Annotated in this window: 53 protein-coding genes, 2 tRNA genes and 2 pseudogenes; 27 read left to right on the top strand and 30 right to left on the bottom strand. The window is 61.5% G+C overall.

Annotated features, from left to right (window positions below; translation table 11 throughout):
- Positions 1–132 precede the first annotated feature (132 nt).
- The gene (gene cspD, locus ACYPXD_RS02925; RefSeq protein ID WP_017776809.1) at positions 133–339 is read right to left on the bottom strand and encodes a cold shock domain-containing protein CspD; all 207 of its coding nucleotides are present in this window, start codon (positions 337–339) and stop codon (positions 133–135) included.
- Between the two features lie 585 nt (positions 340–924).
- Between cspD and clpS the strand changes: the two genes are divergently transcribed.
- Positions 925–1,239, top strand: coding sequence for an ATP-dependent Clp protease adapter ClpS (gene clpS, locus ACYPXD_RS02920; RefSeq protein WP_075155947.1), 315 nt, complete (start codon positions 925–927; stop codon positions 1,237–1,239).
- On the top strand, positions 1,236–3,536 hold the full coding sequence (gene clpA, locus ACYPXD_RS02915; protein ID WP_459707248.1) for an ATP-dependent Clp protease ATP-binding subunit ClpA: 2,301 nt from the start codon (positions 1,236–1,238) through the stop codon (positions 3,534–3,536). Before clpS ends, clpA begins: the two co-directional genes overlap by 4 nt.
- A 120-nt stretch (positions 3,537–3,656) precedes the next feature.
- Here clpA and dut read toward each other — a convergent pair whose 3' ends face one another.
- The 6 genes from dut to ACYPXD_RS02885 all read right to left on the bottom strand — a co-directional run bounded on the left by dut (position 3,657) and on the right by ACYPXD_RS02885 (position 11,140).
- A complete protein-coding gene (gene dut / locus ACYPXD_RS02910) occupies positions 3,657–4,103 on the bottom strand; it encodes a dUTP diphosphatase (protein WP_219797823.1) in 447 nt (148 codons plus the stop codon).
- Positions 4,104–4,172: 69 nt separating this feature from the next.
- The gene (locus ACYPXD_RS02905; RefSeq protein WP_459707245.1) at positions 4,173–5,174 is read right to left on the bottom strand and encodes an LLM class flavin-dependent oxidoreductase; all 1,002 of its coding nucleotides are present in this window, start codon (positions 5,172–5,174) and stop codon (positions 4,173–4,175) included.
- A gap of 71 nt (positions 5,175–5,245) precedes the next feature.
- On the bottom strand, positions 5,246–6,481 hold the full coding sequence (coaBC, locus tag ACYPXD_RS02900) for a bifunctional phosphopantothenoylcysteine decarboxylase/phosphopantothenate--cysteine ligase CoaBC (RefSeq protein ID WP_459707291.1): 1,236 nt from the start codon (positions 6,479–6,481) through the stop codon (positions 5,246–5,248).
- Between the two features lie 123 nt (positions 6,482–6,604).
- A complete protein-coding gene (lspA, locus tag ACYPXD_RS02895) occupies positions 6,605–7,105 on the bottom strand; it encodes a signal peptidase II (protein WP_459707243.1) in 501 nt (166 codons plus the stop codon).
- The gene (ileS, locus tag ACYPXD_RS02890; RefSeq protein WP_459707241.1) at positions 7,105–9,942 is read right to left on the bottom strand and encodes an isoleucine--tRNA ligase; all 2,838 of its coding nucleotides are present in this window, start codon (positions 9,940–9,942) and stop codon (positions 7,105–7,107) included. Before ileS ends, lspA begins: the two co-directional genes overlap by 1 nt.
- Before the next feature lie 199 nt (positions 9,943–10,141).
- A complete protein-coding gene (locus tag ACYPXD_RS02885; RefSeq protein ID WP_459707238.1) occupies positions 10,142–11,140 on the bottom strand; it encodes a bifunctional riboflavin kinase/FAD synthetase in 999 nt (332 codons plus the stop codon).
- 204 nt (positions 11,141–11,344) lie between these two features.
- Here ACYPXD_RS02885 and purN point away from each other — a divergent pair, with 204 nt between their 5' ends.
- The 6 genes from purN to nadC all read left to right on the top strand — a co-directional run bounded on the left by purN (position 11,345) and on the right by nadC (position 18,335).
- Positions 11,345–12,031, top strand: coding sequence for a phosphoribosylglycinamide formyltransferase (gene purN / locus ACYPXD_RS02880; RefSeq protein WP_459707236.1), 687 nt, complete (start codon positions 11,345–11,347; stop codon positions 12,029–12,031).
- The gene (locus ACYPXD_RS02875) at positions 12,028–13,287 is read left to right on the top strand and encodes an RsmB/NOP family class I SAM-dependent RNA methyltransferase (protein ID WP_459707234.1); all 1,260 of its coding nucleotides are present in this window, start codon (positions 12,028–12,030) and stop codon (positions 13,285–13,287) included. Before purN ends, ACYPXD_RS02875 begins: the two co-directional genes overlap by 4 nt.
- Positions 13,288–13,330: 43 nt before the next feature.
- Complete coding sequence (locus ACYPXD_RS02870) at positions 13,331–14,683, top strand: mechanosensitive ion channel family protein (RefSeq protein ID WP_459707231.1); 1,353 nt, start codon at positions 13,331–13,333, stop codon at positions 14,681–14,683.
- 274 nt (positions 14,684–14,957) lie between these two features.
- Positions 14,958–16,154: a DesA family fatty acid desaturase gene (locus ACYPXD_RS02865; RefSeq protein ID WP_459707228.1), complete on the top strand. Its 1,197-nt coding sequence runs from the start codon at positions 14,958–14,960 to the stop codon at positions 16,152–16,154.
- Positions 16,155–16,293: 139 nt separating this feature from the next.
- Positions 16,294–17,430 (top strand): quinolinate synthase NadA, encoded by a 1,137-nt coding sequence (gene nadA, locus ACYPXD_RS02860; protein ID WP_459707289.1) that lies wholly within the window; start codon positions 16,294–16,296, stop codon positions 17,428–17,430.
- Positions 17,430–18,335 carry a carboxylating nicotinate-nucleotide diphosphorylase gene (nadC, locus tag ACYPXD_RS02855; RefSeq protein ID WP_459707224.1) on the top strand — a complete coding sequence of 302 codons (906 nt, stop codon included), beginning with the start codon at positions 17,430–17,432 and terminating at the stop codon, positions 18,333–18,335. The genes nadA and nadC overlap by 1 nt, the downstream gene beginning before the upstream one ends.
- Positions 18,336–18,463: 128 nt before the next feature.
- Here the strand turns inward: nadC and nadB are convergent, their stop codons facing one another.
- The 4 genes from nadB to radC form a co-directional block, all read right to left on the bottom strand.
- Positions 18,464–20,062, bottom strand: a complete 1,599-nt coding sequence (gene nadB / locus ACYPXD_RS02850) for an L-aspartate oxidase (protein ID WP_459707221.1) — start codon at positions 20,060–20,062, stop codon at positions 18,464–18,466.
- Between the two features lie 277 nt (positions 20,063–20,339).
- Positions 20,340–20,507, bottom strand: a complete 168-nt coding sequence (gene rpmG / locus ACYPXD_RS02845; RefSeq protein ID WP_175113661.1) for a 50S ribosomal protein L33 — start codon at positions 20,505–20,507, stop codon at positions 20,340–20,342.
- Between the two features lie 11 nt (positions 20,508–20,518).
- On the bottom strand, positions 20,519–20,752 hold the full coding sequence (gene rpmB / locus ACYPXD_RS02840) for a 50S ribosomal protein L28 (protein WP_459707217.1): 234 nt from the start codon (positions 20,750–20,752) through the stop codon (positions 20,519–20,521).
- 293 nt (positions 20,753–21,045) lie between these two features.
- Entirely contained in the window at positions 21,046–21,888 is an 843-nt protein-coding gene (gene radC / locus ACYPXD_RS02835) for a RadC family protein (RefSeq protein ID WP_459707214.1), read from the bottom strand.
- 269 nt (positions 21,889–22,157) lie between these two features.
- Here radC and ACYPXD_RS02830 point away from each other — a divergent pair, with 269 nt between their 5' ends.
- From ACYPXD_RS02830 to ACYPXD_RS02800, 7 genes are all read left to right on the top strand, one after another.
- Entirely contained in the window at positions 22,158–22,613 is a 456-nt protein-coding gene (locus tag ACYPXD_RS02830) for an FKBP-type peptidyl-prolyl cis-trans isomerase (RefSeq protein ID WP_459707211.1), read from the top strand.
- Between the two features lie 2 nt (positions 22,614–22,615).
- On the top strand, positions 22,616–23,575 hold the full coding sequence (ispH, locus tag ACYPXD_RS02825; protein WP_459707209.1) for a 4-hydroxy-3-methylbut-2-enyl diphosphate reductase: 960 nt from the start codon (positions 22,616–22,618) through the stop codon (positions 23,573–23,575).
- A gap of 566 nt (positions 23,576–24,141) precedes the next feature.
- Positions 24,142–25,380 carry a branched-chain amino acid ABC transporter substrate-binding protein gene (locus tag ACYPXD_RS02820; RefSeq protein ID WP_459707204.1) on the top strand — a complete coding sequence of 413 codons (1,239 nt, stop codon included), beginning with the start codon at positions 24,142–24,144 and terminating at the stop codon, positions 25,378–25,380.
- Positions 25,381–25,605: 225 nt separating this feature from the next.
- Complete coding sequence (locus ACYPXD_RS02815) at positions 25,606–26,556, top strand: branched-chain amino acid ABC transporter permease (RefSeq protein ID WP_459707201.1); 951 nt, start codon at positions 25,606–25,608, stop codon at positions 26,554–26,556.
- Between the two features lie 36 nt (positions 26,557–26,592).
- A complete protein-coding gene (locus ACYPXD_RS02810; RefSeq protein ID WP_459707199.1) occupies positions 26,593–27,762 on the top strand; it encodes an ABC transporter permease subunit in 1,170 nt (389 codons plus the stop codon).
- A gap of 27 nt (positions 27,763–27,789) precedes the next feature.
- Entirely contained in the window at positions 27,790–28,566 is a 777-nt protein-coding gene (locus tag ACYPXD_RS02805; RefSeq protein ID WP_459707196.1) for an ABC transporter ATP-binding protein, read from the top strand.
- Positions 28,566–29,282: an ABC transporter ATP-binding protein gene (locus tag ACYPXD_RS02800; protein ID WP_459707193.1), complete on the top strand. Its 717-nt coding sequence runs from the start codon at positions 28,566–28,568 to the stop codon at positions 29,280–29,282. Before ACYPXD_RS02805 ends, ACYPXD_RS02800 begins: the two co-directional genes overlap by 1 nt.
- A 168-nt stretch (positions 29,283–29,450) precedes the next feature.
- Here the strand turns inward: ACYPXD_RS02800 and ACYPXD_RS02795 are convergent, their stop codons facing one another.
- From ACYPXD_RS02795 to ACYPXD_RS02785, 3 genes are all read right to left on the bottom strand, one after another.
- On the bottom strand, positions 29,451–29,960 hold the full coding sequence (locus ACYPXD_RS02795; protein ID WP_459707190.1) for a GNAT family acetyltransferase: 510 nt from the start codon (positions 29,958–29,960) through the stop codon (positions 29,451–29,453).
- Between the two features lie 19 nt (positions 29,961–29,979).
- Positions 29,980–31,164: an acetylornithine transaminase gene (locus tag ACYPXD_RS02790; RefSeq protein WP_459707187.1), complete on the bottom strand. Its 1,185-nt coding sequence runs from the start codon at positions 31,162–31,164 to the stop codon at positions 29,980–29,982.
- A 283-nt stretch (positions 31,165–31,447) separates the two neighbouring features.
- On the bottom strand, positions 31,448–32,479 hold the full coding sequence (locus tag ACYPXD_RS02785; RefSeq protein WP_459707185.1) for a CDP-6-deoxy-delta-3,4-glucoseen reductase: 1,032 nt from the start codon (positions 32,477–32,479) through the stop codon (positions 31,448–31,450).
- 102 nt (positions 32,480–32,581) lie between these two features.
- Between ACYPXD_RS02785 and ACYPXD_RS02780 the strand changes: the two genes are divergently transcribed.
- Positions 32,582–33,637 (top strand): NAD-dependent epimerase/dehydratase family protein, encoded by a 1,056-nt coding sequence (locus tag ACYPXD_RS02780; protein ID WP_459707182.1) that lies wholly within the window; start codon positions 32,582–32,584, stop codon positions 33,635–33,637.
- Positions 33,638–33,764: 127 nt separating this feature from the next.
- Here ACYPXD_RS02780 and ACYPXD_RS02775 read toward each other — a convergent pair whose 3' ends face one another.
- The 3 genes from ACYPXD_RS02775 to ACYPXD_RS02765 form a co-directional block, all read right to left on the bottom strand.
- Positions 33,765–33,953, bottom strand: a complete 189-nt coding sequence (locus tag ACYPXD_RS02775; RefSeq protein ID WP_459707180.1) for a hypothetical protein — start codon at positions 33,951–33,953, stop codon at positions 33,765–33,767.
- 169 nt (positions 33,954–34,122) lie between these two features.
- Positions 34,123–34,827: a pseudouridine synthase gene (locus ACYPXD_RS02770; RefSeq protein WP_459707178.1), complete on the bottom strand. Its 705-nt coding sequence runs from the start codon at positions 34,825–34,827 to the stop codon at positions 34,123–34,125.
- A 331-nt stretch (positions 34,828–35,158) separates the two neighbouring features.
- Positions 35,159–35,965 carry an alpha/beta fold hydrolase gene (locus ACYPXD_RS02765; protein WP_459707175.1) on the bottom strand — a complete coding sequence of 269 codons (807 nt, stop codon included), beginning with the start codon at positions 35,963–35,965 and terminating at the stop codon, positions 35,159–35,161.
- 237 nt (positions 35,966–36,202) lie between these two features.
- Here ACYPXD_RS02765 and ACYPXD_RS02760 point away from each other — a divergent pair, with 237 nt between their 5' ends.
- A complete protein-coding gene (locus tag ACYPXD_RS02760; RefSeq protein WP_459707173.1) occupies positions 36,203–37,582 on the top strand; it encodes an amino acid permease in 1,380 nt (459 codons plus the stop codon).
- Between the two features lie 57 nt (positions 37,583–37,639).
- Here the strand turns inward: ACYPXD_RS02760 and ACYPXD_RS02755 are convergent.
- Positions 37,640–37,724, bottom strand: a tRNA-Leu gene (locus ACYPXD_RS02755).
- A 209-nt stretch (positions 37,725–37,933) separates the two neighbouring features.
- Complete coding sequence (gene hemN, locus ACYPXD_RS02750) at positions 37,934–39,346, bottom strand: oxygen-independent coproporphyrinogen III oxidase (RefSeq protein WP_459707171.1); 1,413 nt, start codon at positions 39,344–39,346, stop codon at positions 37,934–37,936.
- Positions 39,347–39,537: 191 nt separating this feature from the next.
- On the opposite strand from hemN, the gene ACYPXD_RS02745 reads away from it, so the two are divergent.
- From ACYPXD_RS02745 to ACYPXD_RS02735, 3 genes are all read left to right on the top strand, one after another.
- Positions 39,538–39,882 (top strand): YkgJ family cysteine cluster protein, encoded by a 345-nt coding sequence (locus tag ACYPXD_RS02745; protein WP_459707169.1) that lies wholly within the window; start codon positions 39,538–39,540, stop codon positions 39,880–39,882.
- Positions 39,879–40,472: a DUF1439 domain-containing protein gene (locus ACYPXD_RS02740; protein ID WP_459707166.1), complete on the top strand. Its 594-nt coding sequence runs from the start codon at positions 39,879–39,881 to the stop codon at positions 40,470–40,472. Before ACYPXD_RS02745 ends, ACYPXD_RS02740 begins: the two co-directional genes overlap by 4 nt.
- Positions 40,473–40,566: 94 nt before the next feature.
- Entirely contained in the window at positions 40,567–41,403 is an 837-nt protein-coding gene (locus ACYPXD_RS02735) for an undecaprenyl-diphosphate phosphatase (RefSeq protein WP_459707164.1), read from the top strand.
- Positions 41,404–41,419: 16 nt separating this feature from the next.
- Here ACYPXD_RS02735 and trmB read toward each other — a convergent pair whose 3' ends face one another.
- Complete coding sequence (trmB, locus tag ACYPXD_RS02730) at positions 41,420–42,295, bottom strand: tRNA (guanosine(46)-N7)-methyltransferase TrmB (RefSeq protein ID WP_459707162.1); 876 nt, start codon at positions 42,293–42,295, stop codon at positions 41,420–41,422.
- Positions 42,296–42,487: 192 nt separating this feature from the next.
- Positions 42,488–42,562, bottom strand: a tRNA-Gly gene (locus ACYPXD_RS02725).
- A 999-nt stretch (positions 42,563–43,561) separates the two neighbouring features.
- On the opposite strand from ACYPXD_RS02725, the gene ACYPXD_RS02720 reads away from it, so the two are divergent.
- Together ACYPXD_RS02720 and ACYPXD_RS02715 are read left to right on the top strand one after the other, a co-directional pair.
- Positions 43,562–45,835, top strand: coding sequence for a hypothetical protein (locus ACYPXD_RS02720; protein ID WP_459707160.1), 2,274 nt, complete (start codon positions 43,562–43,564; stop codon positions 45,833–45,835).
- 127 nt (positions 45,836–45,962) lie between these two features.
- Entirely contained in the window at positions 45,963–46,196 is a 234-nt protein-coding gene (locus tag ACYPXD_RS02715; RefSeq protein WP_459707158.1) for a hypothetical protein, read from the top strand.
- Between the two features lie 10 nt (positions 46,197–46,206).
- Here ACYPXD_RS02715 and ACYPXD_RS02710 read toward each other — a convergent pair whose 3' ends face one another.
- From ACYPXD_RS02710 to ACYPXD_RS02700, 3 genes and pseudogenes are all read right to left on the bottom strand, one after another.
- Positions 46,207–46,536, bottom strand: a complete 330-nt coding sequence (locus ACYPXD_RS02710; RefSeq protein ID WP_459707156.1) for a hypothetical protein — start codon at positions 46,534–46,536, stop codon at positions 46,207–46,209.
- A 194-nt stretch (positions 46,537–46,730) separates the two neighbouring features.
- Positions 46,731–47,675 carry a ParA family protein gene (locus ACYPXD_RS02705; RefSeq protein ID WP_459707154.1) on the bottom strand — a complete coding sequence of 315 codons (945 nt, stop codon included), beginning with the start codon at positions 47,673–47,675 and terminating at the stop codon, positions 46,731–46,733.
- Between the two features lie 267 nt (positions 47,676–47,942).
- A pseudogene (locus ACYPXD_RS02700) lies at positions 47,943–48,187 on the bottom strand (helix-turn-helix domain-containing protein).
- A 160-nt stretch (positions 48,188–48,347) separates the two neighbouring features.
- On the opposite strand from ACYPXD_RS02700, the gene ACYPXD_RS02695 reads away from it, so the two are divergent.
- The 4 genes from ACYPXD_RS02695 to ACYPXD_RS02680 all read left to right on the top strand — a co-directional run bounded on the left by ACYPXD_RS02695 (position 48,348) and on the right by ACYPXD_RS02680 (position 50,360).
- The gene (locus tag ACYPXD_RS02695) at positions 48,348–48,725 is read left to right on the top strand and encodes a hypothetical protein (protein WP_459707152.1); all 378 of its coding nucleotides are present in this window, start codon (positions 48,348–48,350) and stop codon (positions 48,723–48,725) included.
- Entirely contained in the window at positions 48,709–49,470 is a 762-nt protein-coding gene (locus ACYPXD_RS02690) for a hypothetical protein (protein ID WP_459707150.1), read from the top strand. The genes ACYPXD_RS02695 and ACYPXD_RS02690 overlap by 17 nt, the downstream gene beginning before the upstream one ends.
- Before the next feature lie 49 nt (positions 49,471–49,519).
- The gene (locus ACYPXD_RS02685) at positions 49,520–49,879 is read left to right on the top strand and encodes a hypothetical protein (protein ID WP_459707148.1); all 360 of its coding nucleotides are present in this window, start codon (positions 49,520–49,522) and stop codon (positions 49,877–49,879) included.
- 136 nt (positions 49,880–50,015) lie between these two features.
- Positions 50,016–50,360, top strand: a complete 345-nt coding sequence (locus ACYPXD_RS02680; protein WP_459707146.1) for a hypothetical protein — start codon at positions 50,016–50,018, stop codon at positions 50,358–50,360.
- A gap of 65 nt (positions 50,361–50,425) precedes the next feature.
- On the opposite strand, the pseudogene ACYPXD_RS02675 reads toward ACYPXD_RS02680, so the two are convergent.
- Positions 50,426–50,625 (bottom strand): annotated as a pseudogene (locus ACYPXD_RS02675) (tyrosine-type recombinase/integrase); the annotation flags it as partial.
- 771 nt (positions 50,626–51,396) lie between these two features.
- Between ACYPXD_RS02675 and ACYPXD_RS02670 the strand changes: the two are divergent.
- Complete coding sequence (locus ACYPXD_RS02670; protein WP_459707287.1) at positions 51,397–51,711, top strand: hypothetical protein; 315 nt, start codon at positions 51,397–51,399, stop codon at positions 51,709–51,711.
- Positions 51,712–51,847: 136 nt separating this feature from the next.
- Here ACYPXD_RS02670 and ACYPXD_RS02665 read toward each other — a convergent pair whose 3' ends face one another.
- The 5 genes from ACYPXD_RS02665 to ACYPXD_RS02645 form a co-directional block, all read right to left on the bottom strand.
- Positions 51,848–52,978: an HNH endonuclease gene (locus ACYPXD_RS02665; RefSeq protein ID WP_459707144.1), complete on the bottom strand. Its 1,131-nt coding sequence runs from the start codon at positions 52,976–52,978 to the stop codon at positions 51,848–51,850.
- Between the two features lie 549 nt (positions 52,979–53,527).
- Positions 53,528–54,253 (bottom strand): DUF5343 domain-containing protein, encoded by a 726-nt coding sequence (locus tag ACYPXD_RS02660; RefSeq protein WP_459707142.1) that lies wholly within the window; start codon positions 54,251–54,253, stop codon positions 53,528–53,530.
- Positions 54,254–55,055: 802 nt separating this feature from the next.
- Positions 55,056–55,619, bottom strand: a complete 564-nt coding sequence (locus ACYPXD_RS02655) for a YggT family protein (RefSeq protein ID WP_459707140.1) — start codon at positions 55,617–55,619, stop codon at positions 55,056–55,058.
- Positions 55,620–55,711: 92 nt separating this feature from the next.
- Positions 55,712–55,918 (bottom strand): hypothetical protein, encoded by a 207-nt coding sequence (locus ACYPXD_RS02650; protein WP_459707138.1) that lies wholly within the window; start codon positions 55,916–55,918, stop codon positions 55,712–55,714.
- Between the two features lie 66 nt (positions 55,919–55,984).
- Positions 55,985–56,265: EthD family reductase (locus tag ACYPXD_RS02645; RefSeq protein WP_459707136.1), on the bottom strand; the 281-nt coding region annotated here is incomplete at its 5' end.

The raw sequence follows: 56,265 nt of genomic DNA, 5'->3' as shown, positions 1-56,265 counted from the left end.
AAACCCGGCGCAAGGCCGGGTCTCAATAACTGGGCTTTGAAACGTGCCGTGCTTCAAAAAGCCGCCACGCTTTATAAATGAGGAACCCGGCATGAAGCCGGGTTCTTTAAAGGGTACGGGAATCGAACGGATTCAGGCTGCAGCCTGGATGTTCGATGCCTGTTTGCCTTTGGGGCCTTGCACGACCTCGAAACTCACCTTCTGGCCTTCCTTGAGGGTCTTGAACCCGTTCATCTGGATAGCCGAAAAGTGTGCAAACAGATCCTCACCGCCTTCGTCGGGCGTAATGAATCCGAAACCTTTCGCGTCATTGAACCATTTGACCGTACCGGTTGCCATACCAACATCCCCTGTAACTCAATCACACGAGCCCTCGAAAAGCCCAACGACCGCGGAATGCAGCCGTCCCTCCTCACAAGCTCACCAACGGCATTTTTTCGTATAGACCGCACATTGAAAAAAGTGCCAGCTTGATTGTTGAGTCTCTTTATTCGAGTGTCAAGAAAATTTTGAGACGCTATGTGCGCCGTTGTAAAGAACCAATCTCCAGGGTTTTTCCTTCTTTTCTTATGTGCGGTCACCCAAGCGGGCCATCTTGAAAAGTCGCATAATCGTCTCACATGGAGCGTGTGGCGGAGCCTTGCAGCACGCTTCGCACCGGACGCCTCGGCATGTGCGGCGAGCTTAACGTCCGCTGGCGCAGGTTGTGCGATACTCGTTTCGGACAGCGGCCTCGCGCCGCGAACTGGAATGAATGAGGACATACCGGAGGGCTGGTTCCGCGATCGGCCCCGCGCATTGCGCAAGCGCGACGGGCCAACGCCCGCGGGCCGCAGCCGACGTGATCGCCGGCAGTGGTCGGCTGGTCGGCCGGTTGGGTTTTGACAGGATTGCGGGCCTGTCCGAGTTGTTTAGAATGGGTGTATGGCGATTATCCCGGACAAGCAGGACAACACGGTACTGGAGCGGCAGGAACAAAAGCTGAAACCGCCGGCCATGTACAAGGTAGTGCTGTTGAATGACGACTTCACGCCGATGGAATTCGTCGTGATGATCGTGCAGGAATATTTCAATAAAGATCGTGAGACCGCTACGCAGATAATGCTAAAGGTGCATCGCGAAGGCAGGGGAGTTTGTGGGGTCTACACGCGGGACATCGCGTCGACCAAAGTCGAGCAAGTCGTTACCCACGCACGGCAGGCCGGGCATCCGCTGCAGTGTGTGATGGAGGAAGCATGATTGCCCAGGAACTGGAAGTCAGCCTGCATATGGCGTTTATGGAAGCACGCCAGGCGCGGCATGAGTTCATCACGGTCGAACATCTTTTGCTGGCGCTGTTGGACAACCCGACGGCCGCCGAAGTGCTGCGCGCTTGCGCGGCCAACATCGAAGACCTGCGTCAGAACCTGCGCAACTTCATTCATGACAACACGCCGACCGTGCCTGGCACGGACGACGTCGATACGCAGCCCACGCTGGGTTTCCAGCGCGTGATCCAGCGCGCGATCATGCACGTGCAGTCCACGTCGAACGGCAAGAAGGAAGTGACGGGCGCGAACGTGCTCGTCGCGATCTTCGGCGAGAAGGATTCGCACGCGGTGTACTACCTGCAGCAGCAGGGCGTGACGCGCCTCGACGTGGTGAACTTCATCTCGCACGGTATCGCGAAGACGAATAGCACGGATGCGGCGAAGGCCAGCGATTCGAACACCGAATCGGACGAAGCCGCTGCGCAGAAGGAAACCCCGCTCGCGCAGTTCACGCAGAACCTGAACCAGATGGCGAAGGACGGCCGCATCGATCCTCTCATCGGACGCGAAGCGGAAGTCGAGCGCGTGGTGCAGGTGCTGTGCCGTCGGCGCAAGAACAATCCGCTGCTGGTCGGCGAGGCCGGCGTCGGCAAGACGGCGATCGCGGAAGGTCTTGCATGGCGCATCATGCGCGGCGAAGTGCCCGATATTCTGGCCGACGCGCAGGTGTATTCGCTCGACATGGGCGCGCTGCTTGCCGGTACGAAATACCGTGGCGACTTCGAGCAGCGTCTCAAGACGGTGTTGAAGGAACTGAAAGAGCGTCCGCACGCCATTCTGTTCATCGACGAAATTCATACGCTGATCGGCGCGGGCGCCGCATCGGGCGGTACGCTCGACGCGTCGAATCTGCTGAAGCCGGCGTTGTCGTCGGGCACGCTCAAGTGCATCGGCGCGACGACGTTCACCGAATTCCGCGGCATCTTCGAGAAAGACGCAGCGCTGTCGCGCCGCTTCCAGAAGATCGACGTGACAGAACCGACGGTCGAACAGACCGTGGCGATTCTGCGTGGCCTGAAGTCGCGTTTCGAAGAGCACCACGGCGTGAAGTATTCGTCGGGCGCGCTGTCGGCCGCGGCCGAACTGTCGGCGCGCTTCATCACCGATCGCCATTTGCCGGACAAGGCGATCGACGTGATCGACGAAGCGGGCGCGGCGCAACGCATTCTGCCGAAGTCGAAGCAGAAGCGCACGATCGGCAAGGGCGAGATCGAGGAAATCATTTCGAAGATCGCGCGCGTGCCGGCGCAAAGCGTGTCGCAGGACGATCGCAGCAAGCTGCAAACGCTCGATCGCGACCTGAAAGCGGTCGTGTTTGGCCAGGATCCGGCGATCGACGCGCTGTCGGCGTCGATCAAGATGGCGCGCGCGGGCCTCGGCAAAACCGACAAGCCGATCGGCGCGTTCCTGTTCTCGGGCCCGACGGGCGTCGGCAAGACCGAAGTGGCGCGGCAACTCGCGTTCACGCTTGGCATCGAGCTGATCCGCTTCGATATGTCGGAGTACATGGAGCGTCATGCGGTGAGCCGTCTGATTGGCGCGCCGCCCGGCTACGTCGGTTTCGATCAGGGCGGTTTGCTGACCGAAGCGGTGACGAAGAAGCCGCATTGCGTGCTGCTGCTCGACGAAATCGAGAAGGCGCATCCGGACATCTTCAATGTGCTGCTGCAGGTGATGGACCACGGCACGCTGACCGACAACAACGGTCGCAAGGCGGACTTCCGCAACGTCATCATCATCATGACGACGAACGCGGGCGCGGAGGCGATGCAGAAGTCGTCGATGGGCTTTACGAATCGCCGCGAAACCGGCGACGAAATGGCCGACATCAAGCGCATGTTCACGCCGGAGTTCCGCAACCGTCTCGATGCGACGATCAGCTTCCGCTCGCTCGATGAAGAAATCATCATGCGCGTGGTCGACAAGTTCCTGATGCAGCTCGAAGACCAGCTGCACGAGAAGAAGGTCGATGCGCTCTTCACCGACAACCTGCGCAAGCATCTCGCGAAGCACGGTTTCGATCCGCTGATGGGCGCGCGTCCGATGCAGCGCCTGATCCAGGATACGATCCGCCGCGCACTGGCCGACGAACTGCTGTTCGGCAAGCTGATAAACGGCGGCCGTGTGACGGTCGATGTCGATCAGGAAGACAAGGTGCAGCTGACGTTCGACGAGCAGTCTCTGCCGCCGCGGAATCCGAATCCGGAAGCGGTGGAAGTGGACTAAGCTCTGCTGTCCCCTTCAAGAAAAAACGGCGCGGGCAAATAAACCCGCGCCGTTTTTATTTTGTATCTCGCCGTCGGGCAAACGCGAATGAAGCATCCGCGCCGCAGCGTCGCGGATGTGTCAGTGCTTGCCCGTGCTGCCAAATCCGCCCTCGCCGCGTTCGCTCGCAGCGAATTCGTCGACGATATTGAACTGCGCCTGCACGACCGGCACGATCACCAGTTGTGCGAGGCGCTCCATCGGGTTCAGGGTGAACGTGGTTTGCCCGCGGTTCCATGTCGAGATCATCAATTGGCCCTGGTAGTCCGAGTCGATCAGGCCGACCAGGTTGCCGAGCACGATGCCATGTTTGTGGCCGAGACCCGATCGCGGCAGGATCAGCGCCGCGTAGCCAGGGTCGCCGACGTGCACGGCGAGGCCGGTCGGTACGAGTGCCGTGGCGCCCGGCTCGAGCGTCAACGGTTCGTCGAGGCAGGCGCGCAAGTCGAGGCCCGCGCTGCCCGGCGTGGCGTAGGCGGGCAGATAGTCGCGCATGCGCGCGTCGAGAATCTTCAGGTCGAGTTTCATGCAGGTCAGGTTTCTATTCGGGTTTGAGGGTGGAGTGCGAGAGTGAAAGTGCGCCGGATCTGAAGCCGCTCAACGACCGAGTTCGAACGCTTGCGCAAGCAGTTCGTACGAACGCAACCGCGCCTGATAACTGCCCGCGACGGTCAGCACGATCAGTTCATCGGCATCGAATTGTTCCTGCAGCGCATGCATGCGCTGCGTCACCGTCTCCGGCGTGCCGATGATGCTGCGCGGCTTCTCACGATCGATGATCAGCTGTTCACGCGCGCCATATTCCTGCGCGATACCCTGCGCAATCGACGGAATCGGCTCGTTCAGCCCATACGCCATTTGCACGCGGCGCAGATCGACGGCTTTTTCGAGGTCGGCGGCTTCGCGCTCGGTGTCGGCGCAAATCACAAAGACGGCGGCGGCGAGATAAGGCTTCGCCTCATGGCCCGACTGAAAGCGCTCCCGGTACGCCTGCGCGACCGCATGCCCGAAGTGCGCATTGATGAAATGCGCAAATGAAAAGCGAATGCCGAGCTGCGCGGCGAGCATGCCGCCGAAGTCGCTCGAGCCGAGCAACCACAACTGCGGACGCGTATCGATTTGTGGCTGCAGCAGCACGCCGTGCGCGAGGTGATCCGCAGGCAGCGTGCCGTTCATCAAGCCGACCAGATCGGCAACCTGCTGCGGGAAAATATCGCCGCGGTTGTACGCACCGGCCGCGACCGCTTGTGCGGTGCGCATGTCGCCGCCAGGCGCGCGACCGACGCCGAGATCGATGCGATTCGGAAACAGCGCTTCGAGCATCAGAAACTGCTCGGCGATCTTGAACGGACTGTAGTACGGCAGCATCACGCCGCCGGAGCCGAGGCGAATCCGTTTCGTCACGCTGCCGAGGCGCGCGAGCATCACTTCAGGGCAAGGATTCGATACGCCGCGCAAACCGTGATGCTCGGCGCACCAGTAGCGCGTGAAGCCGAGATCGTCGGCAAGTTGCGCGAGTTCGACCGTTGCGGCAATCGCATCGGCCACTGAGTGCCCGTCGATCACGGGCGTCTGATCGAGCACGGAGAGTAGCGTCATGACAGCAGCGCTCCTGGATAACTAGGGTGCGGGAGGCACGCGAAGGCAAACGTGCAGATCACGGCTGGCGATTAACCGATCAGGCTCGCGTCCGGCAGACGCCGCGCGATTTCGGCGATCAGCGCGCGCGCGAGCGTCTGCTTGCCGGCGCGCGGTAGCCGCGTAATGCCGCCTGCTTCGAAGAGCGCGACTTCGTTGTCGTCGCGTCCGAAGGTGAGCGGGCCGAGATTGCCGATCAGGAGCGGCACGTTCTTGCGCACGCGCTTTTCTTCGCCATGTACGTCGAGGTCGCCGCTTTCCGCGGCAAAACCGATGCAATACGGGGGATGCGTCAGATGGGCGACCGCGGACAGAATGTCCGGATTTTCGACGAACTTGAAGGCCGGCACCGCACGGTCCGCGGTCTTCTTGATCTTGTGCTCGCTCACATGCTCCGCGCGCCAGTCGGCGACCGCCGCGACGCCGATAAAGATGTCGTAGTCGGGCACCGCGCGCATGACCGCTTCGTACATCTGCTGCGCGGTCTGCACGTCTTCGCGGTAGACGCCCCACGGTGTTTCGAGCGCGACCGGGCCTGCCACCAGATGCACGTCCGCGCCGGCCTGCTGCGCGGCGCGCGCAAGCGCGAAGCCCATCTTGCCGCTCGAGAGATTGGTGATGCCGCGCACCGGGTCGAGCGGCTCGAAGGTCGGGCCCGCGGTCAGCAGCACGCGGCGGCCGGCGAGCACCTTCGGCTGGAAGAACGAAACGATGGCTTCATAGGTGGCTTCCGGTTCGAGCATGCGGCCATCGCCGGTTTCGCCGCACGCCTGCGCGCCGGAATCGGGGCCCAGCACCTGAACGCCGTCGCCGCGCAGCATGGCGACGTTGCGCTGCGTCGCCGGGTTCATCCACATCTGGCGGTTCATTGCCGGCACCACGAGCAGCGGACAGTCGCGCGCGATGCACAACGTGGACAGCAGATCGTCGGCCATGCCGTGCGCGAGCTTCGCGAGAAAGTCGGTGGAGGCGGGCGCGATGACGATCGCGTCCGCTTCGCGCGACAGATCGATATGCGGCATGTTGTTCGCGATGCGCGCGTCCCACTGGCTCGTGTAGACGGGGCGCCCGGACAGCGCCTGCATCGTGACCGGCGTGATGAACTGCGTCGCCGCCTCGGTCATCGCGATCTGCACGGTCGCGCCGGCCTTCACGAGCAGGCGTGTGAGTTCGGCGATCTTGTAGCACGCGATGCCGCCCGTCATGCCGAGCACGAGGTGTTTGCCGGCGAGTTCGCCGCTGGACGACGCGTCGGGCGCGTCGGGCACGTCGCTCGCGTCGTCGTGTCGTTCGGTCGACGCGGCGAGCGCATCGTTGGTCAGCTTGTTTGCCACTGCAATCTCCGACTAAACGTCGACCTTGCCGCGCGCGTTACCGCGTCTCAGCGCCTGTCAGCGCGCGCCGCGCACGCGCCGCAATTCGTCGATCACGAGCAGCACCGCGCCGATCGTGATCGCGCTGTCGGCGAGATTGAACGCGGGCCAATGCCAGCCGCCGACGTGGAAATCGAGGAAATCGATCACGTGGCCGTACATCAGCCGGTCGATCACATTGCCGAGCGCGCCGCCCAGAATCAGCGCGAGCGCCGTGCAAAACATCTTCTGCGTGCCGTGGCGCTTGAGCAGATAGCAGATCACGAGCGCCGCGACGATCCCGAGCAGCGTAAATGCCCAGCGTTGCCAGCCGCCCGCCATCGCGAGAAAGCTGAAGGCCGCGCCGCGGTTGAACACGAGCACGAGGTTGAAAAACGGCGTGATCACGTGTGACTCGCCGTACGCGAACACCTTCGCGATCGCGATCTTCGTCAGCTGGTCGGCGAGGATCACGATCAGCGCGACGCCGAGCCATGGCGCGAGCGACCCGCTCGCCGATTTCGACAGGCTTCTGGACATTATGCCGCGCTCCTTGCTTCGCCGTTGCCGAACAGGTTGCTTACACACCGGCCGCACAGCGTCGGATGCGCGGCATCGGCGCCGACGTCCGCGCGATAGTGCCAGCAGCGCTCGCATTTCAGATACTTCGATGCGATCACGTCGACGCCTTCGTCCGCTTCGCTTTCCACCCTGACGACGTTCGCTCCCGACGTGATCAGGACGAATTTCAGGTCGTCGTTCAGGCTCGCGAGCGCGTCGTAGCGCGCGCCGCTCGCGCGCAGTTCGACTTCGGCCTGCAGCGACGAACCGATCAGGTTCGCGACACGCGCCTCTTCGAGCGCCTTGGTCACGTCGCCGCGCACCGCGCGCAGCAGCGCCCACTTGTCGAGCAGCGCCGCGCCGTCCGGCACCTCGGGGTACGCGTGATAAAGCTCGGTGAAGATCGTCTCGCTGTGCGGCTGGAACACCTTCCACGCTTCTTCGGCGGTGAACGACAGGAACGGCGCCATCAGGCGCAGCAGCCCGTTCGCGATGTGGTACAGCGCGGTTTGCGCCGAACGGCGTGCGGCGGAGTCCGGCGCGGTCGTGTACAGACGGTCCTTCAGCACGTCGAGGTAGAAGCCGCCGAGGTCTTCCGAGCAGAACGTCTGCAGCTTCGCGACGACCGGGTGGAACTCGTACTTGTCGTAGTGCGCAAGGATCTCGGTCTGCAGGCTCGCGGTCAGCGCGACCGCGTAGCGGTCGATCTCGAGCCACTCGCCGACCGGTCGCGCGTGCTGCGCGAAATCGAAGTCCGACAGATTCGCGAGCAGGAAGCGCAGCGTATTGCGGATACGCCGATAGCTTTCCGTCACACGCTTCAGAATTTCCTCGGAGATCGCGAGTTCGCCCGAGTAGTCGGTCGACGCAATCCACAGACGGATGATTTCCGCGCCGAGGCGGTTCGATACTTCGTGCGGATCGACGCCGTTGCCGAGCGACTTGCTCATCTTGCGGCCTTCGCCGTCGACGGTGAAGCCGTGCGTGAGCAGCGCGTTGTACGGCGGCCGGCCATCGAGCATCGACGCGGTCAGCAGCGACGAATGGAACCAGCCGCGGTGCTGGTCCGAGCCTTCGAGGTACAGGTCAGCCGGGAATTGCAGCTCGTCCTTGTGCGAGCCGCGCAGCACGTGCCAGTGCGTCGTGCCCGAATCGAACCAGACGTCGAGCGTGTCGCGGTTCTTCTCATACAGGTTCGCATCGTCGCCGATCAGTTCGCGCGGCTCGAGCGTCTGCCACGCTTCGATGCCGGACACTTCGACGCGCCTCGCGACTTCCTCGAGCAGTTCGAGCGTGCGCGGATGGAGCTCGCCCGTTTCCTTGTGCACGAAGAACGCCATCGGCACGCCCCATTGGCGCTGGCGCGACAGCGTCCAGTCCGGGCGATTCGCGATCATGGCGAAGAGGCGCTGCTTGCCCCATGACGGATAGAACGCGGTCGCCTCGATGCCTTCGAGCGCCGTTTCGCGCAGTGTCTTGGCGCTGTCGCGCGGCTTGACGTCCATGCCCGCGAACCACTGCGACGTCGCACGGTAGATGATCGGCGTCTTGTGGCGCCAGCAGTGCATATAGCTGTGCGTGTATTTCTCGCTGCGCAGCAGCGTGCCCGCTTCGCGTAACGCGTCGACGATCTTCGGGTTCGCCACCCAGATCGACAGGCCGCCGAACAGCGCGAGCGATTCGATATAGCGGCCGTCGCCCATCACCGGGCTGATGATGTCGGAGTCGGCCATGCCGTGCGCCTTGCACGACACGAAGTCTTCGACGCCGTACGCCGGCGACGAGTGAACGATGCCGGTGCCGGTATCGGTCGTCACGTAATCGCCGAGATAGACGGGCGACGTGCGCTTGTAGCCCGGATGCGCCGACGACAGCGGATGATGGAAGCGCAGGTTCGCAAGCGCGGCGCCGGGCGCCGTCGCGATCACGCGACCCTGCAGATTGAAGTCCTTCATGCACGCTTCGACGCGCTCTTCAGCGAGAATCAGCAAGCCGCGCTGCGTATCGACGAGCGCGTAGACCACCTCGGGGTGCACATTCAGCGCCTGGTTCGCGGGAATCGTCCACGGCGTCGTGGTCCAGATCACGATGCCGCCGTCGGCGCGCGGCAGCGCCGCCAGACCAAACGCCTGCGCGGTCTTTTCCGGTTCCGCGAACGTGAACAGCACGTCGATCGTCGGGTCGGTTTTGTCCTTGTATTCGACTTCCGCCTCGGCGAGCGCCGAGCCGCAGTCGAAGCACCAGTTCACCGGCTTCAGGCCGCGAAACACATAGCCCTTTTCGATGATCTTCGCGAGCGCGCGGATTTCGCCGGCTTCGTTCGTGAAGTTCATCGTCTTGTACGGGTTATCCCATTCGCCGAGCACGCCGAGGCGCCGGAAGCCCGCTTTCTGCTTCTCGATCTGCTCGGTTGCGTAGGCGCGCGCCTTCTGCATTACTTCGGCGGCCGGCAGCGACTTGCCGAACTGCTTTTCGATCTGGATCTCGATCGGCATGCCGTGGCAATCCCAACCCGGCACATAGACCGCGTCGAAGCCCGCCATATTGCGCGCCTTGACGATCATGTCCTTCAGGATCTTGTTGACCGCGTGGCCGAGGTGAATGTCGCCGTTCGCATACGGCGGGCCGTCGTGCAGGATGAACTTGGCGCGGCCCTTCGAGGCGGCGCGGATTTTTTCGTAGACCTTGCGCTCCTGCCATTCCTTGACCCATTGCGGCTCGCGCTTGGGCAGGTCGCCCCGCATCGGGAACGGCGTGTCCAGCAGGTTGACCGGATACTTGGCTTGCGGTTTCGAATCGGCTTTCTTGTTGCTCATGGTGACGTAGCGGTGAATACGGTGTTGGCGCCCATGTCGGCGGTCGGCGCGGATTTGCCCGGGAGTGCGCGACCGGTGCGAGGCGGCGCGGCTTGCGAACCTTGGAGCGTGTCCGGAGGACTGCGCCGGCCTCGGATCCAGCTCGTCGGTTCACTACGCTTCGGTGCGCGCGGTTCCGTTCCGCACGCACCGCGGCCGTTTATCTAATTCGGTCGGTTGCCGAGGTCGAGAAGCCCGTCGACCGGCTGCCCGGCGCGTGACCTGCCTCAAGTGCCTCGAACCACGCGCGCGCGCTCGCGACATCGCGCGCAATCGCGGCAGACAGCGTTTCGAGGTCGACAAACCTTTCCTCGTCGCGCAGCTTTTTCAGAAACTCGACGCGCACGAGTTTGCCATAGGCGTCGCCATGCCAGTCGAGCAGATGCACTTCGAGCAGCACGCGGCCGGAATCGTCGACGGTCGGACGCAGCCCGAGGCTCGCGACGCCGGGCAGCGGCTCGTCTTCGATGCCATGCACGCGTACCACGAAAATGCCCGACAGCGCCGGCCGCTTATGGGCGATCGGCAGGTTCAGCGTCGGAAAGCCGAGATCGCGGCCGAGCTTGAGCCCATGCACGACGTGCCCGCTGATCACATAGTCGCGGCCAAGCGCGGCACGCGCCGCATCGAGATCGCCGGCCACCAGTGCCGCACGCACGCCCGAACTCGAGATACGCGCGCCCGACGGATCGGCGACGGTTTCCATCTGCTCGACTTCGAAGCCGAAGCGCTCGCCCGCCGCTTTCAGCGATGCGAAGTCGCCGGCCCGCTTCGCACCGTAGCGGAAATCGTCGCCGATCATCACCCAGCGCGTGTGCAGCCCGTTGACGATGATCCGTTCGACGAACGCATCGGGCGACTGGCTCGCGAACCGCTGATTGAAGTGCTCGACCACGACGCGATCGACGCCGTTCATCCGCAGCGCCTCGAGCTTGTCGCGCAGCATCGCGATACGCGGCGGCGCGCCGGCCGGGTTGAAGAATTCGCGCGGGTGCGGTTCGAAGGTCATCACGCAGACGGGCAGCCCGCGCGCATCGGCGGCCGCGCGCACGTGCGCGAGCAATGCCTGATGGCCGCGGTGGACACCGTCGAAATTGCCGATAGTGAGCGCGCAGGGCGCGCGGCTTTCGGCATTGGGAAGACCCCGAAAAACTCTCACGATAGCGGGCTGAGGTTAGTACCTGAGTTGAGTACCCGAGGTTAGTACCGACCGTTAATACCGGCGTGGGTACCGGGTTGATAAGACAGGTGACGCAATAAACGAAGCGGGACAGATCCCTGCAAAACAAACGATTATAAACGCTCAAGGCCGCTGACCGCTTCGCGTCGCGGTTCGCGCGGTGCCGGATGATAAAATCCGTGGATGAAAAAACTCGTCATTCTGATTTCCGGACGGGGCAGCAACATGCAGGCGATCGCGAACGCCTGCGCGCGCGAGCGCTGGCGGGCGCAAGTCGCCGCCGTGATTGCCAACCGCCCCGACGCCGCCGGGCTGCAGTTCGCGGCATCGCAAGGCATTCCCACCGCGGTGGTCGACCACCGCCAGTTTCCCGATCGACCGTCGTTCGACATCGCGCTTGCCCATATGATCGACGCCTATGCGCCCGACCTGCTGGTGCTGGCCGGCTTCATGCGCGTATTGACCGATGGCTTCGTCGAACGTTACGCGGGCCGCATGCTGAACGTCCATCCGTCGCTGTTGCCGAGCTTTCCGGGCCTGAAAACGCACCAGCAGGCGCTCGACGCCGGCGTGCGCGTGCACGGCGCGTCCGTGCATTTCGTCACGCCGCGGCTCGATCACGGGCCGATTGTCGCGCAGTCCGTGGTGCCGGTGCGCGCCGGCGACGACGCGGCGGCGCTCGCCGCGCGCGTGCTCGCCACCGAACATGTGATTTACCCGCGCGCGGTGCGCTGGTTCGTCGAAGGGCGGCTTGCGCTCGACGGCGAGCGGGTCATCCTGACGCCGCCGGAGCCGCAGGCGTTTTTCTTCGACAATACGGGTCGCGCAAGCGAAGCGGCCGACAATAACGCCACGGCGGAGGATGCATGAGGCTGCATGGTTTTCTGATTGGCCAGACCGAGGCGCTGCTTGCCGACGTGTTGAAATTCACCGGCCCCGCCGATGCAACGACGAGCCGTTTTTTCCGTGCGCATCCGAAGCTCGGTCACAGCGAGCGCGGCGTGATCGCCGAAGCGGTGTTTGCGGTGCTGCGCAGGCGCATGGAGTTCGCGCATCTGGCCGAAAGCGGCAGCGGCAGTCCGACGCGGCGCCTGGCGCTGCTCGGCCTCATGCAGACGGCGGGCCGCACGGCGTTGAAGCCGTTCGTGTCCGAAGCGGAGGGCGAATGGCTCGAGCGGGTGTCGAAGATCGACCCCGCGAGCCTGCCGCAGCGCATCCGCATGAATCTGCCGGACTGGATCTACGAGGCGCTCGCGAAGCGTTTCGAGGCCGACGAACTGGTGCAACTGGCCGCGTCGCTCAACTATCCGGCGCCGCTCGATCTGCGTGCCAATCCGATGAAGGCGAGCCGCGACGAAGTGTTGCAGGCGCTGGAGAAGGCCGGCATCGACGCGGGCGCGATGCCGTTCGCGCCGCTCGGCGTGCGGGTGGCCGACAAGCCGCCGCTCACGAAGCTCGATGCGTTCCAGAACGGCTGGATCGAAGTGCAGGACGAGGGCAGTCAGCTGCTGTGCTCGCTCGTTGCGCCGCGCCGCGGCGAGATGATCGTCGACTTCTGTGCGGGCGCGGGCGGCAAGACGCTCGCGCTCGGGGCGATGATGCGCTCGACCGGGCGTCTCTACGCGTTCGATATTGCCGAGCGGCGTCTTGCGAAGCTGAAGCCGCGGCTGGCAAGGAGCGGCCTGTCGAACGTCAACCCGGTGCTGATCGACAGCGAGCACGATGCGAAGATCAAGCGCCTCGCGGGCAAGATCGACCGCGTGCTCGTCGATGCGCCGTGCAGCGGCCTCGGCACGCTGCGCCGCAACCCGGACCTGAAGTGGCGGCAGTCGCCCGAGTCGATCGGCGAACTGACGCCGAAACAGACGTCGATTCTCGCGAGCGCGGCGCGTCTCGTGAAGAAGGGCGGCCGGCTCGTCTACGCGACCTGCAGCATTCTCGAAGCGGAGAACGAGGCGGTGGTCGCGCAGTTCCTCGCCGACCATCCCGAGTTCGCGCTGGTTCCCGCGCGCGACGTGCTGGCCGAGCAGCGCATCGAGCTGGAAATGGGCGACTATCTGTCGCTGTGGCCGCATCGGCACGCGACGGACGGCTTTTTTGCCGCGGTGCTCGAACGGCGCGATTGAAGCTGGCCGAAGCTAACCGAGCGGAACCGCACACGACACCACCATGCAGAACACGACGTTCTTCGAACCGCTCGCCGACCTGCTGCGCGATCTCGGCGAGCGCGCGACGCTGTGGCAGGTTGCTGTGCTGGCCGGCGCGCTCGTCCTCGCGTGGCTGGTTGCGCGGCTGCTGCGCCGCACATTGAATGCGCGGCGCGAGACGGGCCATCAGGCGTTGCGCTTCGGCGCCGAGGCGCTCAATCGCGCGTTCTTCCCGCTGATCGGCGCGCTTTTCGTCTGGCTTGCGCGTGCCATCGCGGGACACTTCATTCATACGGCGCTGCTCGATCTCGCGCTGGTGCCGCTTGCAGGCATCGGGCTCATCTACATCGTGTTCTTCTTCGCGCGGCGCGTGTTTGGCCGCGATGGGCAGACGCATACGTGGCTCGCGCTCGTCGAACGGATCGTGTCGCTCGTCGTCTGGGTCGGCATGGTGCTGACCGTGATGGGCATGCAGGGTAATGTGCTGACGTGGATGGCGGGCGTCAGCTTTCGCGTCGCGAATACGCAGATCACGCTGCTGTCGCTGCTGTCCGGGCTGCTGTGGGTGTGCGTGACGATGGTGGTCGCGATGTGGCTCGGCGCCGCATTCGAAGAACGCGTGATGCGGGCGAGCACGCTCGATGCGAACCTGAAGGTCGTGCTTGCGCGCGTCGGCCGCGCGCTGTTCGTGCTGGCGGCGGTACTGATCAGCCTGTCGCTTGTCGGCATCGATATCACGGTGCTCGGCGTGTTCGGTGGCGCGCTCGGCGTCGGACTCGGCTTCGGCCTGCAGAAGATCGCGAGCAACTACGTGTCGGGCTTCATCATTCTGCTCGACCGGTCGCTGCGCATCGGCGACACGATCAACGTCGGCGGCCTGCAAGGGCAGGTCACGCAGATCCGCACGCGTTATACGGTCGTGCGCGGTCTCGACGGCATCGAAACGCTGATTCCGAACGAGCGGCTGATCACCGATGTCGTGCAGAACCAGTCGTCGTATCTGACGCGTGGACTCCAGAAGACGGCCGTGCATGTCGCCTACGCGACCGACGTCGAAAAAGCGATGGCGCTGCTCGCGCAGGCCGCGTCCGGCGTCGAGCGCGTGCTCGAGGATCCGGCGCCGTCACCGAATCTGGTCGGCTTCGGGCCGGATGGCATCAATCTCGAGCTTGGCTACTGGGTTGCCGATGCCGCGACCGGCACGTCGGGCGTGCGCTCCACGGTTAATCGCAATATCTGGCGACTGTTTACGGCGAACGGTATTGCGATTCCGTACGCGCAACGCGACGTGCGGATCGTCGGGGCGGGCACTGCGGATGCGCAGCCTGTCGGCATGACTGCGCCCGCCGCAAACGAGCCGGGAACGGCTGCCTGAGATGTCGCGATGCGCCTTGCCCCGACGCCGCACGCATTCATGCTTGAAACCCGGCGGCGCGAAGCGAAGTCCGGCGGCAGACGCGCCCAGCGCTTGTCTGGTAGTGTTCCCAATTGATGCGGCACAACAAATTTCTTATTTTTTACAACGACTTGGAACCCTTCAAGTAGAATGTCGTCCAATTTGGCCGCATGCTTTCACTTTCTTGACACGCGTCGTTGTATGCTTCTTCCGCGGCTTTCCGCAGTGTCATCTGTCTCACAGGTAAATAGCCTTGTTCAACTCGCTGCTTGATTTCCTCGCTCATGGGCTGCTGCGCTTTTCGTGGTGGCAACTCGTGCTTTATACCCTCGCGGTCACGCACGTCACGATCATCGGCGTGACGGTTTATCTGCACCGTTGCCAGGCGCATCGCGCGCTCGACCTGCATCCGGCAGTCAGTCATTTCTTCCGGTTCTGGCTGTGGATGACCACCGGCATGCTGACCGGTCAGTGGGCCGCGATTCACCGCAAGCATCACGCGAAGTGCGAGACCGAGGAAGATCCGCACAGCCCGCAAACGCGCGGCATCTGGAAGGTGCTGCTCGAAGGCGCCGAGCTCTATCGCGCGGAAGCGAAGAACGAAGAGACGATGCGCAAGTTCAGCCACGGCACGCCGAACGACTGGATGGAGCGCAACGTCTACACGAAGTACCCGATCCTCGGCGTGAGCCTGATGATGGTGCTCAACGTCGCGCTGTTCGGCACGGTCGGCCTGACCGTGTGGGCCGTGCAGATGGTCTGGATTCCGTTCTGGGCCGCGGGCGTCGTCAACGGTCTCGCGCACTTCTGGGGCTATCGCAACTTCAACTCGGCGGATGCCAGCACGAACATCTTTCCGTGGGGCATTCTGATCGGCGGCGAAGAACTGCATAACAATCATCACACGTACGCAACGTCGGCGAAGCTGTCGAATAAGTGGTTCGAGATCGATATCGGCTGGATGTACATCCGTATCCTGTCGGCCTGCCGGCTCGCCACGGTCAAGAAGGTTGCGCCCACGCCGCGTCTGGGCTCCGGCAAGCTCGTGCTCGATCAGGACACGCTGCAGGCTGTGCTTGCGAACCGCTATGAAGTGATGGCGCGCTACGGCAAGGCGCTCAAGCGTGCATATCGCCAGGAGCTTGCGCATCTGAAGGAAGTCGGCGCCCGCGAGAAGTATCAGCTGATGCGCGGCGCGCGCAACTGGTTTCACAAGGAAGAGGCGGGGCTCGACGAGCCGCAGAAGCGCCAACTGCCGCAAATCTTCGCGAACAGCCAGAAGCTGCGTACGTATATCGAACTGCGCAACGAACTGGCCGCGATGTGGGAGCGTTCGAATGCATCGCGCGAGCAGCTTCTCGCGCAATTGCAGGACTGGTGTCATCGCGCTGAGCAGAGCGGCATCAAGGCACTGCAGGAGTTCGCGCTGCGCTTGCGGCGTTACGCCTGATAGGACGAAATCCATTAAACTCTGATTACGTCACAGAAAAACCCCGCGCTGGCGGGGTTTTTCGCATTCTGGGCCTCGCAATATACAAGAATGATGTCGATGGCCGCGTTTCACGGCACCAGTCAGGACTGAGGAAATGATGAATGAGGTAATCAGGACCGTCGAGTACGATCGACCGCTTGCGCAGGGCATGACTTGCGGCGTCGGCGAAGCGTGGGCGAAGGTGCCGCAAGCGCCGTCACCCGAAGAACGGCGCGCGCTGAAAGAGCGCATTCGCGCGCTGCTCAAGCGCGAAAAGGCCGTGCTTGTCGCGCACTACTACGTCGACGCGGAACTGCAGGAACTGGCGGATGAAACCGGCGGCTGCGTGGCGGATTCGCTCGAAATGGCGCGCTTCGGCCGCGACAACGATGCGCAAACGCTCGTGGTGGCCGGTGTCCGGTTCATGGGGGAAACCGCGAAAATTCTGAGCCCCGGCAAGCGCATTCTGATGCCCGACCTCGACGCGACCTGTTCGCTCGATCTCGGCTGTCCCGCAGACGAATTCTCGGCGTTTTGCGATGCGCATCCGGACCGCACGGTTGTCGTGTACGCGAACACGAGTGCTGCGGTAAAAGCGCGCGCGGACTGGATGGTCACGTCGTCGATCGGGCTCGAGATCGTGGCCGACCTGCATGCGCGCGGCGAAAAAATCATCTGGGCGCCGGACCGGCATCTCGGCGGCTACATCCAGAAAAAGACCGGCGCGGATATGTTGCTGTGGCAGGGCTCATGCCTCGTTCACGACGAATTCAAAGGCATCGAACTCGATGTGCTGCGCGCCGAGTATCCGCACGCGAAGGTGCTCGTTCATCCGGAATCGCCGGAAAGCGTAGTCGCATTGGCCGACGTGGTCGGCTCGACCACGCAACTGATCGACGCGGCGCAACGACTCGATGCGACGCACTTTATCGTTGCGACGGATCTCGGCATTCTGCACAAGATGCGGCTTGCGGCGCCGGGTAAGACCTTTATCGAAGCGCCGACGGCCGGTAATAGCGCGACCTGCAAGAGCTGCGCGCATTGCCCGTGGATGGCCATGAACGGTCTTGCGAATCTGGCGGACGTGCTCGAGCGCGGCCATAACGAGATCTTCGTCGACCCGGCCATCGGCGAGCGCGCGAAGCTGCCGATCGACCGGATGCTGGAGTTTGCCGCGCGTCACAAGAAGCGCGTGCAGGCAAGCGGCGATCTCGCGCGCGACGGCGCGCTGTTTTCGAATGTGGGAGCGGCCTGATGGGTGCCAGCGAGCAGCCGAACTATCTCGGCGATGTGGTATCGCCACTCTTTGCGGACATTCGCGCGCAATACGGCGATGCGCTCGATGCGGCGCTTGCGCGCAACGTCACGGACGCGCTCGCGGAAGACGTCGGCAGCGGCGACCTCACGGGCTATCTCGTGCCCGCCGACGAATTGCGCGACGCGCGGATTATCGTGCGCGAAGAGGCGGTGCTGTGCGGCGTGATGTGGTTCGGCGAAGTGATGCGCCGCGTCGACCCGCGTATCGATGTGCGCTGGCGCTATCGCGAAGGCGAGCGGATGACGGCGGACACGACCGTGTGCGCGCTGCGCGGCCCGGCACGCTCGCTGCTGACGGCCGAGCGCAATGCGCTGAACTTCCTGCAACTGCTCTCGGGCGTCGCGACGGCGACGCGGCGTTTCGCCGACGCGATCGGCCATACGCACGCGAAGGTGCTCGATACGCGCAAGACGCTGCCGGGGTTGCGGCTGGCGCAGAAGTACGCGGTGCGCGTTGGGGGCGGCGCGAACCAGCGGCTCGCGCTGTACGACGGGATTCTGATCAAGGAAAACCATATCGCGGCGGCGGGAGGGGTGGGCGCCGCCATGAATGCCGCGCTCGCGCTGGATGCGAAAGTGTCGATTCAGATCGAAGTGGAAACGCTGGAGCAACTCGAAACGGCGCTCGCGCACGGCGCTCGCTCGGTGCTGCTCGATAACTTCACGTTCGACGCGATGCGCGACGCGGTGCGTATCACGGCGGGTCGTGCGGTGCTCGAGGTGTCGGGCGGCGTGAACTTCGAGACTATTCGTACGATTGCCGAAACCGGCGTCGATCGTATTTCGGTGGGCTCGCTGACGAAGGATGTGCGGGCGACCGATTACTCGATGCGGATTATCTAGCCGTTATTTGGCGCTTAGGGCTCTTAGGGCTCTTAGGGCTCTTAGGGCTCTTAGGGCGCTCAGCTGCGACGGAAAAAGAAGGCCATCGCGCACGTTGTGCGCGATGGCCTTTCATTTTGATGGACGCGTTACAGCGTCCGCTTCGATGCGCGTTTCGGCGTCAGCACGGTCGGCAGCGCTTTCGGCAATGCGTCCGGCCAGTCGCGGCTGAAGTGCAGGCCGCGGCTTTCGCGCCGCGACCGCGCGCCTTCAACGATCAGCGACGCGACGTCGACCAGATTGCGCAGTTCGAGCAGATCGCGATTCACCTTGAAGTTCGCGTAAAACTCGTGAATTTCGTCGCGCAGCAACGAAATGCGATGCTTGGCGCGCGCGAGACGCTTGTCGGTGCGCACGATACCGACGTAATTCCACATGAGCCGCCGCAATTCGTCCCAGTTGTGCGCCACCACCACTTCCTCGTCCGGATCGGATACGCGGCTTTCGTCCCAATCGGGCAAGGGCGCGTGGACGGCGGCGCGGAAGCCGTCCTGTTCGATCGCCACCGCAGCCGAGCGGCCGATCACGAGGCACTCGAGCAGTGAGTTGCTGGCGAGACGATTTGCGCCGTGCAGGCCGGTGCAAGACGTTTCGCCGACTGCATAGAGACCCGCGACGTCGGTACGGCCCGCGAGATCCGTTACCACGCCGCCGCAGGTGTAGTGCGCGGCCGGCACGACCGGAATGGGCTGCTTCGTGATGTCGATGCCGAACTCGAGGCAGCGCGCGAGAATGGTGGGGAAGTGCTCGTGCAGGAACGCGGCCGGCTGATGACTGATGTCGAGATACACGCAATCGATACCGCGCTTCTTGATCTCGAAGTCGATCGCTCGCGCGACGATATCGCGCGGTGCGAGTTCGGCCCGCTCGTCGTGCGCCGGCATGAAGCGCGTGCCGTCCGGCAGCTTCAGCAGGCCGCCTTCGCCGCGCACGGCTTCGGTAATCAGAAACGACTTGGCGTACGGGTGGAACAGGCACGTCGGATGGAACTGGATGAACTCCATGTTCGAGACGCGACAGCCGGCGCGCCATGCCATCGCGATGCCGTCGCCGGTCGCGGTGTCGGGGTTGGTCGTGTACAGATAAACCTTTCCCGCGCCGCCTGTTGCGAGCACCGTATGCGGCGCTTCGATCGTGACCGTGCGGCCCGTGTTGAGATCGAGCGCGTAGAGCCCGTGGCAGCGGCGGCCCGGCAGGCCGAGGCGATCGGACGTGATCAGATCGATCGCGTAGTGGTCTTCGAGCAGCGTGATGTTCGGATGCGTGCGGACCCGTTCGGTAAGCGTCGCAACGACCGCATGACCAGTTGCGTCCGCCGCATGAATGATGCGCCGATGACTGTGGCCGCCTTCGCGCGTCAGGTGAAAGCCGAGCTCGGCCGCGTCGTCTTTGGTGAACGGCACGCCTTGTGCGATCAGCCATTCGATCGCCTCGCGGCCATGCGTGACGATAAAGCGCGTAGCCGCTTCGTCGCATAGCCCGGCGCCGGCCACCAGTGTGTCGCGCACATGGTTTTCGACGCTGTCGGCGGAATCGAGCACCGCGGCAATGCCGCCTTGCGCCCAGTCGCTCGCGCCATCGGTCAGCGACCGCTTGGCGATGACCGCCACCCGCCGCGACTGCGCGAGATTCAGCGCCACACTCAATCCGGCCAGACCGCTTCCGACAATCGCTACATCGAAATTCATCTGCTGCATCTCCATCATGTTTTCGCTGGCGCGGCGATTGGCATGCCGCTTGCCGGTAGGAAATCAAAGAGCATACGCGTCACCGACCCCGAGGGAAAGCTGGCCGAACGGCCGATGGGGAAAACCAGCAAGAATCGGCATGAAAAGCGGCACGAAAAGCGGCACGAAAAGCGGCACGAAAGCGGCGCGAAAGCGGCAAGAAGCCGGAAGGGGTGACTAAAGCGCAGAAACAAAAATGCCCCGCACAGGGCGGGGCATTTTGTTGAAGGAACCAGGCTTACTTGATCTTGGTTTCCTTGTACGCCACATGCTTACGTGCGACGGGATCGAACTTCTTGATCTCCATCTTTTCGGGCATGTTGCGCTTGTTCTTCGTGGTCGTATAGAAGTGACCCGTGCCGGCGGTGGATTCCAGCTTGATCTTGTCGCGTGCGCCTTTCGCCATGATTTAACTCCTTAGGCTTCGCCGCGTGCGCGCAGGTCAGCGAGCACGGAGTCGATACCATTCTTGTCGATCAGGCGCAGGCCTGCGGTCGAAACGCGCAGGCGCACCCAACGATTCTCGCTTTCAACCCAGAAACGGCGGCTTTGCAGATTCGGAAGAAAACGACGCTTGGTCTTGTTGTTCGCGTGGGAAACGTTGTTGCCGCTCATCGGCGCTTTCCCAGTTACTTGGCATACGCGTGCCATGAGAGCACTCCTAATACGCTTTAAATTCTGAGCCCGAACGCCGTATCAGCTTCTGGAAAGAGGCGCCGGGGCGACTTGTTCGCACTGACTGCGCTGCGAAAACGCGGTGACAATTCCGCGCGCCGCCATGCGATTCTGCCGTTGATTCCCGTCCATATTCTGATACGCCTTGGAAGGCTGGTTCGAACAGGGTTACAGGTTGGAAGAGGCAAACCGCGATTCTAGCAGAAAAAAACCCGCAAAATCAAACTTTTTGCCGGCCGGGAATGGCGGGCGGCGATCGCCGAAGCGCGTCAGATCAGGCCATTCCGGGCGAACGAGTATACGTCTTTTGCGCCGACCACGACATGGTCGAGCAGCCGCACATCGACGAGCGCGAGTGCATCGCGCAGCATCCGCGTGAGCTGCCGGTCGGCGGCGCTGGGCTTGGCTGCGCCCGACGGATGATTGTGCGCGACAATCAGACCCGCCGCGTTCAGCAGCAGCGCGCGCCGCACGATTTCGCGCGGATACACCGCCATCTGCGTCAGCGACCCGCGCGTGAGTTCCTCCGCGCGGATCAGCCGGTGCCGAGCGTCCAGGTAAAGGCAGTAAAAGACTTCGTGCGGCTGGCCGCCGATCGTCAGACGCAAAAAATCGTCGACGGCCTGCGGGGAGTCGAGCAGCGAGCGGGTTTCGAGCTCCTCGTGAAGCGCGCGCCGGACCATCTCGATGACGGCGAGCAACTGCGCGATCTTCGCGCTGCCAATGCCGTGCAAGCCCGCGAAGTCCTTTTCGGTTGCAGTGAGGATCGCCCGCATCGAACCGAACCGGTCCACCAGCGTGCGCGCCATCTCGAACACGTTGTGGCCGGTCTGCCCGGTGCAAAGCATCACCGCGATCAGATCCGTATTGGACAACACGCTGGGTCCCTGCTTGAGCAACCGTTCGCGCGGCAAGTCGTCCTTTGACCGATTGCCTCGCCGGCGCCGGGCGGGCGCCTTGCCGGTGGAGAGCGAGGGGGCGATCGACGCAAGCTTGGCCGGCGCGGAGTTCGCCGATGCGGCGCGGGGCAACGCGGGGTCCGCCAATGCCGGCGATACCGGCGATAAGCGCGGCGCCGCGGGTTCGCGGGCGACGCAGATACTGTCGTTCATCTCAGCGCCCTCCACGGCAAAGTACCGCGCGGCTTCGCGCCGCAGGTGAACGGTGCGAACCGGTCACGGATATGTGGCTTACAATAGAACCTTTGCGCGGGGCGTCCCGATACAGGGCGCGCTCGCGTGGGACACCCCGGCGCCGCGCTACGCGCGCAGCCGCAGGGCGCGCCGGATGCACCGCGGCGCACACGCACTGCTGAGGGCCGCCCCGCGGAGGGCCACCCCGCGCTGCGGCGCCCGGCGCCTTCCGACCGAACGAGTACTGCATGAGCATCATCGACATCTCCGAAGTGAAACCGGGTTCGCACGTCACGCTTCATTACCGGCTTTCGCTTGCCGATGGCGCCGAGATCGTCAACACCTTCGCCGACAAGCCGGCCACGCTGCTTTTGGGGGCGGGCCAACTGGCGCCGCCGCTGGAAGATATTTTGCTGGGATTGAAGGTCGGCCACCATTCGACCTTTCGGCTAACGCCGGAACAGGGCTTCGGTCCGCGCAACCCGGGGCTGATCCAGCGCGTGTCGCTTGCCACGTTGCGCGAAAACAGCATGATCGGTGAGGATTTTTCTCCCGGCGATCTCGTCGAATTCAATGCGCCCGGTGGCGGCCGCTACGCGGGCGTGTTGAAAGAGGTCGGCGAAACCTCGGCCCTTTTCGATTTCAATCACCCGCTCGCCGGCCAGGCGCTGGCGTTTGAAGTGAAAATTATCGGAATCCTGTAAACATGAGCATCATGGATACGACTCTCGCCGAAACGGAAATCCTGCTGGCGCAGCCGCGCGGGTTCTGTGCCGGCGTCGATCGCGCCATCGAGATCGTCGAGCGCGCGATCAAACTGTATGGCTCGCCTATCTACGTGCGCCATGAAATCGTCCATAACGCGTATGTCGTCGAGGATCTGCGCAAAAAGGGGGCGATCTTCATCGAGCAGCTCGACGAAGTGCCGTCGGGCAGCACCGTCATCTTCAGCGCGCACGGCGTATCGAAGGCGGTGCGCGTTGAAGCCGAGTCGCGCGGGTTGCGCGTCTACGACGCGACCTGTCCGCTTGTCACCAAGGTGCATATCGAAGTCGCGAAGATGCGTGCCGAAGGGTTCGACATCGTGATGATCGGCCACAAGGGCCACCCGGAAGTCGAGGGCACGATGGGCCAGACCGAGCGGGGCATGTATCTGGTCGAAGACATCGAGGACGTGCAGGCGCTGGAGCTGGCCGACCCCGACCGTATCGCGTTCGTCACGCAGACGACACTGTCGGTCGACGACGCCGCGGAAATCATCGCCGCGCTGAAGACCAAATATCCGCAGATCCGCGAGCCGAAGAAGCAGGACATCTGTTACGCGACGCAAAACCGTCAGGACGCCGTGAAGTTCATGGCGCCGCAGTGCGACGTCGTGATCGTCGTCGGCAGCCCGAACAGCTCGAATTCGAACCGCTTGCGCGAACTCGCGGAGAAGCTCGGTGTGCCCGCGTATATGGTCGATTCGCCGGACCAGATCGACCCGAACTGGGTGATCGACAAGAAGCGGATCGGCGTTACGGCAGGCGCCTCGGCGCCGGAAGCGCTGGCACAGGCCGTGATCAGCCGTTTGCGCGAGATGGGCGTGCGCAACGTGCGCGCGCTGGACGGCATCGAAGAGAACATCGCGTTCCCGCTGCCGCGCGGGCTCGGCTTGCCGGCCTGACTCGTCAAGGCGATCGGGGCGATTACCCGATCGCGTCAAAAAAGCGCGCCTCGACGGCATCGACGGCGCGCTTTTTTTAACCCGCTCGGCCAATAAATAAGTTCCATATCACATCGGGAAGCCCTTTCAGGTGTGTCTGCGCGCACAGTTTTTGCACAATTGGCGGCGTAATTTGGCCACACAGTGACTATCGTTCCCTTTTTAAATGGCCGACGAAGGGATCGGAGCGGTCTTAGCATGCACCAAATCGGTGCTGATGTGGACGCGCAATCCGGGTGCGCGATTCAGCGCTCGCGCTGTCCGGCACAACGGCTCTCCCTAGCAAACACAAGGCTTGCGAGCCAAACACGGCGTTGTCTCAAATGGTGCAACTGTGGCATGAAAACAAATTGCAACCGGGTTGCGCCGTATGCGCAATACGGATCTCAAAAAGCGGTTGCAATGCAGGAAAACCCTGCGCGCTCAACAATATTGCCCATCCCATAATTGGAGTTACAATGCGCGCGTTCTCAAGGCTTCAGGCGCTTCGGAACATCGGATTTAGCAAGGCGCAGGAGACCTATTTAATGCATTTCAAGTTTGCTTTCGCCGTGTCTATCGCGGCCGCGGTCGTGATGTCGACCGGGTGCAGCAAGAAGAACGACGGCGAAGCGAGCACGGCCGCATCGGCAGCAGCGCCGGCCGCGGCCGCGTCGGCGGGGCCGGCGGGCGCGAGCGGGGCAAACGGTGATGCAACTTCGGCGACTATCGTGAAAATCGGCCATGCGGCACCGCTGACAGGCCCCATCGCGCATCTTGGCAAGGACAACGAAAACGGGGCGCGGCTCGCGGTTGAGGAAATCAATGCGCAGGGTCTCACGATCGACGGTCGCAAGATCCAGCTCGAACTCGACGCGCAGGACGACGCGGGCGATCCGAAAACGGGTACCCAGGTCGCGCAGCGGCTCGTCGACGATCATGTGGTCGCGGTGGTCGGGCATCTGAATTCGGGCGTATCGATTCCCGCGTCGAAGATCTATAGCGATGCGGGCATCGTGCAGATTTCGCCGTCGTCGACGAATCCGGCGTACACGCAGCAGGGGTTCAAGACCACCTACCGCGTGGTCGCAACCGACGCGCAGCAGGGTCCCGCGCTCGCGAACTACGCGACGAAGGCGCTCAACGCGAAGCGGATTGCGGTGGTCGACGACGCGACCGCGTACGGCAAGGGTCTTGCCGACGAATTCGCGAAGACCGCGCAGGCGAGCGGCGCGACGATCGTCGCGCGGGAGGCGACGAATGACCGGGCGACCGACTTCCGGGCCATTCTCACGAAAATCAAAAGCGTTCAGCCGGACGTGATCATGTACGGCGGCATGGACGCGACGGGCGGACCGTTCACCAGACAGGCGGCGGCGCTCGGCATCAGGGCAAAAATCCTTGGCGGCGACGGCGTGTGCACCGACAAGGTAGAGGAACTCGCGGGTCAAGCCGTGCAGAACCTCGTCTGTTCGGAAGCAGGACTGGCGCTTTCGAAAATGGAGCGTGGCGCGGACTTCGAGAAGAAGTACGACGCGCGCTTTCACACGCCGGTGCAGATTTACGCACCGTTCACGTACGACACCGTGTACGTGATCGTCGACGCAATGAAGCGCGCCAATTCGATCGACGCGCCCAAGGTGCTGGCTGCGATGCCGTCCACCGATTACAACGGGGTAATCGGCCACATCGCATTCGACGACAAGGGTGATTTGAAAGAAGGCGCCATTACGCTTTACGACTTCAAGGACGGCAAGAAGACCGTTCTCGACGTCGTGAAGATGTAATGACGGGAATAAAGCGTGGCGGCACCGAACCATCCATCGGTGCCGTTTTTGCATCCGCATCGAACGCGGGCGCGGTTGCGACCCAGCCGCGCGCATGTTCGATACGAATAACCCTTACCGGTCTTTTATATCAGTACCGCAGTGCCGTTGCGGTTCCGTATCGCATGACCGCCAACCCGGCCGGTCGTGAACGTGAATCCAGTCGCACGGGCCAAGGAGCATTAAATGGATATTTTCATCCAGCAGATCATCAATGGACTGGTGCTTGGTAGCGTCTACGCCATCATCGCGCTGGGCTATACGATGGTGTACGGCATTCTGGGCATCATCAACTTCGCGCACGGCGACGTGTTGATGATCGGCGCAATGGTTGCCTTGTCGGCGATCGGCGTGCTGCAGAATCACTTTCCGGGTCTCGGCAATGTGCCGACGCTCTGTATCGCGCTGATCATCGCCGCCTGCGTGTGCTCGGTGGTCGGCTATACGATCGAGCGCGTCGCCTACCGGCCGCTGCGCCGCGCGCCGCGTCTCGCGCCGCTGATCACCGCGATCGGCGTGTCGATCCTGCTGCAGACCATCGCCATGATCATCTGGGGCCGCAATCCGCTCGCTTTCCCGCAGTTGCTGCCGACCGACCCGATCAACGTGATCAAGGCGACCGATACGAATCCCGGCGCCGTGATCTCGATGACCGAAATCGTGATCATCGTCGTCGCGTTCCTCGTCATGGCGGGCCTGCTGCTGCTCGTGCACAAGACCAAACTCGGCCGCGCGATGCGCGCGATCGCCGAGAATCCGGCCAACGCGTCGCTGATGGGCGTGAATCCGAACTTCGTGATTTCCGCGACCTTCATGATCGGCTCCGCACTGGCCGCGCTGGCCGGCGTGATGATCGCCTCCGAATACGGCAACGCACACTTCTACATGGGCTTCATTCCGGGCCTGAAGGCGTTCACCGCGGCGGTGCTCGGCGGCATCGGCAACCTCGGCGGTGCGATGGTGGGCGGGGTGCTGCTCGGCCTCATCGAACAGCTCGGCGCCGGCTATATCGGCAACCTGACCGGCGGTGTCTTCGGCAGTAACTACCAGGACGTGTTCGCGTTCATCGTGCTGATCGTCGTGCTGGTGTTCCGTCCGTCGGGCCTGCTCGGCGAACGTGTCGCGGATCGTGCCTGACCTCGGGCGATAACGGGCCAACAGGAGTAGATAACCATGACCTCAATTCAACCGATCGAGCCGTCCACGACGCTGATCCCCGAGAAGAACATCACGAAGACGCTGATGGTCGGCATCCTCACGGCGGTGTTCGTGATTGCCGCGCCGATGCTCATCGGCGCCGCCGGCGGCAACTACTGGGTGCGCGTGCTCGACTTCGCGATGCTGTACGTGATGCTCGCGCTTGGCCTCAATGTGGTGGTCGGCTTCGCCGGCCTGCTGGATCTGGGCTATATCGCGTTCTACGCGATCGGCGCATACACCGCGGCATTGCTGACCTCGCCGCACCTCACCTCGCAGTTCGCGTGGATTGCCGCGCTGGCCCCGAATGGCCTGCATGCGCCGATCTGGATCGTGGTGCCGCTCGCGATGGCGCTCGCGGCGCTGTTCGGCGTGCTGCTCGGTTCGCCGACCTTGCGGTTGCGCGGCGACTACCTCGCGATCGTCACGCTGGGTTTCGGTGAAATCGTGCGGATCTTCATGAACAACCTCGACCGTCCGGTGAACATCACGAACGGGCCGAAGGGGATCACCGGCATCGATCCGGTGCATGTCGCCGGCTTCAATCTGTCGCAAACGCATACGCTGTTCGGGTTCACGTTCCCGTCGGTGTACATGTATTACTACCTGTTCGTGCTGTGCTCGCTGCTCGTGATCTGGACCTGTACGCGTCTGCAGCACTCGCGGATCGGCCGCGCGTGGGCGGCGATCCGCGAAGACGAAATCGCCGCGAAAGCAATGGGCATCAACACACGTAACGTGAAGCTGCTCGCGTTCGCGATGGGCGCGTCGTTCGGCGGCCTGTCGGGCGCGATGTTCGCGGGCTTCCAGGGCTTCGTGTCGCCCGAGTCGTTCACGTTCTGGGAGTCGGTCGTCGTGCTCGCCTGCGTGGTGCTGGGCGGCATGGGCCATATTCCGGGCGTGATTCTCGGCGCGGTGCTGCTCGCCGTGTTCCCCGAGTTCCTGCGTTCGACGATGGGTCCGCTGCAGCATTTCCTGTTCGGCCATGAAATCGTCGATACCGAAGTGATCCGTCAGCTGCTGTACGGCCTCGCGATGGTGCTCATCATGCTGTACCGCTCGGAAGGCCTGTGGCCGTCGCCGAAGCACGAGGACAAGATTGCGAAACTGGCGAAGCGCAACGGCAAGAAGCCGGTGCGCGCGTAAAACGGACGGCTCTGAGGAGAAAACACGATGAGCGACAAGAACATCCGTCTGTCCGTGAAGGGCGTGAACAAACGCTTCGGCGGTCTTCAGGCCCTGTCGGACGTGGGCCTCGAAATCGAGGAAGGTTCGATCTACGGACTGATCGGCCCGAACGGTGCCGGCAAGACCACGTTCTTCAACGTGATCACGGGCCTCTACACGCCGGACTCCGGCGAGTTCAAGCTCGACGGCACAAACTACACGCCGACCGCGGTGTATCAGGTGGCGAAGGCGGGCATCGCGCGCACGTTCCAGAATATTCGCCTGTTCGGCGGCATGACCGCGCTCGAGAACGTGATGGTCGGCCGTCACGTGCGCACGAAGCACGGCCTGTTCGGCGCGGTGTTCCAGACGCCGGCCGAACGCAAGGAAGAGCGCGAGATCAAGGAACGCGCGCTCGAGCTGCTCGAATACGTGGGCGTGCTGCAGTACGCGGACTACACGTCGCGTAATCTGTCGTACGGCCACCAGCGGCGCCTGGAAATCGCACGCGCGCTCGCGACCGATCCGAAGCTGCTCGCGCTCGACGAGCCGGCGGCCGGCATGAACGCGACCGAGAAGGTCGAGCTGACGAAGCTGCTCGACAAGATCCGCAGCGACGGCAAGACGATCCTGCTGATCGAGCACGACGTGAAACTGGTGATGGGCCTGTGCAACCGCATGACAGTGCTCGATTACGGCAAGGTGATCGCCGAGGGTCTGCCGCAAGACGTGCAGAAGGACCCGAAGGTGATCGAGGCATATCTCGGCGCGGGGGTCCACTGATGGCTACGGCGATGTTGAAAATCAAGGGCCTGCAGGTCAACTACGGCGGCATCCAGGCGGTCAAGGGTGTCGACATGGAAGTCGCGCAGGGCGAGCTCGTCACGCTGATCGGCGCGAACGGCGCAGGCAAGACGACCACGATGAAGGCGATCACGGGTCTCAAGCCTTACTCGGCCGGCGATATCGAGTACATGGGCCAGTCGATCAAGGGCCTGCCGGCGCACGAGTTGCTCAAGCGCGGCCTCGCGATGGTGCCGGAAGGCCGTGGCATCTTCGCGCGCATGTCGATCCTCGAGAACATGCAGATGGGCGCGTATCTGCGCAACGATAACGACGGCATCAGGAAGGACGTCGATCGCATGTTCGGCTTCTTCCCGCGTCTGAAGGAACGGGCGACGCAGCTGGCCGGCACGCTGTCGGGCGGCGAGCAGCAGATGCTCGCGATGGCGCGCGCGATCATCAGCAAGCCGAAGCTGCTGTTGCTCGACGAGCCGTCGATGGGGCTGTCGCCGATCATGGTCGAGAAGATCTTCGAAGTGGTGCGGGAGATTTCGAAGGAAGGGCTGACCGTGCTGCTCGTCGAACAGAACGCGCGCCTTGCGTTGCAGGCCGCAAATCGCGGCTATGTGATGGACTCGGGCACGGTCACGATGTCCGGCGATGCGAAGCAGATGCTCGACGATCCGAAGGTGCGGGCGGCGTATCTCGGTGAATGATTGGGTGAATGAGTCGGTGTCGTTTTCCCGACGGTTTTGATCGACCGGCCGGGTAAGGATGCGAATAGGGCCGCGTGCAGCAATGCACGCGGCCCTATGTTTTGATTATCCGTGATTACGCCATTCGCTTCGCTTGCCGCTTGCGTCTTGTCTGGCGCACGTTGCGAGTTACGCGGGTTGCGGCATATCGGCGCGGTCGCTGAAAGCGTTGTCCGCGAACTCGCCAAGCCGCTTGCCGAGACTGACCACTTCATCCGTCCGGTAACCGAGCCGTTCATAAAACGCGCGGATATCGCCCTTCGCGCTCAACACCTGCAAGTTCACCTTGGGGCAGCCGCGTGCCGCGAGCGCCGCTTCCGCGTGCCGCACGAGTTGGGTGCCGATGCCGCGCCGCCGCTGTGCCGTGTCGACGGCGAGCGAGTACATCCACCCGCGGTGCCCGTCGTAGCCGGCCATGACGGTGCCGACCACATGCTCGCCGTCCAGCGCGACGAAGAACAGCTCCGGCTGCGTCGTGAGCTTGTTCGCGATCGACAGATGCGGGTTGCGCTGCGGGCGCGTCGGATCCCGGTATTCGGGGAACGCGTCGCGCCACAAGGCGATTACCTGCTCGGTGTCGCTTTCAGCGAAACTGCGGATCGAGATTCTGTTCGGGATCGACGTCGCGGGCGTAGTCATAGGCACACTCTTTCGTTGATCAAAGCGAATCGAGCACGGTGCGCAGCATCGTCATCATCTGGTCGATTTCGTCGTTCGTGACGTTCAGCGCCGGCATGAAGCGCAACAGGTTCGGCCGCGCGGCGTTCAGCAGCAGGCCATCCGGCTGCATCAGACGCGCCTTCTCGACGATCTGGGTGCCGATGTCCTTGCCGAGCAGCAGCGCACGCAGCAAGCCTTCGCCGCGTTCGCCCTCGAAGCCGCGCTCCTTCGACAGGTCGAGCAGTTGCGCGCGCAGGTATTCGCCGCGCTCGCGCACGCCTTCGAGGAAGCCCGGCGCGGTCAACTGCGAGATAACCGAATAACCGACGGCCGTCATCAGCGGATTGCCGTTGTACGTGCCGCCCTGATCGCCGGCCTCGAACACCTCGAATTCGCGCTTCGCGAGCAGCGCGGCGAGCGGCACGCCGCTGCCGATGCCCTTGCCGAGCGTCATCACATCGGGCTCGATGCCCGACAGCTCGTAGGCGAAGAGCGTGCCCGCACGGCCGCAGCCGCTCTGCACTTCGTCGACGATCAGCAGGATGTTGTGCTTTTTCGTCAGCGCGCGCAGTTGCTGCATGAACTCGCGCGTGGCCGGAATCACGCCGCCTTCGCCCTGGATCGGCTCGAGCATCACGCCGACCGTCTTCTCGTTGATGAGCTTCTCGACCGAGGCGATATCGTTCAGATCGGCTTTCGGGAAGCCCGGCACTTGCGGTGCGTAGATCGTGTCCCAGCCGGCCTTGCCGCTCGCGGACATGGTCGCGAGCGTGCGGCCGTGAAAGCTGTGGTCGAACGTGATGATTTCGTACGCGCCGTTCTTGTGTTTCTTGCCCCACTTGCGCGCGAGCTTGATCGCGCCTTCGTTCGCCTCGGCGCCGCTGTTGGCGAAGAACACCTTGTCGAAGCAACTGTGCTGCGTGAGCAGGCCCGCGAGCTGCGCCATCGGCTCGTTGTAGAACGCGGGCGACGGATTGATCAGGAGGCGCGCCTGTTTGTCGAGCGCCTCGATCATGCCTTCGTTGCAATGCCCGAGACTATTGACGGCCCAGCCCTGAATGAAATCGAGGTAGCGCTTGCCGGTGTTGTCGTAAAGCCATGAACCCTTGCCGTGCGTAAAGACGATTTCGGGCCGGTTCGTGATGTACATCAGCGACTCGATCGGGTACTCATTGAAATTCATGGCGACAGGCTCCAGGCAGCAGGAAGAGGAAATACGGAAGAGTCCGGTGACGGAAAACAAAAAAGCCACGGCATGCCGTGGCTTTCATGATCCGAACCGCGTGTAATGCACCGACGCGAATTCATACGAAGCCACGCGCTCCTAAGGGAGCGGCGAGCGGCGACGTCGGAGTTCGGACTGGATGCGGTTCATGCGCGCAAGAATACGACAAGGCCGGCGGCGCTGTAAACCATAAATTTGCGGAAATTGCGCTGTGCCGGCCTTCTCTTTGTCAGACAGCCGATCAGACCGGGTGCGCGAGATCGGCCGCGCTCGTGAACGAATCCGCGTAGAACTCCTCTTCGGGCAGGCGATGGTGCTGCGTGAAATCGCGCTGCGCCGATTCGACCATCACTGGCGCGCCGCAGGCGTACACCTGATAGCCGGACAAGTCTGGCAGATCTTCGATGACCGCACGATGAACGAAGCCGGTGCGGCCCGTCCATGCGTCGCTTGCGTCCGGCTCGGACAGCACGGGCACGAAGCTGAAATTCGGAATCTCTTTTGCCCATTGCTCGGCCAGCTCGAGCATATAGATGTCCTTCTTGCGGCGCGCGCCCCAGTAGAGCGTCATCGGCCGCTGCAAGTTCTTGAACACCGCGTGCTCGATGATGGCCTTGATCGGCGCGAAGCCCGTTCCCGACGCTAGCAGGACGATCGGCCTATCCGAATCCTCGCGCAGAAAGAACGTGCCGAGCGGTGCTTCGAAGCGCAGGATGTCGCGTTCCTTCATCGCGCCGAAGACGTGATCGGTGAACGCGCCGCCCGGCATATGGCGAATATGCAGTTCGATCGGTCCTTCATGGTGCGGCGGCGTGGCCATCGAATAGCTGCGGCGCTTGCCGTCTTTCAGAATGAATTCGAGGTACTGGCCGGCCAGATATTGCAGACGCTCGTTGGCAGGCAGTTGCAGTTTCAGCACGACGACGTCGTCGGCCTTGCGCTCGATCGCGTTGATGCGGCACGGCAGCTTCTTGACCTGCATGTCGCCGACGCCGCTGATTTCGCGCACGTCGATCTCGAGGTCGGAGCTTGCGGTGGCGCAGCAGAAGAGCGCCATGCCGCGGGTTTTTTCGTCGTTGGACAGCGCTGACGAAGAATGCGGACGCTGCTCGACCTGACCGGAGAGAACCGCCCCCTTGCACGAGCCGCACGCGCCGTTCTTGCAGCCGTACGGCAGGCCGATGCCCTGGCGCAGCGCGGCGGTCAGTACCGGTTCATCCGGTTCCACCTGAAACTGCCGGCCGCTTTGCCGGATCGTTACGTTAAAAGCCATAGATCAATCGAACTCGAAAAGTCAGTAAAACGTGGGGCTCACCGGAGCGGGCCCGCGTCATGCGCGATGCAAGCTGCCATTGACCGCTACAATGCGTGCACGATGAATGCGACACGAACCTTGCGCAGACCGCGCGTGCTGATCGTCGGATGCGGCGATGTCGGAACGCGCTGCGTACAGCAATTGCGGCAACTGCGGCACCCGCCGCGCGTCTTCGCGCTGACGAGCCACGCGGCGCGTTGCGCCGAACTGCGCGCGGCCGGCGCGATACCGCTCGTTGGCGATCTCGACGTGCGTCGCAGCCTCGCCCGCATTGCCGGTCTTGCGCCCACCGTGCTGCATCTCGCGCCGCCCCCGAAAACCGGCGACGACGATACGCGCACGCGCGCGCTACTTGCCACGCTTGCCGTACCGCCCATACGTGGCACGCGTGCCATGGCACATCCGGCCTCGCACACGCCCGTTGGCCGGCAGCGGCGCCTGCGCGCCGCATGGACGCCGCGCATGACAGCACAAACGCATATTGTACCCGACGGGCCATTGGCAGCCCGGCGCTTGCGCGGGACGCCGCGCATCGTCTACGCGAGCACGAGCGGGGTCTATGGGGACTGCGGCGGCGCGCTGATCGACGAGACGCGCGCGGTGGCGCCGGAGAATGCGCGCGCGAAGCGGCGCGTGTCGGCCGAGCGCCAATTGAGGCGGGCGGCGGTGCGAGGCGCGGTCAGCGCCTGCATCGCGCGCATCCCGGGCATCTATGCGGCGAACCGGTTGCCGCTCGCGCGGCTCGAACGGCACACGCCCGCGCTCGCCGATGCCGACGACGTCTACACGAATCACATCCATGCCGACGATCTCGCCGCGATCCTGCTGCGCATGACGACGCACGGCCGGCCGTCGCGCGTGATTCACGCATCCGACGACAGCACGCTGAAGATGGGCGAATACTTCGACCGTGTCGCCGATGCATACGGGCTACCCCGCGCGCCGCGCGTGTCGCGTGCCGAAGCGGAACAGCTACTCGAGCCGATGATGTTGTCGTTCATGCGCGAGTCGCGGCGTCTCTCGAACGTGCGGCTCAAGCGCGAATTGAAGGTGCGCTTGCGGTATCCGGATGTCGACGATTTTTTGCGCTCGATGCATGAGCCACGTTCGCGATAGAACGGGTGTCGATGATCGACGGGCGCTGGCGATGAACTGAAGGAATAGAGTGAGGCGTCACGCAAGCTGACGCCTTCGATGCGCGACGCGATGCGAAGCAATGCATCGCGCTTTTGAATGGCGCGACTCAGGTTAGCGCCGGCAGCGCCTCGAGAAGCAAAAAACACAAGAAGCCGCCGACTAACGCGCCGACGAGGTTCGGGTCGTATTTGTGCCTGACGTGCATCGCGACGACAACGCCGATCAACGTTAGCGTGGCGAGACAAACGAAACCAATCATCACGTAGGAAATCGCGAAGTTGCCGTGGTGGATCATGGCACCCCTCCCTCATCGTTCTACTCTTTGTGGAACCAAGTATAGGAGGCGGGGCAAGCAAGAGCATGCTGCGTCGCAGCGGCATTGCGGTGTTTTGCAGCGAGTTCGTACGGAGTCCAACGTAGCTGCGCGCGTGCGATCGGCGCGGCGGCCGGCGGCATGCGCCGGTTCAGTTGCCGCGCAGCGACGCGAGTTCGATATCGTCGAGCCATTGCCACGCACCTTCGGGCAAACCCGCAGGCAATGCGAAACCGCCGACGCGCTCACGATGCAACGCTTCGACGCGATTGCCCGCGGCCGCCACCATGCGCTTCACCTGGTGGTATTTGCCTTCGAGCACGGTCAGCGCGAGCGTGTGCGAGTCGCGCGCATCTGCCGCCACCGCTGCAATCGGTTTTGTCTCGCCGTGCAACAGCACGCCGCGCCGCAATGCGTCGAGTTGCATATCGTCAAGCGGATGGCGCGTCGTGGCGACATAGACCTTCGGCACTTTTCGTTTCGGCGAGGTGAATGCGTGGACGAACTTGCCGTCGTCCGATAGCAACAGCAAGCCGGTGGTGTCCTGATCGAGGCGGCCGACGCTTTGCACGCCGCGCGTGGCGAACTGCGGCGGCAACAGACTGAACACGCTCAGATGATGTTGCGGCTCGCGCGAACACTCGTAGCCGGCCGGCTTGTTCAGCACGAGGTAGGCGAACTCGCGATAGGGCCAAGCGTTGCCGTCGACGTTGAACGTGAGGCCGGCGACATCGACGTCGACGTCGGGGTCGGCGAGCACGGCGTCACCGATCGCGACGCGGCCGTCCGCGATCAGCGCGCGGCATTGCCGGCGCGAGCCGAAGCCCTGCGAGAAAAGAATGCTTTCGAGATCCATGACCCGGCGATGGACGGTGTGCGGAACCGCACCGGCGCGCACGTTGCGCGGCGAAAGCGTGCATTTTACCCATGCGTGGCGGGGCGGCCCGCGTGCGCCATAACCTCGCCGGATGACTTCGCCGGATGACATCGCTGGATGACATCGCAAGAACCGGAGCGCTTCGAAGTCCATCAACCGCGACGATGGGCCAGTCGAACGAACCGGAGTCCACCGATGCGTATCACGCCGAACGTTCCCGAATCGCTGCACCCCGCGCGCGCGCCCGCGGCGCGACTCGACGCGATACCCGATCCGGCGGCCGCACAGCCGGTGTGCGAGCGCGTCGCGACTACTGCTTGCTGAATTCGCGCGCGGCCTTGTCGATGGCATCGGCGGTCGCGCCGGCGTGCGCGACCGTGACGAGATGGCTCGACGGAATCTCGACGATCGTCGCCCCGATGCGTTTCGCCATCGACCGCTGAACATCGGGCGACACGGCGCGGTCCTTCGTCGTCACGATGTACCACGAAGGCCGCGTTTTCCAGGCCGCCTTATCGACTTTCTCTTCGAACGCGGCGGACGCGATCGGCTGCTGCGCGGCGGCCAGAACACGCGTCAGGTTTTCCGGCACGTCCGCTGCGATGCTCGCGCGGTACTCGTCGCGATCGAGCCACAGGAAGCCGTTCGCGTCGCGGAACATGCTGTCGCCGGCCGGCATTTTCGGGCCGCGCTTCAAGATGTCCATCGGCGACTCGCCGACGTCGGGCGCAATCGCCGAAACGTAGACGAGACCGACCACCTTCGGGTCGTCCGCGCCCGCTTCCGTGATCACTTCGCCGCCCCACGAATGACCGACCAGCACGGTCGGCCCATCCTGTTGCGCGAGCACGCGTTGCGTCGCGGCGACATCGTCGGCCAGCGACGTCAGCGGATTTTGCACGGCGCTGACGTGGTAACCCTTCTTCTGAAGACGCGCGATCACGCCGTTCCAGCTCGAGCCGTCGACGAACGCGCCGTGCACCAGCACGATATTGCGCACGGGCCCGTCAGCCGAACTCCCGGCCGATCCCGCTGTTTGCGCGAGGGCGTTCTGCCCGATCGCGGCGGCCGTCGACAAGCACAGGAATACGGCACAAAGCAGGCGTTTCGTCGTCATGTTGCATCCTTTTCCGGGCCGGGATTACGGCAACATACCTAACCGGCGTACGCGTAGCAACCGCTAATGCGTCGAAGACGGTGCGGTCGGCCACGCGGCCGGGCGACGAACGCGCCGCAGTGTGCGTTCAGTCTGCGCCGGATAAGCGCCCTAATATGTAGGAACCCACACGAACGTTACAATGGCGCCTTTTTTTCAGGGCGAACCACAAGTTCGACGTGAATCCGATTCCACACCATGGAGCGAGGCATCTTGCATAGTTCACCTCATCACGACGGCCTCAAGCGCGGTTTGAAAAACCGCCACATCCAGCTCATCGCGCTAGGCGGCGCCATCGGCACGGGGCTTTTTCTCGGCTCGTCGAGCGTACTTCAGGCAGCCGGGCCGTCGATGATTCTCGGCTACGCGATCGGCGGATTCATTGCGTTTCTGATCATGCGCCAGCTCGGCGAGATGGTCGCGCAGGAACCGGTGGCCGGTTCGTTCAGCCATTTCGCATACAAGTACTGGGGCGACTTTCCGGGCTTTCTGTCGGGCTGGAATTACTGGGTGCTGTATGTGCTCGTGAGCATGGCGGAATTGACGGCGGTCGGCCACTACGTGCATTTCTGGTGGCCCGACGTCCCGGCATGGCTATCGGCGCTGGTGTGCTTCGTCGCGATCAATGCAATCAATCTCGCCAACGTGAAGGCCTATGGCGAGACCGAGTTCTGGTTCGCCATCGTCAAGGTGGCCGCGGTGATCGGGATGATCGTGTTTGGCGGCTATCTGCTGGTGAGCGGCGAGGGCGGGCCGCAGGCATCGGTGACGAATCTGTGGCGCGACGGCGGCTTCTTTCCGCACGGTTTTCACGGGCTCTTCATGACGCTCGCCGTGATCATGTTTTCGTTCGGGGGACTCGAACTGATCGGCATCACGGCAGCGGAAGCGGCGGAACCGCAAAAGAGCATTCCGAAGGCCGTCAACCAGGTGATCCATCGCATTCTGATTTTCTACATCTGCTCGCTCGCGGTGCTGCTTTCGCTGTATCCGTGGAGTCAGGTCGCCGCGGGCGGCAGTCCGTTCGTGATGATCTTTTCGCAGATTGGATCGCGTTTGACCGCGAATGCGCTTAACGTGGTTGTGCTGACCGCGGCGCTTTCTGTTTATAACAGCTGCGTGTATGCGAATAGCCGCATGCTCTATGGGCTTGCCGAGCAGGGCAATGCGCCGCGCGCGCTGCTCAAGGTCGACGCGCGCGGCGTGCCGTACAGGGCGATCGGCGTGTCGGCCGCGGCCGCGTTTTCGTGCGTGATCGTCAACTACGTGATTCCGGCGAAGGCGCTCGATGTATTGATGGCGCTCGTGGTTGCCGCACTCGTATTGAACTGGGCACTGATCAGTCTTACGCATCTGAAAACGCGCAAGGCGATGCTCGAAGAAGGGCAGACGCTCGTGTTCAGGTCGTTGTGGTTTCCGGTCAGTAACTGGATGTGCCTTGCGTTTATGGCGATGGTGATGGTGATTCTTGCGATGACGCCGGGTTTGAACGTATCGGTGATGCTTGTGCCGGTATGGCTTCTTGCGATGTGGGCGGGCTACAGGATCAAGGAGCGGCGAGCGCCGGTCGCGGTCTGATTTTTGAAGCGCGAAGCCCGTGCAAATGGTGCGCGGGCTGGGAGAAATTGGGATGACTGGTGCCCAGGGCCGGACTCGAACCGGCACGCCTTGCGGCGGGGGATTTTGAGTCCCCTGCGTCTACCTGTTTCACCACCTGGGCAGGTTGTGCGGCGCAGAGAACGTTTCGAATAGACGAAACCGCGCGCAGTGAAGACGCTGATTATCGCTGAAAACGCGACGGCGGGCAAGCTGGGCATCCGCTCGGGCGCGCCGCGTCAAACGGTTCTCAAGCGGGTTCTCAAGCGGATCCTCAAGCGGATCCTCAAGCAGATCCTCAAGCAGATCCTCAAGCAGATCCTCAAGCGGTCGTCAAACCGTCCGCGAAAACCGCTGCGACGCGTTCCGGTCAAGGCCGGCGCCCTGTTCCAGATAGCGGTCGAACACCATCGCGATGTTGCGCACGAGCATGCGCCCGGCCAGGTTCACTTCGAGCTTTCCGCCGCCCGTCGACACAACGGATACAAGGCCATCGTTCTCGAATGCGCGCAGCCGCTCGAGTTCCGGTGCGAACGCATCGGCAAAGCGGATGCCATACGCCGCTTCGAATTCATCGAAACGCAGTTCGAGATTGCACATCAGCTCGACGATGATGTCGCGACGCAAGCGGTCGTCGGCGGTGAGGCGCACGCCGCGCCGGATCGCCAGGCGGCCGGCGTCGATGGCGGCCGCGTAGCCGGGCAGATCGGTTGCGTTCTGTGCGTACACGTCGCCGACCTTGCCGATCGACGATGCGCCGAAGCCGATCAGATCGCATTCGGCGCGCGTGCTGTAGCCCTGAAAATTACGATGCAGCGTGCGCTGCGCTTGCGCGCGCGCGAGTTCGTCGGTGGGCAGCGCGAAGTGGTCCATGCCGATATACACGTAGCCCGCGTCGGTGAGCCGCTGCACGACGCGCTGCAGGATCGCGAGGCGTTGCGCGGGCGACGGCAGCGTTGCCGGGTCCATCTGCCGCTGCATCTTGAAGCGCTGCGGCATATGCGCGTATCCGAATACCGACAGCCGGTCCGGCGCAAGCGCGATCATCGTGTCGAGCGTGCGCTCGAAGCTCGCGACACTCTGATGCGGCAAGCCGTAAATCAGGTCGACGCTGATCGAATGAAAGCCGTTCGCGCGCGCGGCGCCCATCACGGACTGGGTCATCTCCAGCGGCTGGATGCGATTGATCGCGCGCTGCACGACCGGATCGAAGTCCTGCACGCCAAGGCTCAGCCGGTTAAAGCCAAGCGCGCGCAAATGCGCGATTGTCCGCGGCGATGCTTCGCGTGGGTCGACTTCGATCGAGATTTCCGCTTCCGCATCGGGGCGCAGCCTGAAGTGCTCGCGCGTCGCGGTCATCAGCTCCGTCATTTCGTCGTCGCACAGGAAAGTCGGTGTGCCGCCGCCCCAGTGCAGTTGCGAAACCACCCGCGACGGTTCGAAGCACGCGGCCTGCAGCGCGAGTTCGCGCTTCAGCCGGTCGAGATATGGCCGGACGCGGGCGCGATTCTTTGTCGCGACCTTGTTGCAGCCGCAGTAGAAGCAGACCGTGTCGCAAAACGGAATGTGGAAGTACAGCGACAGGTCCGTTTGCGCGGCGCCGGGATCGGCGGCCGCGCGCAGATAGTCCGTCTGATCGAAGTCGTCGCGGAACTGCAGCGCGGTGGGGTAAGACGTATAGCGCGGGCCGTTCGTGCTGTAGCGGGCGAGCAGGTCCGGGCGAAATAACGTGTCGGCAGTGTGCATCGTCGAGGTCCGGGCGCCTCTTGAATGGGGCGCATCGTTCTTGATCGAGGCTCAGTGTAAGGTGGCGGCACTCGCCTGCGTTGCGTGAAACGGTCGCATGCGGCGCAATGGCACAATGCGGGGTCGGGCGCGCGCCGGCAGTTGGCCGCGTATGCGCCCGCATCAGGTTTTGACGTATCAGGAACAGTGCAGTGACGCTCGATGTCTGGTTAGAAGCAGCCGATGTTGCCGATCACGCGTGCCGCCCCGGTTGCGGCGCGTGCTGTATCGCGCCGTCCATTTCGAGCCCGATACCGGGCATGCCGGACGGCAAGCCGGCCGGTGTGCGTTGCGTGCAGCTCGGCGACGATCTGCGTTGCGCGATTTTCGGCAAGCCCGAGCGGCCGGCCTGCTGTTCGGGTTTGCAGCCGCAGGCGGACATGTGCGGCGCGTCGCGCGCCGAAGCGCTCGTCTGGCTTGCGCGGCTCGAGCGCGATACGCGGCCGTCGACCACGACAGCGACACGCGCCGCGACCCCACAAGGAGAAAAAGAATGACCCAACCCGCTGCGCCGGCAAGGCGCCGCTTCCTGTTCGCGTCCGTTGCGTCTGTTGCGGCCGGGGCTGCCGTGCTGTCGCTGTCCGCGTGCGCGGCATCGATTTTTCCATTCATTCCGGACCACTACACGTTCTCGCAACAACAGGTGCAGGATGCGGTGCAGCGCAAGTTTCCGTATCAACGGACTGTTTCGCAGGTGTTCGACGTCGCGCTCAGTAATCCCGTCGTCGGCTTGCTGCCGGATACCAATCGCGTGTCGGTGCGGCTCGATGCGCGTTTCACGAGTCCGTTTCTCGCGCAACCGGTAAGCGGTGTGTTTACGCTGTCGAGCGCGCTCGAGTATGACGCCGCGAGCCGTTCGGTCGTGCTGAGGCAACCGAGCGTCGATAACGTCAGCGTGAGCGGCGATGCGCAGGCCTACGCGCAGCAGATCAGCGCGGCCGCCGGGCTGCTCGCGACACAGCTGCTCGCCAACTATCCGGTCTACACATTCAAGCCCGAGCAGCTGCAATTTGCCGGTGTCTCGTACGAACCCGGTACAATCACGGTCCTTACAAACGGCATACGCGTGCAGATCGTCGAAAGGTGACGCTCATGACGCACGTGCGGCCGGGAGGGCCGCACGTGCCATGCGCAGGCGACCCGATGCGCTCAACGGAATTTAACAGCAACAAGGGTCGCCGATGGACTGGATTCTCACCTGCAAGGCGCTGATTCTCGGCGTCGTCGAGGGCTTGACGGAGTTTTTGCCGGTGTCGAGCACCGGCCACCTGATCATCGCCGGGCATCTGCTCAAATTCAACGCGCCGCAGGCGAAAACCTTCGACGTCGTCATTCAGCTGGGCGCGATTCTCGCCGTGTGCTGGGAGTTCCGGCAGCGCATCGTCAATGTGGTGGTGGGCCTGCCGGTGCGCGCCGATGCACGGCGCTTCGCCTTCAACGTGATCATCGCGACCATTCCCGCGATCGTGCTCGGGCTGCTGTTCGAAAAGGCGATCAAGGCGGTGCTGTTCGCGCCGGTGCCGGTTGCGCTCGCGCTGGCGATCGGCGGCATCATCATTCTTTGGGTCGAATCGCGCCAGCGCAACGGCAACGGCGTGCAGGCCCGGATTCATTCGATCGACGACCTGCGCCCGCTCGACGCGCTGAAAGTCGGCCTCGCGCAATGCTTCGCGCTGATTCCGGGCATGTCGCGCTCCGGCTCGACGATTATCGGCGGCATGCTGTTCGGGCTCGACCGGCGCGTCGCGACCGAGTTCTCATTCTTCCTCGCGATTCCAATCATGTTCGGCGCGACCTTCTACGAGGTCTACAAGGATTGGCACGCACTGTCGGCGGACGCGCTGGGGATGTTCGCGGTCGGCTTCCTCGCGGCCTTTATCAGCGCGTTCGGCTGCGTGCGCTGGCTGCTCCGTTACGTGGCATCGCACGACTTCACCGCGTTTGCGTGGTACCGGATCGGCTTCGGCCTGCTGGTGCTGGTGGTCGGATATAGCGGTGGGTTGAGCTGGGCCGACTGAACGGGCGTGCGGTCGCCTAGGCCGCCGTCGCGCGGCGCCTGAAGACCAGGTCCCAGACGCCGTGTCCGAGCCGCAGTCCGCGCCGCTCGAACTTCGTGACCGGGCGATAGTCGGGGCGCGGCGCGTAGTTTTCCGCCGTGTTTTCGAGCGCCGGTTCCGCGCCGAGCACCTCGAGCATCTGCTCGGCGTAGTTCTGCCAGTCGGTTGCGCAATGCAGGTACGCGCCCGGTTTCAGGCGCGACACGAGCAGCGCGACAAACTTCGGCTGGATCAACCGGCGCTTGTGATGACGCGCCTTGTGCCAGGGGTCGGGAAAGAAGATGTGGACGCCATCGAGACTCTGCGGCGCGATCATCTGCTCGAGCACCTCGACCGCGTCGTGCTGGACGATGCGGATGTTCGCCAGATTCTGTTCGTCGATCAGCTTTAGCAGCGCGCCCACGCCGGGTTCATGCACTTCGACACCGAGAAAATCGTCGTCTGGACGGCGGGCCGCGATTTCAGCCGTCGTCGCACCCATGCCGAAGCCGATCTCGAGCACGCGCGGCGCTTCGCGGCCGAATACGCTGTTCCAGTCGGGCTGTTGCTCCGCGTAGGGCAGCACGAAGCGCGGGCCGAGTTCGTCGAGCGCGCGGCGCTGGCCCGTCGATACGCGTCCCGCGCGCGTGACGAAGCTGCGGATACGGCGCATGTGCAGCGCTTCTGGCGCAGCCGCTTGCTGGGCCTCGTCGTTTGCTGTGTCGGGGGCTTGGCGCGTGCCCTTTGTGTCTTGCCCGGTTTCGTTGCCGTGGCTGTCATGGGCGGACAGACCTGCGGTCGGACTGGCGGACGAACTCGCGGACGGGGAAGAAGAGTGGTGCGGCAAGCCGGCTTCGTTCGGGTCGTGGATCATCGTCAGTGAGTGCGAGGCGATCAGCGCGCACTTTTAATCGTGAATCTGTATTGGAATTGGCGCCGAGCGCGCCGTTGGTTTGCCGCTGTGGACCACCGCTGTGGACCACGGTCCGTCCGCTGTTCCGATGACTGGCGGCTAGCTAGCTGAACCGGGCGACCGGCGCTTTGTGCCACGCCACGAACGCGGCAGTGGAGCGGGCGATGGGAATCGAACCCACGTCTCTAGCTTGGGAAGCTAGGGTAATAGCCATTATACGACGCCCGCGGAACCCGCGATTCTACAGGGATTTTGCCGGATTGGGGAGTGGCGTGATTTGGATGCTGACAGCGAAACTGGTGTGGCTCGCGGGCGCAGCGGTGGCATCGCTGGCATACGCTGACGGAACGGCTTCGAATGTGACGTGCGTGTATTCGGGCGACGGTCGTCATCGTAATGAAGCGCCACCCGATTGAAAATCGCAATGTCAGCACAGCCTTTCCGCTATGCTCTTGTAAAAGAGCACTAGTGTGAGGAGTTCGCGTGCCCAACTTGGTGGTGTTGGTCGACTTCGACAACGTGGATCCAAGCCTGACACGGGCTGGACCCGTCAATATGGCGAGAACCTTGGTGCCTCTGATTCCGGTTCCGGTACTTGCTCGGCACACCGCGGTGCAAGTGCGTCTATATGGCGGCTGGCGTTCACAGGGCGTTCTTACGACCAGTGCTCAACGGCTGGTTCCCGATATTAGAGCCGGGTCACCTACGATCGTTGGCCGACCAAGCCCAAATGCCGGGCAGCCGATTCGGTTAACAGTGGAGTTGGCGGAGGGGCCTTTAGGAACGGCAATTGTGCTCCAAGAAACTTTGGTGCGGGACCGAGAGCTTCGGAAATTCCGAGCACGTCCCAATTGGCCGGAGTGCTCCAGTCCCGGTAGTAACTGCGGGATGATCATGCACGCGGGTCTTTCACATGCCACACAGTGCGGAGCGGCCGGCTGCACGAGCCGCTTGAGCCACATTTTGGTCCGAGACGAGCAAAAGATGGTCGACACGCTTTTGGTTGCTGACCTCGCGCATCAGGCGCTTGCAGTCAAGGCCACTGATGTCGTCCTTGTGACATCGGACACGGACATGTGGCCCGGTGTACTGCTCGCTGTCGGCGCGGGGTGTAACGTCGTTCATATTCATACGCGCGCTGGCTGGAAGACGCAGCGCCATTTGGTCGGTACGCTCGGCCCTGCAACTGCTCCTCACTATACACAGCTTAGTATTTAGGATCCGGCAATGGACATCAACGATCTTAGAAGAATATTGACTGCGTTCGCTGATGAACCGTCGGACGTCGATATCCGGCTTGGCCGTATCGTTGCGCAGGTTCGCGACGAGGTAGTCGAGGCAACCGTCCGATATTCTGAAACGGACGATCGCCATCTGCGTGTGGTGGAAAACGACCAAGAGTATTCTGCGCGATCTTGGCTTATTAACCGCGTAGCACGTATTCCACAACTCGCAGATAGGATCATCGCTGCGACAACGCCGAACGCTAACTTGCCGTTCGTCGTGCCATCAGGCCGAATGTCGGCTGACCTGAGCACTGGCAACGTAGAAGACGTTGCAGTTGCCAATGCTGTTGAGGCGCTACTTGAACACGCCTCAGCCCCAGTGCCCGGTGCCACATCTGTCCTGTATGTAACGTCTGATGCTGGTGAGGGTAAGACGACGGTAATCAATCGGGCATCGCTAGTCCAAGCACAACGGTTTAAGGAGAAGAAAGCTTCGTCGCTGGTCGTTCCAATTCCATTGAGTGGTCGGGCGTTCTTGACGTTCGACGACGCCGTGATCGCGGCGTTAGTGAACAAATTGCGCTTTAACTACTTGTATTTCGACGCATTCATCGAATTAGTGCGAATGGGTATTGTAGTCCCTGCGTTCGATGGATACGAGGAGATGCTTGTTGAGGGGGCGAAGGGAGAGGCTATCTCTGCATTAGGAACGCTGGTCCAGCGCCTAGAGTCTTCTGGGACGCTTTTTATTGCTGCAAGAAAGGCGTTTTTCGAGTATCTGAGTTTTCGAACACAAGCAAGACTTCTTGACGCAATCGGCGACCGGTCCGCCGCTTTTATGCGCCTTGCTCTTTCACGGTGGAGTCGGGAGCAGTTTTGCGATTATGGTCGACTTCGAGGTGCGGACGCTCCGGAGATGGTGTATGAGACCGTTGCAACACGGCTTGGCGCAGATCACCCGCTGTTGACTAGAGCCGTACTTGTCCGACGTTTATTCGACGTGTTGGAGGGGGCAGGCCGGAGCGAGCTAGTCGACCTGCTTGGGTCCAATCCGCACGACTACTTCTTCACGTTTGTCGACGCAATCGTGAAGCGCGAAGCATCCGAAAAGTGGCTTGCTCGAGTCTCCGGTGACGTCATGGAGCCGTTGCTTCAGCAAAACGAGCATCATCAGATTTTGTCCGAAGTTGCCGTCGAGATGTGGCAGTCGTCGTCGACATCCCTACGATATGACGTGCTGGACCTTATAGTTGACATATTCTGTGAAGGTCTGAAAAAAAGCGGTGCGGTGACTCGGCAGGTGAAGGAAAGAATCAAACAGCATTCGCTACTCTCGTCCGACACGTCACGTGGGCAAGGTATTGGCTTTGATCACGAAGACTTTCAGAACTTCTTTCTTGGTGAAGGATTGGGGCTCATTCTCTCGGAAAAGGCGACAGTTGGGATTCAGGCATTTCTTTCCGTAAACGTCGTTCCGGCAGCAACGATTGAACAGGCCGTACAGTATCTTGTCAGGCACCAAGTCAACTTGAAAGTTGTTCTGGATAGCATTGTCACGATCAACCGTTCCGAAGCGGGCTATTCATTCTGTAAGGAGAACTGCGGGGCGCTCGCGATCCGTTTGGCGGAGTGCATACAGGAGAATGCGACTGATCTGCTTCTCAGGAACATGTTCTTTCCGGCAGAATCCTTGGGGGGGCGAGTGCTGAAACACGTTCGCTTTGAGGGGTGCCATTTTCAACCGACGCACATCACAAAAAGTTCGCTCACGAACGTTGCCTTCGTGGACTGCAATTTTGAGCGCCTTGAAGTGGCTTCAGGCGATTCATTGACCGGTTGTTCGTTTGTGGACTGCCAGGTGGACTGTTTGGTGTCGGGGGCTGGTGAGGAGCACTCGTACGACCCTGCGTTGATCGTACAAATGCTTCGAAGTTTCGATGCAACTGTTCACGAACGGAATGCCGCGCCAATGGCGCCGCGCGTCACGGATGACAAGCTGAAATTGATTGAGCGGTTTCTTCGCGTATTTCTCCGACACACGCACGTCGACGAGGAGGCGATCCGAGTGCGGCTCGGAAAGGGATTCTCATCAACATTCTTTGACGAGATCCTTCCGGTACTGGTATCGGAGAAGGTACTCGAAGAGGCTACTTGGCGCGGACAAGGCGTGCAAAGGCGTTTCAAGCTGGTTAGGCCGATGTCTGATATTGGGGACGCGCTTGAGAGGTCTCAAGGCAGATTCGATCAATTTATTGCAGCGCTTAAGCAGGGATAGGCGCAACGATGGTGCCGTAGGGGGCCGCAAGGAAACCGTCTTCGAAAGGTCGTGCGCCAGAAAGTGACATTCGCGTGGTTGATAGTGCTGCGTTGTGCCCCCTCGAAGGCGGCCGGATAGTCGTCGCATGGACGACATACAACACCCCAACGATTTCACGCCGCTCACCAACGATCAGATTCGCGATCTGGCGGACGCGATCCGCGATGTTTTTGGAAGCAATCTTTTACGCGAAGATTTCAGCGACAAGCTGCTGCTGTTTCTTGAAGACGCTCCAGGATACGAGTCCAGCGAAGCTGCTGCGGAAGTGATCGAGGCAGCGTGGGCCGCATATGCCAATCCCCCGGGTGATATGAGGTGACATTTCATCGTTACGATGTTCTCGCCTTTCCTTCCCGTTCCGCTTCTTGCGAAAGGATGTCCATCGAGTTTTCGTGCAACAACGCGGAAAGAATGGCCTGCTTGACTTCCGCAACCTGTGAGCGCCTGAGCTGCGAGACGGGCATAGAAAAACGAGAAGACGCTAACTGGAGTAGTTCCTCTTTCGTCTTCGATGCGTCGCTGACGAAATCGCGAATCTGATTCGGCGTAAACTTCGAGAGATCTGCCGCATCTGGAATATCGTTCGTACGCTTTGATTTCTTGCTCTGTTTTGACCGTCGCGGTGTCCGAGCGGTTTCTTCGAAGGCTTCGGAAGACACGGAGTCAAGAATCCGGATTGATTTTTGCCGGACGGACCTCGCGAGCGAGCGAAGCGCATCTGCCAAGGCTGGGTTCCCGGTGTCAGGCAGATCGTTCGCGTCTGCGAGGGACAAAAGATAGGTTGCCAAGGATGCGTTGGACAATTTTTGCCCAGCGTGGCTGCGGGCGCGTATCGAGGGCTTTCGGCGATTGTTCACAGGGCATCCACACGAGTTTTTAATACAGCGGTCAGGTCTTTGTACATGACGTCGAGGCCACGGTTCCCGATGTTTTGGGTGTAGTGCCGATCATAAACGGGTACGCCGTCGTCAAGAGCCTGCGATATGCCGGTACCGTCTTGGATATAAGGCGTGAGCAGATCGTTGCTGAACACTCTAGTCAGAGATGCAAGATGTCGGGTGTGGTCGTCCGTATAGCCCGAATGAGCGGGACCATGTGGTTTGATCCGCGTGATTACAACTCCGGCGAGCTTGGTGTCTGGGACGTGCATGGAGCGAGGCGCGCCCATCGTGGCCAGAGCCTTCAACTTATTGTCAATGCCGCTCTGAATCATGGATTTAAGGTGCGGCGCGCCCCGCTCCATCACTGCTTCAGGGATAACTGGGATGATGTACCCGTGACTTGCCGCGATGGCATTTTGCGATACCAGCTTAGTCGCGGGAGGGCAGTCAAAGATAATGTAATCATATGCGTCATCAATTTTCGCCTCTTCTAACCATCGGCAAATGAGCGTACGCTTGTCCCATTCAGAATGAATGGCATTTCCATGGTGCGACGCGGTCAGATCGATCTCGATATCGTCCAGTTGCAGGCTAGCCGGAACGATGTCAAGAGTAGAGTAATGCCGAGCGATCCCCGCCTGCTTTATCGCATTTCGCTCAATCAATGAGCTAGTCGGGAACGCCGGGCTTTGCCCGATGAATGGCTTGAAAATTTCGTTGATCGTGCGACTACTCGCCACCAAGTTCTGCCATACCGGAGCCGTTAGGCTGACGATTGAAAGACTGCTTTGGTGGTCCATGTCCACCATTAAGACCCGGGCCTGATGGTAACGAGCCAAGCCGGCGGCAAACTGAAATGAGAGTGTTGTCTTACCTACGCCGCCTTTGAAGTTAATGATACTAACCCGCTTTGCCATCGTTATCCCCCGTTTTTTCTGGTTCTCGTTACTGACTAAGCCTTAATGGAAAACGTCCGCCCCGGCCAGCGGCTGCGGCGCGACGGAATGATATCAATAGTAGCCGGTGCATGCTTGCCGCCGAACATCGTACCGCCATTCGTGACGACGCCCTCAGTTTTTAGGTTGATCCGTCTCGATCGCAGAGTGTTCCATGAGCATGCTGAGAAGCGAGTCGGAGGACTTGCAGCGTTGGGCCGAGTATGCACGCATCGCTTTTGTGAGTGTTTACTTGTGGCGCTTACTCTTCAGATGAGCAGCCTCGAACACCAGCATGTCGGTGGCGCAACGCCTAGGGTTTCGGCCAGCACGCAGATATTGTAGAGCGCGATATTTCTCTGGCCGCGTTCTATGCCGCCGACATACGACCTGGCCAGACCCGATTCGAGGGCAAGCTTTTCCTGCGACCAGCCTTTCGCTTTCCGCAGCTCCACCAGCCGTTTTCCGAATAAATCGAGCGGGTCGTAATCCATCGTCGGACGTCCGTGAACATCCGACAGAGGGTAGGGATTTGACCTTTATGAAGCCACTCTCTATAGTGGCACGCACTATAAGTGACAATTGATGCGGCGCTTGTCGCCGGGTAATCGATAGTCGCGGGAAAATGATCCAAGACGTACGGGGCGAAGCCAAATGATCAAACTAGAAATCAGTCTCACGGGCGCTGGGCAGGAGGAGTTGCGCCAACTGGAAACGCTGTTACAGAAAGTCATCGCATCGCTACAACCACACATGAAGGGCATCGAAGCGACCATTGCTTCGGTCCCTGCGGCGGACCCGTACGAGTCCACGAAGCAAAAGATCCTCCAACACATCCGGTGGAGAAAGATTGAAACAGCGGACTGCCTGACGCCCGACTTCTGGGAGGTGGATATTCAGGACTGGCTGAATCCCAAAGACAAGAAAAATCTGCGTGCGGCGCTCGACTCGCTGTGCGAGGACGGATTGCTAGAGGAGGTCGGAAGGTTGACCTACTTCCTCACGACCGCTGGATATGACGCAATCTATTGACGGGGAGGTCCTTGTGTCCGGCAACTCTGGGGGCGGTTTCCTTGCTATGTTGGATCGCCTCTGGCGCGCATCCGTCGCAGCGTATTGGATCTTGCTGTTTGTCTTTTTTCCGATTTTCGCTGTAGCCAAGCTCGTCGAAGCCGTAAAACGTCGGGGGACGGCAAAGAAGAAAGAGGAAAAAACCTACTGGATGATCCAGGCGGCCCAATATTGGTGCTGGCTGTACATCGTTATCTGTTTTTACTATCACCTGTTTCAGGATTTTCTGGGGGTGTTCGTAAGTCTCGAGACGCGGGCAAAGATCACCTGGATGTTCGAGGCCGCAACGGGTCTTCCCGGGCTCGTCTGGTACTTCCTGACTGACCGGGGTGTTTTTTTGAACGGCAATGCAACAGATTTCGCTGTTGCCACCATGATCGGAGTCGTCGGCATTCTTCTCATGCTACTGGCTATAGACTACCTCAAGGTCTTCGGTCATTTGAACATTGCAGATGAATGGGTCAGCCCGGCGAGAGTGACTCGGCGCGAGCATGAACTGTTTGAGCGGGAGGAGGCGCCGTACCGAGCGCTATCGAAGCAGCGGCACGAACACGAGATGCGGCACCCACGTTTTCATCCGGCTTGGGATGAACTATCCCGAGAACAGCAGGAGAAGTTGATAGATAAATGGGACAACGAGAAGGCCGCTATTCGCAAAAAAATCGACGAGTGTCCTCGCGCCTCGTACTTTAACGAATCAAAGTGACTGCGTTCGGCATCGGCGCAACGATGGGCAAACTGAATAAGGAACGGTAATGCTCCAGCCGACGCGAGAGGATTTTGCCCGATGGGGAGAAACCGGGCTCGCGTTTTTCGGAACACACCTGCATCCAAATCCACGGCTATACAAGTACATCTGGCAGATATGGACGCCCGAGTCACCTTTGGAAGGTGCAGAATTCTTCGTGCAGGGTCCGCGCTACAGCACGGCGCTGTTTCAACAGATCGAGAAGCAGATTAACGATGCGGGGCTGTCAGGCTTCATCTACAATCGGCGTCTCCCACGACTCGGGCCCGATAAGCCTTTCGATCTGGCTCATCCGCGTTGGGCCAATCGCGTCTGGGCTCCAGCATGGGACGATGACACCGATCCGGAGTGGAACGGCCACAAGTGAGCAGGCGCAAGCCCGAATCCGCGCAAAGATTCCCGCTTTTGTACGCCTATTATAAAGCCTGGAAGTGCCCCAATTTTTGGGCGTCGCTGTGCGCCGGAACGCCGCAGTTTCATGCGGTTTCTTGAGTGAGTTGGAGATGGAATTTCCGGAGGTGTTTGAAGACCAGCCATACCCGACCGTGAGCGAGCGGATCGGTGTTATGTCGGTCGATTCGCTCATCCGTCAGTGGGAGCCTGTTGCGGCAGAGTCGGGGTATCTTGTCGCGAAGTCGAAGGACGGCAAGTCCGCGCTGCTCGGCCGCATGTGTGTGCGAGAAGATGGAAAGTTCGGCATCGAGGTCGCAGTGCGTGCCCATATCGAAAATGGCACGCTCCGCAAACACGAGCTATGGCATGTCGATGCGACCGCCGAATCTCATCGCATTCAACGGTTCAACGATGTCATGCAACACGAACTCAGCAAGTCCGAGCCGAAGGGATAATTCCTGTAGCTCGGGCGAGACGTGGCGTGCTTCCGACCGTAGGGGCGGGAACACGATAATTGCGATCAGGCAGGTTCCAGCAACGAATCAATCACCTTCACAGCCTTCCGGCTCGCATCGTTCGGGCTCAAGTGGGCATAACGTTGCGTCATCTTCGGATCGCTGTGGCCGAGCAGGACGGAGACCTCATACAGGCTCACGCCGGCCCTGACGAGCTTGCTGGCGAAGGTGTCCGCAGTATGTGCAGGGTAACGCGTCCACCGCGCCCTGGTTCACCGGAATCGCACTAGATACAGTGGGTCGTGGGACGACTGGCTCCGGCATGGCTCGAACCTCAGCACTGCGCTGAAATTCGGCCATGTCCGGGCTATAAGGATGAGCGGTGTTATACGTCTTGCGGACGATCACTCAACCAGATTCCCTACCTTCAGGCCAAAGGTAGGTGTCGTTGCCTGTCTCCCATACTGCTGGACGGGGCGAATAATCGCGCATCTCTATGCGATCCGTCAAGTGAGGGGGCGGTCACCTGTAACGGATCGCAATTTGATTGGGCAACACGGTTCGTGACCGTCGACTGTGTGCCGTGAAGTTCGTAAATCGCCATGGAATCGGATTTACAAAGAACCGGAATGCCAGGGCGACAAGAATTTGTGTAAACGCTCAAATCGCCTGTATCGCCGCCTAACCTCGTAGTGAACCAGCAACACTGAATCCTGACCGGAACGAACCGAGGCCATCCGCCGACAAGTGACCATAGTTTTGTTTTTTAAGATTGAAATAAATGCGGACTTGTCGGATCGACCTATGGATTCGCTCTACGGCAGAATCTAGATAAGCTAATGCCCTGGCTCGAAATCTCCCGGTCAATCAAGGAGATAGTGACGTGGTGGGTGAGGGTGACGTGAAAACTGTCACTGTTGCTCGCGGATTTTTCGAGCTGGTCGCCGTCGCTGTAGCCGTGACTGCTCGGCTTGCCGTTGCCTTGAAGGTCGTTCTGCTGGACCCTGGGCGCACTTTCAACAAACGGAGTGCAATCATGGTCGATCAGAAGCAAGGTGCGGCAGGCAAGGACGAGAAGGTGAACAAGCCGGCTGTCGTCGATTCGAGGGCAAGTGGTACAGCCCCGGCCGGTAGCGCGACGACGAACGATACCGCGGCTAAAGCGGCACCGGCTACGCCGACGAAGATGGAACTGGCGACCGAGATCTACAAGCGTATGCGGACGGTCAAGGACGTTACCCGAAAGGACATCATCGAGAAGTTCATTGCTGACGTGAAGTTGACGAAGGCGGGTGTCAGCACCTACTATCAGATGATCAAGGACAAGCACGAGCCGCAGGGCGAGAAGTGATTCCCGCCGGACCGACAGCATCGAAGAAAAGCTCCTGAGGGAGCTTTTCGCTTTTTCGGGCGGCGTGTTTCGTTCCGCTTACGTCGGCTGATCGCGCGGTGGGAGCGCTGACGGATCGGTCTTGCAAGCTTCGAGGTCAAGAAGAGCGGATTGCTTCCATGATGAGGTTAGGTGCGCGGCAAACTCTAACAGGGGGATTGGGCCGACGAACCTCTTTTGCTTGAGGGGCGATAACGTAGACTTGCCCTCTATGCAGCGTGTTCATGCTTTGCCAGAGAGTGGGATCGTTGGACACTGCGATATGCGCATTTCTTCCGGCTGGCGTGACGAGGTGCAGCCCTAGTTTATCTCCGCTTGGCATGAGGATGACGGTGTACGCGCCACGCCATGAAAGCAAATTCTTTGCGCTGTCTGCAGGTGTCCCCCAAAATCCTGCTCCATATATGGGGATGGCGTTTGCCCGTTCGATGTCCTGTTCCCACATCGCCTCTTTGAGGTGGGCAGCATACGGGGTAGCGAGAAACGAATCTCCGAAGAGGTTGTAGCCCACTGCGCGCGCAATCTTCGCCATGAATCGTGCCTCGGCATTGATGGCAATGCTCATGTTTCCGCGACGCGGCCCGTTCCCCAGAGATTGAATTTTTGCGATGTCGGCCTGTGCCTGAGCGTCAGGCACATGAATGAGTGGGCTAATTTCTGTGTCATCAGCGATGCTGAAATTCAGGGCATATCTTTGTGCACGCCGGAAATGCCCCTTGAAAGAGCGCAGTGCGAGGCTGATCCACCAAGGATGGGATGCTGTGAGTGCTAGGTAGGCTCGACCAGTATCCTTTTGCCGCGCGATTGGGTCTCCGCCTAGGTACGTTGCGAACCGCTCATCGTCACGTTTGTGGAAGTGATAGATGTGCTCGCCGCATGGGCCGAGCCAGGATTCACATACTTCGTCCGTGGTCGAGATCGCTCGTAATTCGCCGATGTAGATCAACGGCAACGTGCTGTCGCTGCCATCTAGCGTTAAATATTCGCGGGCGGCCATCGCGTCTTGGTTGTTTCGGAACCAGCTTCTAATGAACGGACCGTCGATGAAGAGACCGGACAGGTTGTTACAGCGCTGACATACCTGACGAGTCTTGAAGATGTCGCTGCACAGGGAGCCGCCGAGGCTGTCTGGGAAGATGTGTTCTAAGGAGAACTCAGAAATGGGCTTGTCGGTGCCACAATAAAGGCAGCTCCGCGTCCGTGGAGTACTGGTGGCAACTTCGTCCATTGTTGATGGCATGTGAGAACTAGCGCGTTGCTGAACGAGAACTCGATTGTGCTTACAGCCCAGAGTGCACGCGTGTATGGGCAGCAGAGGCGAGCAGGAATGGGCGGTCAGCGAGGGTATGCGTGTTTGCAAATCAAAGGCGGCTGGGCAAGTAAGGCACCCAGCCGCCGTTTTCCGATCAGTCGAAGTTAAAGCTCAACTGACCAGGCGCTGACCGCCAGTGCGAACACACATGTTCCAGATTGCCGAATCGAATCCGGGTGTAGTTGCGCACGAAGACGGTCTTTGCCATTGCATAGACACGCTTGGGCATAAACCCCTCCGTAAGGAGGTTGAAAGCGATTCTTGCCCTCAGTTCCCTTGTCGCGTACACTGCAAGGGTTATCTGACCGATAACTGTGGGTGACAGGAGCACGCTTTAACGCGCTGTCTTGTGCCCGCTGGCACCTCCAACGTTTCAATCTCCTGGCCGAGATTGGGGTGTTGGGGGTGTTGTTTTTTGGGCCCGGATGCGGCGAGCTACGTATCCGGAGCCAAATCATCTTCTTTTCATTCTTTTCCCTCGGGCGCGAAGCCCTTCCAGCGCTTGACGTAAGCCGCGAGCATGGTTTGTAGCATTGCCCAATCATCAGCATCTAGGCCGATCGGAACAATGATCTTCGCTGGAGGTTTGCCGGGTAGGGGGATCGAGAAAACCTCGAGACCGGGGTCAAGATCATCCGCAGTTTCAGTGAGCTTGCCGGTGTTTTGAGCGTCGTCAAGGCTTACCTTGCTCTTCTTTCCCTTTGGGTTGCCGTTCGTGTTCTTTGGGGCCGTAGGTGCTTTGACGTGCGGAGATACGGGAATTCCGTACTCCTTTGCAGCTGAAAGAAAGAATGCGATCGTCTTGGTGAGGGTGCTCCCGCTAATACCCCATGTCTTGAATTTCTCGGTCACTTGCCCTGAGCTCGCATGGATCAGGTCAAACTCGGGGTCATCAAACAAGAAGCCGTACGAGTCGCGGAATACCTTATTGAGGGGCGCTTTGCGCGAGTCATCGTCAGCGAGTGCGACGCTCTTAAAGTGATCCTTGGGCCTGCCAGAATCATCGATGAGCTGCAGAAAGCGGAGGGCCGAGAGCATCCCAGACTGTTGCGAACCCGACGCTTTGGGCATCAGCGTTTTGTCGATGCGCATCGGCACCGTTCCCATATCTCGCAGCTGGTTCAGAAACGACGTGAACGATATGTGCGAAATGACGGGCGGCGATACAACCTTCTCCTTGCTGCTTGCCATGATCAGTTTAGGGAGTGATCGATGGCGTAATGTATCACCATTTTTGCGCGATGGGAATCTATCGTCAGAAACGACTTTTCATCTGAGTCACGTCGAGGATTGTGGATCAGAGAAGTTCGTTGGGTGGATCAGAGGGTGGGGCGCCAAATTTTGCGGCAGAATATTGTCTTAAATCTATGATTTCAAGGAAAAATAAACGGAAGACGGGATGGGTGAGACGTGCAAACTTTGATTTCTCTGCATGAGTATCTGGGTGGGGTGAGGGAGAATGTGTGTCTCATGCGCCAAGATGGCTGCGGGTCTCGTTGGCGCGGGTGATGCCTAATGTGATATTCCTGCTGAAGTCATCCATGTTCAACTGACGCGGCGAGCGCATTCGGTGGCAAAACAGCCGCAAGTTACTTTGGAGTGAGCGATAACTGCGGCGGCGATATAGCCGTGCTGCCAATCCCAGCTAACGTGCCAGCCATTTGAGGCGATGACTCAGAGCGTGCCTCGACCTGTGTCATTAGCTTTTCGTGACTTGCGCTGGCTTTGAAACTGGCATCGCCGCGAAATCCGCATGAACAGTGGCTGTCCGTGGAATCGCGAGAGAACGTGACGGGAGAACGCGCGTGAATAGTGGTTTTGATAAACGCGCAGGGGCTTGGGAAGCTAGGGTAATAGCCATTATACGACGCCCGCGGAGCGCGCCATTTTACGCGGATTCGAGCAATTTAGGCAAACTGCGCGGCGGCCAGGGCGGCCGCCGCGCGCTACCTGCAAAAGAGCGAAATCAGGGCAACGTCAACCGGACCGGCAATCAGATCCCGAACAAGGTCAACGAGACCGCGGCCCGCGTCACTACCATCAGCAGCACCTGCACGATCACGAATAGCAGGATCGGCGACAGATCGATACCGCCGAGACGCGGGATGATCTTGCGCAGCGGATCGAGAAACGGCGCGGTCAGCTGATAGAGAATCGGCATCGCCGGCGAGCGCGGGTTCAGCCACGACAGCAGCGCCATCAGGATGGTCAGCCAGATCAGCAGGTTGAGCGCCCATTTGACGACGGTCAGCACCGCAACGATCAGCAGCGACGGCATCAACGCAATCGGGTCCACGCCGACGATCACCACCATCAGCACGACATAGACAATCGCCGTGATCAGCGTGGCAACGATGCTCGCCCAGTCGATCAGCCGCGCGTTCGGCAGGATTTTGCGCAGCGGCAGCACGAGCCAGTTGGTGACCTGAAACACGGCGCTCGACACCGGGTTATACGGCTGCATCCGGACGAATTGCAGCCACGCGCGCAGCAGCAGCGCCGCGCCGAACAGCGTGAAGATCGTATTGAGCAGAAAACGGGCGATATCGCCGAACATCTTGTTGTCCTTTCCTTCAGAATGCGTCCGGCACAGCGCGGACTCGGCGCCGGTCCCGAATGCGGGGTCCGGCGTGCGGTTGCGTCACATGATCACATGAGGCTGCCGTTCGCACCCCCGATGCGCTCGAACAGCAGCCGCGAGCTACGACACAAAGCGGCAAACGTGGCGGCAAAACGCGGTTGCCAAAAATGCCGGCCAAAAACTGCAGCAAGATACCGCAATAAACAGAGCGCAATAAACAGCGCGCAATAAAAAGCGCGCAATAAAAAGCGCGCGGAAAAAGCGCGCAGCAACATGCAGCCGACAACGAGCGGCGCACAGCGTGCCGCGCCGTGCGCCGCGGTCCGGCTATCGATGCGCGGTCATTTCGAAACCTTGACCTCGCTGATCATCACTTGCGGAGGGCCGCCGTCGTAGTAATTCGGCACGTCGCCCAGCAGCTGGTCGGCGACGGGCATGAACGCTTCATAGAACGCTTCGGCCGTGTCGAACAGAAAATGCCCGACCGCAAAATACGGCGGCGGCGATCCGGGCTGTCCGCCGGTGACGCCGGCGTCGACTGACCAGCCCTTGAGTGCCGCGCCGAACAGCTTCGCGGCGAGCGGCATGTGCGTGCCGCAGTAGTAATCCATGTCGAAACGGC

The sequence above is a fragment of the Paraburkholderia sp. 2C genome (genome assembly GCF_054589215.1).
Note: the sequence above shows the minus strand (reverse complement) of the source record. Positions and strands in the feature narration are given on the sequence as shown.

Excerpts from the sequence above, each read along its gene's own strand:
- cspD (WP_017776809.1), bottom strand. The coding sequence starts at position 339 with ATGGCAACCGGTACGGTCAAATGGTTCAATGACGCGAAAGGTTTCGGA.
- clpS (WP_075155947.1), top strand. The coding sequence starts at position 925 with ATGGCGATTATCCCGGACAAGCAGGACAACACGGTACTGGAGCGGCAG.
- clpA (WP_459707248.1), top strand. The coding sequence starts at position 1,236 with ATGATTGCCCAGGAACTGGAAGTCAGCCTGCATATGGCGTTTATGGAA.
- dut (WP_219797823.1), bottom strand. The coding sequence starts at position 4,103 with ATGAAACTCGACCTGAAGATTCTCGACGCGCGCATGCGCGACTATCTG.
- ACYPXD_RS02905 (WP_459707245.1), bottom strand. The coding sequence starts at position 5,174 with ATGACGCTACTCTCCGTGCTCGATCAGACGCCCGTGATCGACGGGCAC.
- lspA (WP_459707243.1), bottom strand. The coding sequence starts at position 7,105 with ATGTCCAGAAGCCTGTCGAAATCGGCGAGCGGGTCGCTCGCGCCATGG.
- ileS (WP_459707241.1), bottom strand. The coding sequence starts at position 9,942 with ATGAGCAACAAGAAAGCCGATTCGAAACCGCAAGCCAAGTATCCGGTC.
- purN (WP_459707236.1), top strand. The coding sequence starts at position 11,345 with ATGAAAAAACTCGTCATTCTGATTTCCGGACGGGGCAGCAACATGCAG.
- ACYPXD_RS02875 (WP_459707234.1), top strand. The coding sequence starts at position 12,028 with ATGAGGCTGCATGGTTTTCTGATTGGCCAGACCGAGGCGCTGCTTGCC.
- ACYPXD_RS02870 (WP_459707231.1), top strand. The coding sequence starts at position 13,331 with ATGCAGAACACGACGTTCTTCGAACCGCTCGCCGACCTGCTGCGCGAT.
- nadA (WP_459707289.1), top strand. The coding sequence starts at position 16,294 with ATGAATGAGGTAATCAGGACCGTCGAGTACGATCGACCGCTTGCGCAG.
- nadC (WP_459707224.1), top strand. The coding sequence starts at position 17,430 with ATGGGTGCCAGCGAGCAGCCGAACTATCTCGGCGATGTGGTATCGCCA.
- nadB (WP_459707221.1), bottom strand. The coding sequence starts at position 20,062 with ATGAATTTCGATGTAGCGATTGTCGGAAGCGGTCTGGCCGGATTGAGT.
- rpmG (WP_175113661.1), bottom strand. The coding sequence starts at position 20,507 with ATGGCGAAAGGCGCACGCGACAAGATCAAGCTGGAATCCACCGCCGGC.
- rpmB (WP_459707217.1), bottom strand. The coding sequence starts at position 20,752 with ATGGCACGCGTATGCCAAGTAACTGGGAAAGCGCCGATGAGCGGCAAC.
- radC (WP_459707214.1), bottom strand. The coding sequence starts at position 21,888 with ATGAACGACAGTATCTGCGTCGCCCGCGAACCCGCGGCGCCGCGCTTA.
- ACYPXD_RS02830 (WP_459707211.1), top strand. The coding sequence starts at position 22,158 with ATGAGCATCATCGACATCTCCGAAGTGAAACCGGGTTCGCACGTCACG.
- ispH (WP_459707209.1), top strand. The coding sequence starts at position 22,616 with ATGAGCATCATGGATACGACTCTCGCCGAAACGGAAATCCTGCTGGCG.
- ACYPXD_RS02820 (WP_459707204.1), top strand. The coding sequence starts at position 24,142 with ATGCATTTCAAGTTTGCTTTCGCCGTGTCTATCGCGGCCGCGGTCGTG.
- ACYPXD_RS02815 (WP_459707201.1), top strand. The coding sequence starts at position 25,606 with ATGGATATTTTCATCCAGCAGATCATCAATGGACTGGTGCTTGGTAGC.
- ACYPXD_RS02810 (WP_459707199.1), top strand. The coding sequence starts at position 26,593 with ATGACCTCAATTCAACCGATCGAGCCGTCCACGACGCTGATCCCCGAG.
- ACYPXD_RS02805 (WP_459707196.1), top strand. The coding sequence starts at position 27,790 with ATGAGCGACAAGAACATCCGTCTGTCCGTGAAGGGCGTGAACAAACGC.
- ACYPXD_RS02800 (WP_459707193.1), top strand. The coding sequence starts at position 28,566 with ATGGCTACGGCGATGTTGAAAATCAAGGGCCTGCAGGTCAACTACGGC.
- ACYPXD_RS02795 (WP_459707190.1), bottom strand. The coding sequence starts at position 29,960 with ATGACTACGCCCGCGACGTCGATCCCGAACAGAATCTCGATCCGCAGT.
- ACYPXD_RS02790 (WP_459707187.1), bottom strand. The coding sequence starts at position 31,164 with ATGAATTTCAATGAGTACCCGATCGAGTCGCTGATGTACATCACGAAC.
- ACYPXD_RS02785 (WP_459707185.1), bottom strand. The coding sequence starts at position 32,479 with ATGGCTTTTAACGTAACGATCCGGCAAAGCGGCCGGCAGTTTCAGGTG.
- ACYPXD_RS02780 (WP_459707182.1), top strand. The coding sequence starts at position 32,582 with ATGAATGCGACACGAACCTTGCGCAGACCGCGCGTGCTGATCGTCGGA.
- ACYPXD_RS02775 (WP_459707180.1), bottom strand. The coding sequence starts at position 33,953 with ATGATCCACCACGGCAACTTCGCGATTTCCTACGTGATGATTGGTTTC.
- ACYPXD_RS02770 (WP_459707178.1), bottom strand. The coding sequence starts at position 34,827 with ATGGATCTCGAAAGCATTCTTTTCTCGCAGGGCTTCGGCTCGCGCCGG.
- ACYPXD_RS02765 (WP_459707175.1), bottom strand. The coding sequence starts at position 35,965 with ATGACGACGAAACGCCTGCTTTGTGCCGTATTCCTGTGCTTGTCGACG.
- ACYPXD_RS02760 (WP_459707173.1), top strand. The coding sequence starts at position 36,203 with ATGGAGCGAGGCATCTTGCATAGTTCACCTCATCACGACGGCCTCAAG.
- hemN (WP_459707171.1), bottom strand. The coding sequence starts at position 39,346 with ATGCACACTGCCGACACGTTATTTCGCCCGGACCTGCTCGCCCGCTAC.
- ACYPXD_RS02740 (WP_459707166.1), top strand. The coding sequence starts at position 39,879 with ATGACCCAACCCGCTGCGCCGGCAAGGCGCCGCTTCCTGTTCGCGTCC.
- ACYPXD_RS02735 (WP_459707164.1), top strand. The coding sequence starts at position 40,567 with ATGGACTGGATTCTCACCTGCAAGGCGCTGATTCTCGGCGTCGTCGAG.
- trmB (WP_459707162.1), bottom strand. The coding sequence starts at position 42,295 with ATGATCCACGACCCGAACGAAGCCGGCTTGCCGCACCACTCTTCTTCC.
- ACYPXD_RS02720 (WP_459707160.1), top strand. The coding sequence starts at position 43,562 with ATGGACATCAACGATCTTAGAAGAATATTGACTGCGTTCGCTGATGAA.
- ACYPXD_RS02715 (WP_459707158.1), top strand. The coding sequence starts at position 45,963 with ATGGACGACATACAACACCCCAACGATTTCACGCCGCTCACCAACGAT.
- ACYPXD_RS02705 (WP_459707154.1), bottom strand. The coding sequence starts at position 47,675 with ATGGCAAAGCGGGTTAGTATCATTAACTTCAAAGGCGGCGTAGGTAAG.
- ACYPXD_RS02695 (WP_459707152.1), top strand. The coding sequence starts at position 48,348 with ATGATCAAACTAGAAATCAGTCTCACGGGCGCTGGGCAGGAGGAGTTG.
- ACYPXD_RS02690 (WP_459707150.1), top strand. The coding sequence starts at position 48,709 with ATGACGCAATCTATTGACGGGGAGGTCCTTGTGTCCGGCAACTCTGGG.
- ACYPXD_RS02685 (WP_459707148.1), top strand. The coding sequence starts at position 49,520 with ATGCTCCAGCCGACGCGAGAGGATTTTGCCCGATGGGGAGAAACCGGG.
- ACYPXD_RS02680 (WP_459707146.1), top strand. The coding sequence starts at position 50,016 with ATGGAATTTCCGGAGGTGTTTGAAGACCAGCCATACCCGACCGTGAGC.
- ACYPXD_RS02670 (WP_459707287.1), top strand. The coding sequence starts at position 51,397 with ATGGTCGATCAGAAGCAAGGTGCGGCAGGCAAGGACGAGAAGGTGAAC.
- ACYPXD_RS02665 (WP_459707144.1), bottom strand. The coding sequence starts at position 52,978 with ATGGACGAAGTTGCCACCAGTACTCCACGGACGCGGAGCTGCCTTTAT.
- ACYPXD_RS02660 (WP_459707142.1), bottom strand. The coding sequence starts at position 54,253 with ATGGCAAGCAGCAAGGAGAAGGTTGTATCGCCGCCCGTCATTTCGCAC.
- ACYPXD_RS02655 (WP_459707140.1), bottom strand. The coding sequence starts at position 55,619 with ATGTTCGGCGATATCGCCCGTTTTCTGCTCAATACGATCTTCACGCTG.
- ACYPXD_RS02650 (WP_459707138.1), bottom strand. The coding sequence starts at position 55,918 with ATGTTGCTGCGCGCTTTTTCCGCGCGCTTTTTATTGCGCGCTTTTTAT.